Genomic DNA, 55,147 nt, shown 5'->3' with positions numbered 1-55,147 from the left:
GTCAGCTCGGCCACCCCCACCACGTAGGCCAGCGAGGTATCTTTCAGCAGCGATACCCACTGGTTGACGAACGAGGGCAGCATCATGCGCAGCGCCGGCGGCAGGATCAGCCAGCGCAGCACTTGCCAGCGGGTAAAACCCAGCGCCAGCCCGGCCTGCCATTGGCCGGCAGGGGCAGCGTCAATCCCGGCCTGCACCGTCTGCGCCAGAAAGGCACCGCCGATCAGTGCCAGCGCCGCGATAACGGTGAGTGTGCCCGGTACGTCCACGCCAAACAGTACCGGCAGCAAGAAATAGCACCAGAAAATCAGCATCACCACCGGTATGGCCCGCAGCGTGCCGCACGCCACGCCCAGCAGCCGTCGCCATGCCGGCCTGCCCATCACCAGGCCGACTCCTGCCGCAATGCCCAGTACGCTGGCCAGCGCCGCCGCGGCCAGGCCCATTAACAAAGTCAGCGCCATGCCGCCTAGCTGCCCTTGCGGCCAACTGCCCAGCAGCAGGTAATCGAGGTTGGCGGTGATCACTTCGCTATGCATCGCCATACCCCCGTTGCGCAGTCTGCAGCCTTACCCCGGCCAGTTGGGTGCCCAGTACCAGCAGCAGGTACAGCAGCGTGGCGACGGCAAAAGCCTGGAAGGTGAGCAGGGTTTCGGTTTCCACCTGGCGCGAGCGGTAGGACAACTCGGCCACGCCGATGGCCATGGTAAGCGAGGTGTTCTTGATCACCGCCAGATACTGCCCCAGCAGCGGGCGGTACACCAGGCGCAGCGCTTGCGGCAGCACGATGTGGCGCAGCACCTGCCACGGCCGCATGCCCAGTGCATGGGCGGCGGCGTACTGGCCGGCTGGCACACCGCGCAAGCCGGCTTCCACTTCGCCGGCGATGAAGGCGCTGCTGTACAGCGTCAGCGCGATGAAGGCCGCCAGAAACTCGAATGACGGCCACGTTAGCGGCCCAAACGCATGCGGCGCGTTCAGCCACAGCATGGCGCCTTCCGGCAGCAGGCTGGCCACGCCGAAGTACCACAGCAGCAGCTGCACCAGCAGCGGGGTGTAACGGTGCGCGGCCAGCCAGCCGTTTACCGGCCAGCGCAAACGCGATGGCTGCAACGCGGCCAGCACAATGCCCAGTACGCTGGCGGCCACGCACACCAGTAACGACAGCCAGGCGGTTTGCACCACGCCTTCCAGCATCCAGCCGATAAAGCGTGGTGCCAGCCAGTCATAGCCCAGCCAGGCGGGGGGAGACATATCGCGTCCTTTCTTCTGCAAAAACAAACGCCGCCTGGAGGGCGGCGCGGGGGCACCGGCCACGGGTGGGCCGGCTTGGCGGGGCAGGCTTATACCTTGTCGCCGATCTTGAAGTCACGCGGCAGCGGGGCCTTGGTGCTGGGGCCGAACCAGCGGTCGTAGATCTTTTGCGCCTCGCCGTTCTTTTCCAGCGACAGCAGTACGTCGTTCACCAGCTTTTGCAGCCGCGCCTCGCCCTTCGGCAAACCGATGGCCTGGTATTCACGGGTAAGGGTAAACGGGGCGATTTCAAACTTGTCCTTGTCCGGTGCATTGGCCAGCAGCGCAGCCAGCTTGGAGCCATCCTGGGTGATGGCATTCACGTTGCCGTTACGCAGCGCGGCAAAAGCCAGCGGGGTGTCGTCGTAGGACACCACTTTGGTAGCCGGGTACTTGTCGCGCAGCGTGATCTCCTGGGTGGTGCCCTTGTCGGCGCCCACGCGCAGGCCGGCCAGCTGGTCCGGCTTCTGCAGGCTGCCTTTACGGGCGATGAACTGCTGGCCGGAGGCAAAGTACGGCAGGCTGAAATCCACTTGCTTGGCGCGGTCCGGCGTCACGGTGAAGTTGGCCGCAATCAGGTCGGCCTTGCCGGAAACTAGCAGCGGAATGCGGTTGGCCGGGTTGGTGGGAACCAGCTCCAGCTTCACGCCCAGCTTGCTGGCGATGTGACGCGCCACGTCGACGTCCAGGCCGTTGATCTGGCGGGTTTGCGCATCCAGAAAGCCGAACGGCGGGTTACTGTCAAAAGCGGCCACGCGCAGTACGCCGTCTTTCTTGATGTCGTCGATACGGTCGGCAAAGGCGCTGTTGGCGCCGGCGGCCAGCAGCAAGGCGAGGATAAGCTTGCTTTTCATGAGGATGCTCCCGAGGGGTAATGGAATGTGCCGCCAGCATAAGGCGGCGCCCCAGGGTAAGTGAACCAAGTTATTTTGCATTTTTTATACAAAATACGCATATCGCGCCCTAGCTACGACGTGTGTGCAGGCACCATGCAAAAAGCCCGGTGATACCGGGCTTGTGGTGTGTGCTGCGCCGTTTCAGCGTGCGGGGCGCTGGCCTGCGGCCAACTTGTGCTCCAGCCGGTGCTGGCATAGCTCCAGTACGATGGACAGCAGCCAGTAGATCAGCGCGGCACTCAGCAGCATTTCCATGTAGCGGTAGGCGGAGCGGCCGTAGCTTTGCGACAGAAACATGATTTCCCACAGCCCCATTACCGACACCAGCGATGAATCTTTCAGCATGGAGATAAATAGCGAAAACGCCGGTGGCACAGCCACCTTCTGCGCTTGCGGCAGGATAACGAAGCGCATGATGGCCGCTTTGCTCATGCCCAGTGCGCGGCCAGCTTCCCATTGCCCGTGCGGGATGGACAGGATGGCGGCGCGGAACACCTCGCTGAGGTAGGCGCCATAGCACAGCGACAGCGCCACGATGCCGGACGGTATGGCGTCCGGCACAATGCCCAGCTGCGGCAAGCCCAGATAGATCAGCAGGATCTGCACCAGCAAGGGCGTGCCCTTGAAGAACGAGTTGTAGAAGGTGGCCACGCCGTACAGTAGCGGGTTGGCTGACAGGCGGCCCAGTGCCGAGGCCAGGCCGATGAGCGTGGCCAGCGTGGTGGACACCAGGCACAGCAGCACGGTGAGCGGCACGCCCTGCAGCAGGCCGTCCGGGTTCAGGCGCAGGCCTAGCAGGAAGGGCAGTTTGTCGAGTACAAAGCGGTAATCCAGCGCGAACACATTGGCAAACCAGACAAACAGGCTCAGCAGGCCGGCCATGACCAGGCTGACCTGCAGGCGGAAAACGGTGTGCTTGTTAAGAGGCATGGCGGGTATCTGTCAAAAAAAAACCGCCGGGCAGCAAGCGGCTGCCCGGCGTGGTGGCGGGGGCTTAGCGGGTAATGTCGCTGCCTATCCATTTTTTGCTGATGGCCGCCAGGGTGCCGTCCTGCTTCAGCTGGGCAAACACCTGCTTCACGCGGGCATTCCACGCCGCGTCGCCCCTGGCTACGGCGACCCAGTTCGGCTCCTGGTACAGCGGGCTGCCCACAATGCGGAACTTGCCGGTTTTCTGGATACGCTCGCGCGCGGTCACCAGGTTGGAAATTACCGCGTCCACCCGCTTGCCGGCGCCCAGCGCCAGGTCCTGGAAGGCCAGCTCTTCGCTGTCGTACGGCGCAATGCCGATGCGCTGGAACGGGTAGCCGGGCTGTACCGCGCCCGGGGCATCGATGGCCAGTTTTTTCTGCAGGTAGCTTTCGTAGCTGGAGCCTTGCTGTACCGCCACCTTCTTGCCTTCCAGGTCTTTCAGGCTGCGGGTTTTGTTGTCGGCGGCGTTGGCTACCAGCACAGCCGGCGAGTTGTAGTAGAACACCGGGAAATCCAGCACCTGGGCGCGTTCCTTGTTTGGCGTCATCGAGCAGATGCAGATATCCCAGCGCGCGCCCCAGTTACCGGCGGCGATCACTTCCCACGACGGGGTATCGAGCTTGAGCTTGACCCCCAGTTTCTTGGCCACGGCCTTGGCTACGTCCACGTCAAAGCCATCCAGCTGGTTCTGGGCGTTGAGGAAGGAATACGGCGGGTAGCTTTCCAGCAACACGCCGCGCAGTTCGCCGTTTTTCTGGATGCGGTCGAGGGTGGTGCCTGCCTGGCTGGCGCCGGCCAGTAGCGCCAGGCTCAGTGCCAGCAGGGTGGTGGGCTGTTTCAGGGTCATGTCTTGTCCTTTTGCCATTCTGGGTATGTGGCGATCTTATATAATAAAAAATTACATAACAATTGATTATTTATAACTTATTGTAATTATGTTATGCGGCTGGCCCGCTTGCGGCCGTTGCCAGGGCGGGCCTGTGCGCTGGTTTACAGTACCGCCTCCAGATCGCCGTAGTGGGCGTCGGCTACGTCTACGTGCGAGCGCAAGCGGCCTTTCAGCACATTGCGGCCAACCTGGTAGAACAAGGGGTTGGCCGGGTCGCTGGCCGGGCCTTTGGCTTCTGCTGCCAGGTGCGGCGGCAGCTTTAGCAGCGGCACGTCGGCGTCCAGCTGGGCGGCCATGAAGAAGGCGGTGGACAGGCGGGCAATGCCGGGCGCCGGGCTCACCACGCGGTGCAGCGTGGCTTTCAGGTAACCATTGGACGCCAGCTCCAGCAGCTCGCCGATGTTCACCACGAAGGTGCCTGGTATCGGGGTGGCCAGTACCCACTCGCCGTCCAGCAGCACTTCCAGCCCCGGCTCGTCGCCCTGCAGTACCAGCGTCAGGTAGCCGGCGTCCTTGTGGGCGCCTACGCCCTGGTCGCTTTCGCCCGGCTGGCGGCCGGGGTAGCGGATCAGCTTCAGGTGCTGGAACGGGCCGTTGCGGATGGTGTGGTCGAACACGTGCTCTTCCTGTTCCAGCGCAATGGCAAAGGCGTGCAGCAGGGTGGTGCTGACGTCGGTCAGCTGGTCTTGCCAGGCCAGGATGGTGTCGCGCATGGCGGGCAGGGCATCCGGCCACTGGTTGGGGCCTTGCAGGCGCAGCCACGGCTGTTCGCCGTAGTGCAGCTTTACCGTAGGGGCTTCGCGCATCACGTCGAACTGCTCGCGCCAGTCGGGTTTGCCCAGCGTCAGCTCGCCGCCGACGCGGGTGTAACCGCGAAAGTGCGGCGAATTCACCATCGCTACCTGGTCTTTCTGCTGTTGCGGCAGGGCGAAGAACTGGCGCGATACCGACAGCACATCCTGCTCCAGCTGCGGGCTGATGCCGTGGCCGGCCAGATAGAAAAAGCCCACTTCGCGTGCGGCGTGGCGTAGCTGTTGCAGGAACTGCTGGCGCGCTTGGCCGCCGGCGTGGAACTGGGAAAGATCCAGCAGGGGGAGGCGGGTCTGGCTCATGGTTTTACTCCTGGCATGGTAAGGGGTTACGTGGCGGGCGGCTGGCAGCTGTCCCCTGCCTTGTGGTGCCGGCTCCGCCACCGCACATCGCTCATTTATTCCGTAAGGCAATGCTTTGAAAGGTTTTTCTGCCTTGTGGCGTCGAGGTGCTGTCAAATATCTTATAGATCAAAAAGAAATTAATCAATTGCAAGACTGCGACAAATGGTTATATAAAGTCCGTGCTGCCACGGCGACAGACCGTGGCGGCCACCTACCATCAAAGGGATAACCATGAGCAAAACACTGATTCTGGATGGCGGCATGGGCCGCGAACTGAAACGCATTGGCGCCCCGTTTCGGCAGCCGGAATGGTCGGCGCTGGCGCTGTGGGAGGCACCGCATTTTGTCGAACAGGCGCACGACGCCTTCGTGCAGGCCGGCGCCCGCGTCATCACGACCAATAGCTACGCCGTGGTGCCGTTCCACATCGGCGAGCAGCGCTTTGCCCGCGATGGCCAGCAGTTGGCCGCACTGGCGGGCCAGCTGGCGCGGCGCAGTGCAAGCCGTGCAGCGCAGCCGGTGACGGTGGCCGGCTCGCTACCGCCGGCGCTGGGCTCGTACCGGCCCGACCTGTTCGACGCCGAGCAGTCGCAGGCCATCCATCGCGTACTGATTGCCGGCCTGGCACCGCATGTGGATGTGTGGCTGGCAGAAACGCAGAGCTCGATTGCCGAGGTGGAAGCGGTAAAAGCCGCGCTGGGCGACAGCGATAAACCGCTGTGGCTGTCGTTTACCTTGCAGGACGACGCGGTGCAGGACGCGGCCCGGCTGCGCAGCGGCGAAACCGTGGCCGACGCCGTGGCCGCTGCCATCCGGCTGGGGGCGGCGGCGGTGCTGTTCAATTGCAGCCAGCCCGAGGTGATGTCGGCCGCGCTGCAAGCGGCGCGGGCGGTGCAGCAACAGCAGGGCACAGCGCTGGCGCTGGGGGTCTACGCCAATGCCTTTCCACCAACGCCGAAGGATGCCAAAGCCAATGCCACACTGGACGAGATCCGCGCCGACCTGGGGCCGGACAGCTATCTGGGCTGGGCGCAACAATGGGTAGCGGAGGGCGCCGGCATCGTAGGCGGTTGCTGCGGTATCAGCCCGGCGCACATTGCGCAGCTGTCGCAGGCGCTGGCCTAGCCGGCAGCTTGCCCCTATAGATGAATAAGTAATAAAAAATCCAATCTATATTGTTTTTTATTTCTTGGATGGCTGGTTAGACTGCGCGCCGTGATGAGGCAGGGCAGTTGGCCTGCCTCTCACCCGTACCGATCGGCCCCGCCAAAAGAGGGCTGACGGCCCCATGCCAGATGTTTTCAAGGAAGCAAACCATGACTGACCTTTCCCTGCGCCCCGCGCTGGGCAAACCCGCTGCCGGCGTGCTCGACATGATCGGCAACACCCCCTTGCTGCGGGTGCGCCATCTCGATACCGGCCCCTGCGAGTTGTATCTGAAGCTGGAAAACCAGAACCCGGCCGGCTCCATCAAGGACCGCGTAGCGTTGTCCATGATCGAGGCAGCCGAACGCGACGGCCGCCTGCAGCCGGGCGGCACCATCATTGAAGCCACTGCCGGCAATACCGGCCTGGGCCTGGCGCTGGTGGCGTCGCAGAAAGGCTACCGCCTGATCCTGGTCGTGCCCGACAAGATGAGCCGCGAAAAAGTGCTGCATCTGCAGGCGCTGGGCGCCCAGGTGGTGCTGACCCGTTCCGACGTGGGCAAGGGCGACCCCGATTACTACCAGGACCGCGCCGCGCAGCTGGCGGCCACCACCCCTGGGGCGTTCTATATCGACCAGTTCAATAACGCGGCCAACCCGCTGGCGCATGAAACCACCACCGGCCCGGAAATCTGGCAGCAGCTGGACGGCCAGGTGGATGCCATCGTGGTGGGCGTCGGCTCCAGCGGCACGCTGACCGGCCTGAGCCGCTACTTCGACCAGGTATCGCCACACACCGAGTTCGTGCTGGCCGACCCGCAAGGCTCGATCCTGGCAGACCATATCGAGCACGGCCAGTACGGCGCGGTAGGCAGCTGGCTGGTGGAAGGCATCGGCGAGGACTTCATCCCGCCGCTGGCCCGCTTTGACAAGGTTGGCCGCAGCTACCGCATCAGCGACCGCGAGAGCTTCGACACCGCGCGCGACCTGCTGCGCCACGAAGGCATTCTTGGCGGTTCGTCTACCGGCACGCTGCTGGCCGCCGCGCTGCAGTATTGCCGCGAGCAGACCACGCCCAAACGGGTGGTGACCTTTGTCTGCGACAGCGGCAACAAGTACCTGTCCAAGATGTACAACGACTTCTGGCTGTTCGACCAGGGCCTGCACCAGCCGCCGCAGGTGGGCAATATCACCGACCTCATCGCCCGCCGTCACGACCAGGGCCACAGCGTGGTGTGCCAGCCGGACGAGCCGCTGACCGTGGTGTACCAGCGCATGCGCCTGCACGACGTGTCGCAGCTGCCGGTGATCGACGCTGGCCGCGTCATCGGCCTGATCGACGAGTGGGACCTGCTGATGTCGGTACACGGCGAGCCGGAAAACTTCCACCAGCCGGTGTTTACCGCGATGAGCAGCAATGTGGAGACGCTGTCGCCCAATGCCTCGCTGCAAGACCTGCTGCTGGTGTTCAATAACGGCCACATCGCCATCGTCATCGACGGCACACGCTACCTGGGCCTGATTACCCAGAGCGACCTGCTGACCTACTGGCGCCAGCGCGTTGGCGCAGCCTGAACCCGTTAACAGCCGCTGCTGCGCGGTGGCTGCCCCGATACGCAAGGACATATCATGAGCACTGATTTCCACACCCTGTCGGTGATTGCCGGCCTGCACGACGACGCCTTCGGCGCCGTTATCCCGCCGATCTACGCCACCTCCACCTACCGCCAGCACGCGCCGGGTGAACATACCGGCTACGAATACTCGCGTAGCCAGAACCCCACCCGCGAAGCGCTGGAACGCGCTGTAGCCGAGCTGGAAAACGGCAGCCGCGGCTACGCCTTCAGCTCCGGCCTGGCTGCCATTGCCACCGTGCTGGACCTGCTGCCGGCCGGTAGCCATATCGTCGCCATCGACGACCTGTACGGCGGCTCGGTGCGCCTGTTCGACCGCGTGCGCAGCCGCTCGGCGCAACTGAGCATCAGCTACGTACCGTCCGACGACCCGGCGGCACTGGAAGCTGCCATCCAGCCGAACACCCGCATGCTGTGGGTAGAAACGCCGTCCAACCCGCTGAACCGCCTGGCCGACCTGGCACAGCTGGCGGCGATTGCACGCCGTCACCAGCTGATTGCCGTTGCCGACAACACCTTTGCCTCGCCGGTCATCCAGCGCCCGCTGGACTACGGCTTCGACATCGTGCTGCACTCGGCCACCAAGTATCTGAATGGCCACTCCGACGTGGTAGCCGGTGTGGCAGCGGTATCGTCGCAGCGCGCCGACCTGGCCGAGCAGCTGGCCTTCTTGCACAACGCCACCGGCGCCATCCTGGACCCGTTCTCCAGCTTCCTGGTGCTGCGCGGTATCCGCACGCTGGCACTGCGCGTGGAGCAGCACAGCCGTAACGCACTGGCCATTGCGCGCTGGCTGGAGCAGCACCCGCGTGTGGAACGCGTGCTGTACCCGGGGCTGGAAAGCCACCCGCAGCACGCGCTGGCCAAACAGCAGATGCACCACTTTGGCGGCATCGTGTCGTTCTACCTGCAGGGTGGCGCGGCAGAGGTGAAGGCCGTGCTGGCGCGCAGCAAGCTGTTTACGCTGGCCGAAAGCCTGGGCGGCGTGGAAAGCCTGGTGTGCGTGCCGGTGGCGATGACCCACGCATCGGTACCGGCCGAGCGCCGCGCCGTGCTGGGTATCGGTGATAACCTTATCCGCCTGTCGGTGGGTATCGAATCCGAAGCCGCACTGATTGCCGACCTTGACCACGCCCTGAAGGGGTAAAACGCATGACCCGCCTGGACCAGCCACTGGAAACCCTGCCCGATGCCGGCGTATTGCCAGCCGAAACCGACGTCGCCATTATCGGCGGCGGCATCATCGGGGTGAGTACGGCGCTGGTGCTGGCGCGGCAGGGCGTGCGCGTGGTGCTGCTGGAAAAAGGCCGGGTGGCGGCGGAACAATCCAGCCGCAACTGGGGCTGGGTACGGCAGCAGGGCCGCGACCGGCGCGAACTGCCGCTGATCGTACGCAGCCTGGCGCTGTGGCAGCAGTGGCAGGACGAGCTGGGGTTGGCGCTGGGCTTTCGCCGTAGCGGCCTGGTCAGCCTGACCCGTGACGCGGCGGAACTGGCGCGCTGGCAGCGCTGGGCGGTACGTGGCCGCGCCGCCGGCATCCGCGTGGACGAGCTGGACGCCGCGGCGGCGGCGGCGTTTCTACCAAGCCGCGACGCACCGTGGCTGGGGGGCATTGCCACGCCGGATGATGCACGGGCCGAGCCCGCCATTGCCGTACCGCGCCTCGCCAGCGCGGCGCGGGCTGCCGGCGCCGTCGTATTACAAGACACTGCGGTACGCGCCTTGTGGCAGCAAGACGGCCAGCTGCTGGGCGTGCACACCGAACACGGGCCGTTGCGCGCCGGCAAGGTGCTGCTGGCGGCGGGGGTATGGTCCACGGGCCTGCTGCGCGACGCGGGCATCCGGCTGCCGCAATTGCCGGTACACGCCACCGTGGCCACCACCACGCCGGGGCCGGCCTTGGTGCCCGGCACCTTCTGCGCCGCCGATTTCTGCTTGCGCCGCCGCGAGGACGGCGGCCACACGCTAACCCTGCGCGAAGACGAGCGGGTGCTCTTGTTGCCCGATACGCTGCGCTTTGCGCGCGACTTTTTGCCCTTGCTGCGCCGTCACTGGCGCGGCCTGCGGCTGGATATCAGCCCGCGGCGTTTCTGGCAGGCCTGGCGCGACGGCCAACGGCGCCCGCCACAGCAAGCGTCGCGCTACGAGGCCGAGCGCATCTACCGCGTGGTGCCCGATCGCCGCGTCGCAGCCAAGGCGCTGGCCCGCCTGCAAGGGCAGTTGCCGCAGGCGGCGGGGCTGGCGATTGCCCACAGCTGGGGTGGGCGCATTGATGTGACGCCCGATCTGATCCCCGTCATTTCCCGCGTGGCCGCTTTGCCAGGCCTGGTGGTGGCCACCGGTTTCAGCGCCCACGGTTTCGGCATCGGCCCTGGTGCCGGTGAGCTGGCCGCCAGCCTGCTGCTGGATAGCCCGCCACCGGTCGACCCGGCGCCGTTTGCGCTGTCACGCCTGGTGCGCGGCCAACGTCTGTTCATCGACCCGGATGTGATCTGACCCCGCTATGCCCCGTTACGGGCAGGGGCGGAGAGCGTCATGACAAAGCCTGTTTGCGTTGCAAACAGGCTTTGTCATGACCAGGAGGGGCGGCGGACGCCCTGGCTGATGGCGTGTGGCGTGATCCGTTTGCTAAAACCCCGGCTGCTTGATTGCCAGCGGCTTGCCCGGCTGCTAGCTGTGGCCGGTTGATTGTGTCAGGCGGCCAGCACGATGCCGGCGTGCCGTTCAGCCTGCTGCCGTATGCACTGGTAATCGGCCAGCTGGCGCCGGCTGAAGCCGAGTATGCCCATGGTGGCCAGTGCGGCGGCCAACGTTGGCTCCTGCATGCTGTCCGCTAGTAAACCCTGCAAGGCGGCCAACTGAGCGGGGGCGGTGCGCTGCGAGGTAATCAGCGGCAGGCCCGGGGTGGGGGCGGTGCGCTGCAGCAGGCGCAGCCGGCTGAACGTGGCCGGGTCGCGCTGGCGCAGCAGGGCAGCGCTGACGCAGTCCAGCGCTGCAATATCGGCTTCGCCTGCCGCTACCTGCCGGGCCGACGCGTGGTGGCTGCCGCTGAATCGCAGCTGGCTGAAGAACGGCGTGCCGTCCGAAAGCGGCGCAATCGTCGTGCGCAGGGCGTGGTAGCCGGACTGCGAGTGTGGCTCGTTGCAGGCCACGCGTGTGCCGCGAAATTGCGCCAGCGTCTGCCGGCTGTCGTCGTGGCGCACGACAATGTCACTGTGATAGTCGCCGTGTTCGCAGCCGGCAACGTGGTAGTGGAACACGCCTACCAGCTGTACCTGCCCCTGCAGCAAGGTAACCAGCGGGTAGCCGCAGGTCTGGCTCAGCAGCAGGTCGGGCTGCTGCCAATGGGAGAAGTAGTCGCCTGGTGCGGCCAACTGCAGTGGCAGCTCATGTTCTTGTCCCAGGCCAGCGGATACTAGCCGGTCGCGCAGCCAGCACCAGTAGGTGTGGCTGGCGCGGTCGTCCAGCGGGTACATCGGCAGGCTGACACGCATGTCAGCTGCCTGCCCGCGCCGGAAGGTGCGGTGTCACGCGTTCTTCCAGCCATTCGAACAGCTGGTCGGCCACGATGGCGAGCAGCGCCACCAGCACGGCACCCTGGATGACGTAGGCGGTGTTGAAGCCGCTGAGCCCGACGATGATGGGCAGCCCCAGCGTTTTGGCCCCCACCGTCGACGCGATGGCGGCGGTGCCGATGTTGATCACCACCGCAGTGCGCACGCCGGCCAGCATCACCGGCGCCGCCAGCGGCAGCGTGACGTGGCGCAGTATCTGCAGCCGTGTCATGCCCAGGCCTTGTGCCACGGCCTGGGTGTCACGGTCGACCGAGTCCATGCCGGTGAGCGTACCCTGGGTAACCGGTAGCAGGCCGTACAGGATCAGCGCAATCAGCGCCGGTGTGCTGCCAAAGCCCACCAATGGCGCTGCTACGGCCAGCACCGCCACCGGTGGTAGCGCCTGGCTGATGGCCAGAATGGTTTCGAGCAGTGGCCGAAAGGCGCGACCAAACCGGCTGCCGGCCAGCAGGCCGGCACTGACACCCAGCAGTACGGCGATGCCGCTGGATACCGTGACAATACCCAGGTGAGCCAGTACCAGCGTGCCGAAGCCTTCCTGCTGGTACAGCGGGCGTTCCAGCTCGGGAAACCAGCGCGCAAACCACGCTTCGCTGTGTGGCAGGTACAGCAGCCAGCCTGCCAGCAGCGCACTACCGGCCAGTAGCCAGCGACGGGCATGCAACCCTGTGGCGAGCCGGCTCATGCGGCCGCCCCCAGCAGATCGTTGAAATGCAGCACGCCACTAGCCTGACCATGCTCGTCAACAACCGGCAGGCAGGTGACCTGGCGGGTGACAAACAGCGATAGGGCTTCGCGCAGGTTGCGGTCGGCACGGATAGGCTCGCCGCTGGCCTGGCCCTGGCGCACCCGTTCGCCCACCTTGCCCAGCCCCAGCAGGCGGATACCGGTATCGCTCTGGCCGACAAAGTGGCGCACGAAATCGCTGGCGGGGTGCAGTAGCAGGTCTTGTGCTTTGCCTTGCTGCGCGATGCGGCCGTGCTCCATCAGTACGATGTGCTGGCCCAGCAGCAGCGCCTCGTCGATATCGTGCGTCACCAGCACGATGGTTTTGCCCGACAGCGCCTGGATACGGATCAGCTCCTGTTGCAGCGTGTGGCGGGTAATCGGGTCCAGCGCGCCAAAGGGTTCGTCCATCAGCAGCACGTCCGGGTCGGCGGCCAGTGCCCGCGCCACACCCACGCGCTGTTGCTGGCCACCGGACAGCTGGTGCGGATAGCGCTGCCGGTATTGTGCCGGCGGTAACTGCAGCAGCGTTAGCAGCTCGGTAACGCGGTCTTGTATGCGCGACTTGGGCCATTTCAGCAGCTGGGGCACGGCGGCGATGTTTTGTTCCACTGTCCAGTGCGGAAACAGGCCAACCGACTGGATGGCATAACCGATGCGCCGGCGCAGGCTGTCTGGCGACTGGCGGCGGATGTCTTCGCCGGCCAGCAGGATGCTGCCGCTATCGGGCTCGATCAGGCGGTTCAGCATTTTCAGCGTGGTGGACTTGCCCGAGCCGGAGCTGCCGATCAGTACGCTGAGCTCGCCTGCGGGCAGGGTGAGGTTCAGGTCGTGGATGGCCTGTTGCCCCTGGAATGATTTATTGACGTGACGGATTTCAATCATGTTGCCCCCTGCGCAGGCAGGAAATGAGGATCTTGAAAGCGGTATCGACACTGACGGCCAGCGCTACCACGGGGATCACGCCCAGCAGCACCAGGTCGAGCGCGCTACTGGACAAGCCCTGGAACATGATGGCGCCAAAGCCGCCGGCGCCGATCAGCGCGGCCACCTCGGCCAGGCCAACAGCCTGTACGGCGGTGACACGTACCCCGCCCAGAAACACCGGTAGGGCCAACGGCAGCTCTACCCGCCAGAAGATCTGCCAGGGTGATAGCCCGATGCCGCGTGCCGCATCGCGTACCGCGACGGGCACCTGCGCCAGGCCGGCCAGCGTGCCGCGCGTCATCGGCAGCAGCGAATACAGGGTAAGTGCCAGCAAGGCCGGTGCCATGCCCACGCCGGCAATGCCCCAGCCGGGCAGCTGCTTGCCCAGCCAGGCCAGCGGGCCGATCAGCAAGCCGAACAGGGCAATGGACGGAATGGTCTGTACCACGTTCAACACAGGGAACAGCAAGGCGCGGACACCTTGGCGGCGAAAAGCCAGTACGCCCAGCGCGGTGCCGATGCCCAACGCCGGCAGCAAGGAAAACCCCACCAGCTGCAGGTGCTGCTGCAGTGCCTGGCCGAACGTTTCACCGTGGTTGTCGTACTCTTTCAGCAGCGACAGCGCGTCCAGCCGGCCATCCAGCAGCAGCCACGCGTGCGGCAGTAGGGCGGCCAGCACCACCGCGCTGCGTCGCGGCACGCTGTCGGCCAGCACGCGCAATTGCTCCGATAACTGCAGCCAGCAAGCCAGTTGCAGCAGCCAGAAACCGCCACCAAACGACACCCGCACCAGCGAATCCTCACCGCCACTGCGCAGCAGGGCTTCTTGCCCGGCCACGGCCAGCAGCACGCTGCTGAGCAAGACGGCGGCCAGCAGTTGCAGCCATTGCAGCACGCGCCGCTCCGGCAGCCAGGGCCCCGCCAGCAAGGGCAGGGCCGGCAGCCAGAGCCAGGCGGCCCATGCGGTCTGCAAGCTGCCCAGCCCCAGCCCTTGCCCGGTAAGCAGGCGGTTGGGCGACCAGGTCAGCAGTGCCAGGCTGGCGCCCAGTACAAGCAGGGCGGCCAGCAGCAAGCGTACGGGGCTATGCAGCTTCATGATGACCCGGCTGGCAAGAGGTTGGCCGCAGCATCATTTGATAAAGCCCTTGCTCTTCAGGTAACGGCTGGCCACCTTGCGGGCGTCCTGGCCTTCGATGGCAATGCTGGCATTCAGCTTTTGCAGCGTGGTGCCGTCCAGCGAACGGAACACCGGCTGCAGCAGGCTGGCAATGCGCGGCTGCTTGGCCAGTACTTCGCTGCGGATAACCGGTGCCGGTGCGTAGATGGGTTGCACGCCTTTGACATCGTCCAGAATCACCAGACCCAGTGCGGCAACCGGGCCGTCAGTACCGTAGGCCATGGCCGCATTGACGCCGGAGGTCTGCTCGGCGGCCGTCTTGATGGTGACGGCAGTATCCCCGCCGGCCAGCGTCAGCAGCTGGTCTTGCTTCAGCTTGAAGCCATAGCTGCTCTGGAATGCCGGCAGCGCGTCGGCCCGCTCGATGAACTCGGCCGATGCGGCCAACTTGAACTGGCCGCCCTTGCTGATGTAGCGGCCCAGGTCGCTCAGTGTTTTGAGTTTGTTGGCGCTGGCCACGTCCTTGCGGATGGCAATGGCCCAGGTGTTATTGGCCGGGGCGGGCGCCAGCCAGGTCAGCTTGTTTTTTTCCTGGTCCAGCTTTTTCACCAGCTGGTAGCCGGCGTCGGCCTGTTTTCACGCCTGGTTTGTTTCGTCCGAAAAGAAAAAGGCGCCATTGCCGGTGTATTCGGGGTAGATGTCCACCTCGCCCGAGGTGATGGCGCCACGCACCACCTTGGTATTGCCCAGCGAAATCTTGCTGATGGTCTTGATGCCATTGGCTTCCAGTACCTGCTGGATGATGTTGCCCAGCAGCGCACCTTCGGTATCGATTTTGGAACCCACGCGTACGGGCTCGGCCGCCATAGCGGCACCGGACAGCAGGGCAGTGGCCACGCTGGCAGCCAGCAGGCGATAAGTCAGACGGGTCATGAAATACTTCCTTGTTGGTAGATGTCAGGCAAAAGGATGAAAGTCGGCAATCACTGGCTGACGGCGATGGCGCCACAACAGCGGCAGGTAGCCGTGTTCGACAAAGCCGTCGCTATGCGTCTGGTAGTGGGCGCGGCGTGTCAGGTAGACCTGGCGCAGGCGGAACCACGGAATGCCGGGGTGCAGGTGGTGCACCAGGTGGTAATTCAGGTTCAGGAACAGCAGCCGCCACGGCCAGGCAGCCTCGTTCAGTACCGAACGCGCATTGGCGGCGTCGGCGGCACGGTGTTCATAAAACGAGCGCACCATGGCCAGCGCCAGCGCCGGGTAAGCCACGGCCAGCAGGTAGTACAGCGGGTGAATGCCTGCTTGTGCCAGCAGCCACAGCAGGGCTGCCAGCAGCACGGCATGGCCCAGCCACACCCTGGCTTCCGGCCAGCCGCCGTGACGCAATGCGGCGCCCAGCGTGGACAGCCAGCCCCAGGCGGGGCCGATCAGCAGGCGCCCCGGGGCCGTATTACGCCAGCGGTACAGGGCCAGCAGGGTGCCCGACAGTGGCGTGTTCTGGCGGTAGTAGCTTTCCGGGTCGATGCCGGGCAGCGTCAGTGCCTCATCGTTGTGGTGCGCCAGGTGGGTATCGCGGTACACCGCAAACGGGTACCACACCGCCAGTGGTGCCAGCCCCAGCAATGCGTTGAACCAGGCATGACGGGTAGGGTGGCCGTGAATCAGCTCGTGTTGCAGCGACAGATACCAGCAGGTGAACACGATCAGCAGTGGTGTGCCCAGCCATGGCCCCAGCTGCTGCCAGCTGGTAACGGTAGCGATCCAGCCGCCATAAATGGTGGCGATCAGCAGCCAGGTAGGCCATTCGCTGTGGCCGGCAGCCGTGTTGCTGGTGCCATCCAGCCACGCGGGCGGGCGCGGGGTGGCAGGGTCGGTATCGGGCAGGGCGCTGGCGTGTTGCAGGGTGCAGTACATTCAATGGCCTCGGCAGAAAGATTAAACCGGAATGCGGCCAATGTATTACGCGGCAAGCTGTGCTCAAAACAAGAAAATCGTGATAGTTAATGCAAAAAAATGCATTTCCAGCGATCGCCATTCCGCTGTGGCGCTGTCTGGTGTGTATTGCATTGTTTTTTATTTGCAATGCAATGTGTATTGTTATGCTGCGCAGAATTGGCGATTTGAAGTCGGCGACGGTTTATCTACAGTAGTGGCGTTTACTTGATATTCCACTTAAGGAGCTAACAATGGGTATTCGCCGTCTGAATCACGCTGTGTTGTATGTCAGCGATGTCGAACGCAGTACTGCCTTTTATCAGCAGGTGCTGGGTTTTCGCCCCAAGCCTGCGGCCAACCCGTCGCGTGCCGTGTTTGCCCAGGCCGCCGATTCCGATAACGACCACGACCTGGCGCTGTTCAGCAAGAACGCTGGCCAGCAACGCGCCGGGGTGTTCAGCCCGCAGGGCGAGACGCCGGCAGCCAACGAACCGCCAGCGGGCCTGTACCACCTGGCCTGGGAAGTCGACAGCCTGCTGGCGCTCAAGCGCATCCGCGACCAGCTGGCGCAGCTGGGCCGCCTGGGGCTGGAGGAAGACCACGGCACCATCCGCAGCGTCTACGGCCACGACCCGGACGGCTTGCTGTTCGAGGTGACCTGGGTGGTGCCGGCAGACGAGTTGCAGCCAGCCGACCGCCAACAGCCGACACGGGTGCTGGACTGGGCGCAAGACCTGGCCCGCTTTGGCCACTTGTACCCCAGCGCTGCCTAGCGCAGTGCCGCCAGCCTGGCTGGCGGCGCGTGCCGGCCAATCTCCACGGTGCCACAAAGACACAAGGCCCATGCCGCCAGCGGCATGGGCCTTGTGCGTTACGCGGGTGGCTCAGCTCAGGCGGAAGGCACCGTAGTGTTGCGCCAGGTAGGCGGCAATCGGTTCGGCACCCTGCACAAAGGCCTGCTCACCGGCGTAGCGTACGCCGTCCGGGCGCGGGCTGTCGGCGGCCAGCGCCAGCAGCGGCAGCCCCTGGTTTTCTTCGCCCACCAGCGCCACCACCTCGGCGCGCGGACGAGGAAAGGCCACACGCTGCACTTGCAGCTGCCGGGCCAGCGCCGGCTGGGCAGCCAGCAGGCCTTCGAGAATATTGCACTGCGGGCAGACAAAGCGGGCGTCGGCAGGGTGGTCCGGCCGCTGGAAGCCGGGGGTGAGCAGCACTAGCAGGTCTTGGCTCATGGTGGGTCCTGGGTTGGCCGCAACAGGCGGCGGGTACGCCATTGTTGGCGGTGCCATCCGGGCTGGCAAACAAGCTTATTGCATAAGCTATTTACCGCGCAATGCTGAATGTCTGGCAAATAAAGCAGTGAATCTTCTTAGCGAAATTATTGCTTTTAAAATGGGTGATATTTGCCAGTTCATTTTATGAAAATACGGGTTTGTATTGCAGAAATAATCAGCTGAAAAACTATTGAAATAAAGTTTTTCGGGGAATAGATTGGTTTTCGTTGATTCATCGGAAATAAACGACATGGCTTATCTGCTCTCCTTGCTGGACAAATCGCCGCAAGCCCCCGGCCTCAGTGCCGCCGAGGCGCTGGCGGCCACCGTGGCGCAGGCCCGCCTGGCCGACGACCTGGGTTATCACCGCTTCTGGCTGGCCGAGCATCACAACAACGCGCAGCTGGCCAGCAGCGCCCCCGAGGTGCTGATCGCCTACATCCTGGCGCGTACCAGCCGTATCCGGGTAGGTAGTGGTGGCGTGATGCTGCAGCACTACAGCCCGTTCAAGGTGGCCGAAGTGTTCAACACCTTGGCCAACCTGGCCCCGGGCCGCGTCGATCTGGGCATCGGCAAGGCCCCGGGTGGCTTGCCGCTCAGCAGCAACGCGCTGCAGCGCTATCACCACCAGGCCGACAAGCCGGACTTTGCCGCCCAGCTCGCCGAGCTGGTGACCTGGCTGGAAGACAGCCGCCGCGACAGCGAACCCGCCGAGCTGCAAGCCACGCCGCTGGCCGGCGAACGGCTGCAGGGCGTGCTGCTGGGCGGCAGCCCGGAAAGCGCGGCACTGGCCGCCCGCTACGGCTGGGACTTTGCCTTTGCCGGCCACTTCAACGGTGACCCGGCCAACCTGGAACGCAGCATCGACACCTATCGCCAGGCCACCGGCCGCGTACCGGCGCTGGCCTTGTACGCCTTTGCCGCCGAAAGCCGCGAGGCTGCGCAGCAGCAGGTAGGCCAGCTGCAGCTGTTCAAGGTGACCTTGCCCGACGGCCGCAGCGTCAATGTGCCCACCCGCGAGGCCGCAGCCGAATACGCCCGCCAGGCCGGCAGTGCCGACTACCGGCTGGAAGAAAAGCACCCGCACGTGGTGGCCGGTACCGCCGCCGACGTGCACGCCGAGCTGGCGCGGCTGCAGCAGCGTTACGGCATCGGTGAATTCATCCTCGACAACCCTGTGCCCCATTTTGCCGCCCGCCGCCAGTCGATTGCGCTGCTGGCGCAGGCACGGCAGCCGGCGCTGGCCTGAGCTGCGGCCAACCTTATAACCGATCTGACAGGAACCCCACCATGAGCAAACAGAACGTTACCTTCGGCATCATGCTGCACGGCGCAGGCGGCCACATGAACGCGTGGAAGCACCCTAGCGGCCCGGCCGACGCCAGTACCAACCTGGACTTCTACATCGACACCGCACGCAAGGCGGAAGACAACGGCGTTGCCTTTGCCTTTGTGGCCGACGGCCTGTACATCAACGACAAATCCATCCCGCACTTCCTGAACCGTTTCGAGCCGCTGACCATCCTGTCGGCGCTGGCCACCCGTACCCGCAAGATCGGCCTGGCCGGCACCGTGTCCACCTCGTACAGCGACCCGTTCACCGTGGCCCGCCAGTTTGCCTCGCTGGACCACATCAGCGGCGGCCGCGCCGGCTGGAACGTGGTGACCACGCCGCTGGAAGGCACGGCGCTGAACTACAGCCGCCCGCACCCCGAGCACGCACTGCGCTACCAGATTGCCGACGAATACCTGCAGCTTACCCAGGGGCTGTGGGACAGCTGGGACGACGACGCCTTCGTGCGCAACCGTGACACCGGCCAGTATTTCGACAAGCAAAAGCTGCACACGCTGAACCACAAAGGCCGCTTCTTCCAGGTAGCCGGGCCGCTGAATATCGGCCGCTCGCCGCAAGGCCAGCCGGTGATCTTCCAGGCCGGCTCGTCCGATGCCGGCGTGGCGCTGGCCGGCAAGTACGCCGATGCCGTGTTTACCCACTCGCCGTCGCTGGACGAAACCCGCGACTTTGTGCGCCAGGTCAAAACCAGTGCGGTAGCCCATGGCCGCGCCAGCAGCGACGTGAAAATCTTCCCCGGTATTTCGCCGGTGGTGGCGGCTACTGATGAGGAGGCACAGGCCAAGTTCCAGCGCATCCGCGAGCTGCTCAGTATTGAAGAAGCGCTGGCTTACCTGGGCCGCTACTTTGATCACCACGACTTTACCCAGTACCCACTGGATGCCCCGTTCCCCGAGCTGGGCGACATCGGCAAGAACAGCTTCCGCTCCACCACCGACCAGATCAAGGCCCGTGCGCGTGAACACGGCCTCACCCTGCGCCAGGTGGCGCTGGAAGCCGCCACGCCGGGGAGCCATTTTGTCGGCAGCGGCGAGGCGGTGGCAGCCGAGATCCTGCGTTGGCTGGACGAGGGCGCCGCCGATGGCTTTATCCTGAGCTTCCCGGTGGTGGCCGAGGGTTTGGACGATTTCGTGCAGTACGTGCTGCCGGCGCTGGAAGCCGCCGGCCGCTACCAGCGCGAGTTGTCCGCCGACACGCTGCGCGGCAACCTGGGCCTGCCGTACAAGGCCAGCCGCTACAGCCTGCCGCAAGCTGACGAGCAAGGGGCCGCCTGATGAGCCAGCTTGCCCCTCCCGCGCTGCCGCCGCTGCGCAGCGCGGAAATCCGCGCCGGCATCCAGCGTGACAACGCCTTCTTTGTGGCCCTGCGGCAAGACCTGCACCGCCACCCGGAGCTGGCGTTTGCCGAGCACCGTACCAGCGCCCGCGTGGCCGAGTTGCTGCAAGGCTGGGGCTACCAGGTTGCCACCGGCATCGCCGGCACCGGTGTGGTGGGTACGCTGCAGCGCGGCCACGGCAGCCGCCGGCTGGGCTTGCGCGCCGACATGGACGCGCTGCCCATCCACGAGGCCACCGGGCTGCCGTACGCCAGTGTTAACGCCGGCGTGATGCACGCCTGCGGCCACGACGGTCACACCGCCATCCTGCTGGCGGCCGCCAAGTACCTGGCGCAGCACGGTCGCTTTGACGGCACGCTGCACCTGATCTTCCAGCCGGCTGAAGAAACCGGCGCCGGCGCCCGCCGCATGATCGAAGAAGGCCTGTTCGAGCGCTTCCCGTGCGACGCGGTATTCGGCCTGCACAACTGGCCTGGCGTCGGTTGCGGCCACGTCGGTTGCGTGGAAGGCCCGGCCATGGCGTCGGTAGACCAGGCCCACATCACCGTGCACGGCCATGGTGGCCACGGTGCCGAACCGCAGCACGCTACCGACCCGGTGTTGGCCGCAGCCCACCTGATTACCGCACTGCAAAGTGTGGTGGCGCGCAATGTGGACCCGCTGGAGATGGCGGTGGTGACCGTGGGCAGCATCCACGGCGGCCAGGCGTCCAATGTGATTCCGGACAGCGTGGCCTTGCGCCTGACTGCCCGGGCCTTCAAGCCGGCGGTACGCCAGCTGCTGGCCGAGCGCATTCCGGCGCTGGCCCGTGCGCAGGCCGCCAGCCTGGGGGCAGAGGCCGAGGTGGATTACCGGCTGGGTTTTCCGCCGGTACACAACCACGGTGCCGAAACCCGCTTTGCCCGCGAGGTTGCCCGCCAGGCGCTGGGGGACGAGCAGGTGCCGGCCACCTTCCCGCCGCGCACCGCCAGCGAGGACTTCGCCTTCATGCTGGAAGCGCGTCCCGGCAGCTATCTGTTTGTCGGTAACGGCGATACCGCCCCGCTGCACAACCCGCGTTACGACTTTAACGACGCCGTGCTGCCGCAGGCGGCCACGCTATGGGCCAGCCTGGTGGAAAGCTATCTGCCAGCAGGGGAGGGCCCGCACCATGGCTGACCTGTACCTGTTTACCCGCAGCGACGACCCGCGCGCGGCACCGATGCTGGCCGACCTGCTGCGCGAGTACGACAGCCGCTACGGCACGCTGTTCGACCCGCAGGGCGCGGCAGTGGAAATGAACCGCTACGCCCCCAGGGTATTTGCCCCGCCCGGCGGCAATTTTCTGCTGGTACTGCGCGATGGCCAGGCCATTGCCGGCGGCGCCTTCATGCCGTGGCAGGGCGACAGTGCCGAGTTCAAGCGCATCTGGACGCACCCGGCTTACCGCCGCCAGGGCCTGGCCGGCGAAGTGCTGCAGGCGCTGGAACGCCAGGCGCTGCGCCAGGGCTACCGCCGCGTTTACCTCACCACCGGCTACCGCCAGCCGGAGGCCGTGGCCTTGTACCTGCGGCACGGCTACCGCGCACTGTTTGCGCCGGACGCCGACCACGAAGCACTGAAAACCTTGCCGTTCGAGAAATGGCTGGACCGCGCCACCACCGCCAGCGCGCGGCACGGCGCCGCGCAAGCCAGCCCGTGCTTGTGAGCCGCTTGGCTTTACCCGATTAAAGGACACCCACCATGACAGACATCAGCAAAGCCGGCGATATCGCGCTGGCACCACCGGCCGGCAGTATCGGCCTGCACCATAGCGCCGACCATGGCGCTGCCTATGCCAAGCTGCGGGTGGTACCGGCACGCTATAGCGCGCGCTGGGCCGGCACCGCGTTGGCCGCCGCCATCCTGGGCGGTTTGCTGTACTCGGTACTGAGCAACCCGCGCTGGGGCTGGCCCATCTTTGCCGAATGGTTTTTTGCCGAGCCGGTGCTGGTCGGGCTGGGGCGTACCCTGCTGCTGACGGTGCTGGGCGCGGTGCTGGGCTTTACCGTGGGTGGCGTACTGGCGCTGGCGCGGGTGTCGCGCTCGCCGCTGCTGGCCAGCCTGTCCTGGGGCTATGTGTGGCTGTTCCGCTCCATTCCGCTGATCGTGCTGCTGCTGGTGCTCAACAATCTGGGCTATTTGTACGAAACCATCTGGCTGGGCGTGCCGTTTACCGACATCACGCTGGCCAGCTGGAACACCACGCAGCTGATCACCCCGTTTGCCGCCGCCGTGCTGGGGCTGACGCTGAACCAGGCCGCGTTCTCGGCCGAGATCATCCGTGGCGGCATTCTGTCGGTGGACCAGGGCCAGCACGAGGCCGCCGCCGCACTGGGCCTGCCGCGCCGCCGCCAGGCTTTCCGCATTGTGCTGCCGCAGGCGATGCGCACCATCCTGCCCACCGCCTTCAACGACATCATCGGCTTGGCCAAGGGCACGTCCAACGTGTACATCCTGGCGCTGCCGGAGCTGTTCTACACCATCCAGGTGATTTACCGCCGCAACCTGGAGGTGATCCCGCTGCTGATGGTGGCCACCGTGTGGTACCTGATCATCCTCACCGTGCTGTCGGCCATCCAGGTGCATATCGAACGCCATTACGCCCGTGGCGCGCTACGCCAGGTAGAGCCGGGCTGGCTGGGGCAATGGTGGGCACGTCTGCGCCCGGCTGCGGCCAACCCTGTGGCGACAGCAGTGGCCGCTACGTCCCGGCCGGTGGTGGCGCAGCGCAGCACGGCCGCCGCGCCGGTCGCCGGTGCCGACATCGCCATCCACAGCGTCAGCAAACGCTTTGGCAACCACACAGTACTGGACCAGCTGTCGCTGACCCTGCCGGCCGGCAGTGTCACTGCCATCCTGGGGCCATCCGGCTCCGGCAAGTCCACTCTGCTACGCAGCATCAACCATCTGGAGCGGGTAGACGAGGGCTATATCGCCATCGATGGCGAGCTGGTGGGCTATCGCCGCGACGGCGACACCCTGTACGAGCTGAAAGAGCACGACATCCTGCGCCAGCGCGCCGACGTGGGCATGGTGTTCCAGGGCTTCAACCTGTTCCCGCACCTGACGGTGCTGGAAAACATCATCGAAGCGCCGCTGGCGGTGCGCGGCGTGGCCCGCGACGAAGCCGAAACCCAGGCCCGCGAGCTGCTGGCCCGTGTCGGGCTGGCGGACAAGGCCGGCGCCTACCCGCGCCAGCTGTCCGGCGGCCAGCAGCAACGCGTGGCCATTGCCCGCGCGCTGGCGCTGAAACCCAAGGTATTGCTGTTTGACGAGCCGACGTCGGCGCTGGACCCGGAGCTGGTGGGCGAGGTGCTGGACGTGATCAAGGAGCTGGCGCACAGCGGTACCACGCTGCTGGTGGTGACCCACGAGATCGGCTTTGCCCGCGAGGTGGCCGACCACGTGGTGTTCATGGAGCAAGGCCGCATCGTGGAAACCGGCTCGCCGGCCCAGGTGCTGGGCGACCCGCGCCACCCGCGTACCCGCGCCTTCCTGGCCAAGGTGCTGTAACCGTTACCCCCGGCCGCAGCAGGGGCTGCGGCCAACCTTTCGCACTGACATACACACAAGGAAAACAATATGGCTATCTCTCAGAAATGGCTTGCTGCCTTCGCTACCGGTTTTGCCCTGGCCGCCTTTGCGCTGCCGTCCCAGGCCGCCGACTTCAAGGTGGATAGCAGCCCCGAGCAGGCAGGGCGCCCGCGTGCCGCCAAGGTAGACGCCGCCATCAAGCTGCTGGCCAAAGACGTACGCTTTGCCAAGGATGGCGTGCTGACGGTGGCCACCGCCGCCTACTCGCTGCCCATCATCGGCCTGGCCGACGACGGCCAGACGCCGATCGGCGCCGAAGCCGACATCGCCCAGCTGGTGGCCGACAGCCTGGGCCGCAAGCTGGAGCTGGTGAACGTGGCGTGGCCCGATTGGCCGCTGGGTTTGCAGTCCGGCAAGTTTGACGCGGTGATTTCCAACGTGACGGTGACCGAAGCGCGCAAGGAGAAGTTCGACTTTTCCACCTACCGTAAAGACCAGCTGGGCATCTACGTGCGCAGCAACAGCCCGGTGAAGCAGATTCGCGACCCGAAAGACGTGGCCGGCCTGAAGGTGATCGTGGGCGCCAGTACCAACCAGGAGCAGATCCTGCTGCGCTGGAACCAGCAGAACATCGCCGCCGGCCTGAAACCGGTGGAAATCCAGTACTACGACGATGACGTGGTACAGCGCACCGCGCTGGCCTCCGGTCGCGCCGACGCCTACTTCGGCCCCAACGCCAGTGCTGCCTTCCAGGCCGCCAAGGACGGCAAGACCCGCCTGGCCGGTACCTTCTCCGGTGGTTGGCCGCTGAACGCCGAGATCGCGGTGGCTACCCGCAAGGGCGCTGGCCTGGCGCAAGCGGTCACCACCGCGCTAAACGCGCAAATCGCCAACGGCAACTACAACAAGGTGCTGCAGCGTTGGCACCTGACGTCGGAAGCCGTGAGCAGCGCGCAGACCAACCCGCCGGGCCTGCCGAAGAACTAAGCCCCTGTCTTGACTATCCGCCCGGCCGCCAGCCGGGCGCTCACCGGAGCCCATCATGAGCATGCGTTTTCCCGCCGCCGCCTTGCTACTGCTGGTCAGTAGCGCGCTGCACGCCGCCGCCCCGGCGTTCGATTTCAGCCCGCAACAGGCGGGCAGGGTGCGCGCCGAGCCGCAGCCGGCCGCCATTGCCGCCATCGGCAAGGCGTTTCGCCCGGTTACCCCCGGTAGCCTGACCGTGGCCATTGCGCCGTACGCGCCGCCGATTGCCACCTACGCTACCGACGCCCGCACCGTGGTGGGCTTCGACCCGGACTACGCCCAGCTGGTGGCCGACAGCCTGGGGCTGAAGCTGGTGTTGCAGCCGGTAGCCTGGGCCGACTGGCCGCTGGGCCTGAGCGCCGGCAAGTACGACGCGGTGATCTCCAATGTGGGGGTGACCGAGCAGCGTAAAGAGAAATACGACTTCTCCACCTACCGCCTGGGCCTGCACGGTTTCTACGTGAAGGCCGACAGCCCCGTCCGCCAGTTGCGCGAACCACGCGACATCGCCGGCCTGCGCATCATTACCGGCTCCGGCACCATCCAGGAAAAGATCCTGCTGGCGTGGGACCAGCGTAACCGCGCCCAAGGGCTGAAGCCGGTGGAGCTGCAGTATTACGACGACGAGGCCGCCCGTAATATCGCCTTGCTGTCCGGCCGCGCAGACGCGGTATTCAACCCCAACTCGCCGCTGGCCTACCAGGCCGCCAAAGACGGCAAAACCCGGCTGGTGGGCACGGTGAATGCAGGTTGGCCGCTTACCGCCGACGTGGCCATCGCCAGCCGCAAGGGCAGCGGCCTGGCCGAGGCGCTGACGCAGGCCACCAACGGCCTGATCCGCAGCGGCAAGTACGCGCAGGCGCTGGCGCGCTGGGGCCTGCAGGCCGAGGCGCTGCCGCAATCGGAAACCAACCCGCCGGGCTTGCCCAAACTGTAAAAGGAGTGTGCCATGGCTATCCGCCATATCAGCTTTCTGACACCCGGCAACTACCCGCCGGACGCGCCGCAGCAGGGCCTGGCGGCGGCGTTGCAACTGTTCAGCCAGGGCGAGGCGCTGGGCTTTGACGGCGCCTGGGTGCGCCAGCGCCATCTGGAACGCGGTATCTCGTCGGCGGCCACCTTTCTGGCCGCGGCCAGCCAGCGTACCCGCCGCATCGAGCTGGGCTGCGCCGTGATCCAGATGGGTTACGAGAACCCGTTCCGGCTGGCCGAAGACCTGGCTACGGTGGACGTGCTGGCCGGCGGCCGGCTGCAGGTTGGCCTCAGTGCCGGCGCACCGCCGTTCGGCGCGCTGCTGGGCGAGCGGCTGTTCGATACCGACCCGGCCGGCATCGATTTTTCCCATACCCGGGTACAGCGGCTGCGCGACAACCTGTCCGGCACGCTGCTGGGCAACGAAGAAACCTTTATCGAGTCGCCGGCCGGGCGCCAGCGCCCGCAGCTGCACCCGTACGCGCCGGGGCTGGCGCAACGGCTGTGGTACGGCGGCGGCTCGCAGCGTTCTGCGCGCTGGGCCGCCGAGCACGGTTTTCATCTGCTGACCGGCAATCTGCTCAGCGGCGAGCTCAGCGACGACTTCCACACCGCCCAGCAACAGCTGCTGGACACCTACCGCCGCCACTGGCAGGGCGATGGCGTGCCGCGCATCCAGCTGGGGCGGGTGATCGTGCCCACCGATAGTGCCGACGCGGCCACCCGGCGCCGTTATCAGGATTACGCCGACAGCCGCCTGGCGCGCACGCTGGCACCGCAGGGCGAACGCCGCACCCTGTTTGCGCGTGACCTGGTGGGCAGCAGCCACCAGATCGTGGCGCAGCTGCTGGCCGACCCCATCGTGCAGCAGGTGGACGCGCTGCGGCTGGAATTGCCGTACGACCTGCCGGCGCAGGATTACGCGCAGATCCTGCACGACTTCCGCCATTTCATCGCCCCGGTGCTGGGCTGGCAGCCGGCATCCGGCAGGGCGGAGGGGGGCAGCTGCCTGGCAGCGTGAAGCTTTCGCAGCGGCGCGCCGGCTAGCGCGCCAACACGGCAAGGCATATTCCCCGGGTGAATATCCTTGCCATTTTTATTGTCATTTTTTTATCGGAAATGATTGTTTGTTGCGGCTGGTACGGCGTTTTACGCTGGGTGTCCATTTAATACCACCCACCATCATGAGCCAGACACGCACACCGCTGCTATCGGCGCGGCAACTGCTGAAACACTACGGCGCCACCCGCGCGCTGGACGGTGCGGATATCACGCTCCATCCGGGCGAGGTGGTGGCGCTGATGGGGGCCAACGGTGCCGGCAAGTCCACCCTGGTCAAGCTGCTGGCCGGGGCCGAGCAGCCGGGGGCGGGCAGCCTGCACTGGCAAGGCCGCCCGCTGCAGCTGGCGTCGCCGGCCGATGCGGTAGCCGCCGGCATCGTCACCGTGCACCAGCAAACCGCCTTGCTGGGCGTGCCGGGGCTGAGCGTGGCAGAAAACCTGTTGCTGGGGCGCTTGTGCTGTGGCCGTAGCGCCTGGCACCAGGCGCCGGCTGCACTGCGGGCCGAGGCCGCGCAAGTGGCCGCCAGCGTGGCGCCCGAGCTGCCGCTGGACGCCGACTTTGCCGACCTCAACCCGGCGCAGCGCCAGCTGCTGGCGCTGGCACGGGCGCTGTACGAGCGTGCCAGCCTGGTGATTCTGGACGAGCCCACCGCCAGCCTGTCTGCCCGCGAGGCCGAGCGCCTGTTTGCGCTGCTCGCGCAGCTGAAAGCCGCCGGCATGGCCATCCTGTATGTGTCCCACCGCCTGGCCGACCTGCGCCGCATTGCCGACCGCGCCGTGGTACTGCGCAACGGCCGCGTGGCCGGCGAATTTGCCGCACCGCTGGACCTGGACGCCGCCGTGGCCTGCATGGTGGGCGGCAGCCTGCCGCAGTTGCAGCCGCGGCCGGGCTTGCCCGGCACACCACGCTTGCAGGTAGACGGCTTGCGCTTGCGCCCCGGCGCGCAGCCGCTGGCGCTGCAACTGCAGCCGGGCGAGGTGGTGGCCATTACCGGCAACCTGGGCAGCGGCAAAACCCGCCTGCTGCACACCTTGTTCGGCCTGCTGCCGGCGAACGGCGGCGACATCCGGCTGGATGGCAAGCCGTGGCAGCCACGCCACCCGCGACATGCCATTGCCCACGGCGTGTACCTGGCCGCCGAAGACCGCTGGAAAAGCAGCTTTCTGCCGGCCGATACGCTGGGCGCCAGCCTGGCCGACCTGATGGCGCTGCCGCACCTGGCGCGCCTGTTCCCGGGCGGCCGCGTCCGGCAGCAAGCACTCGACGCCCGCGCCCGCGACTGGATTGCCCGCCTGGGCATCCGCTGCCATAGCGAGCGCGACACGCCGGACCAGCTGTCCGGCGGCAACCAGCAAAAGGTGGTGCTGGCGCGCTGGCAGCAGTTTGCCCCGCGCGTGCTGCTGCTGGACGAGCCGTTCCAGGGCGTGGACGTGGGCGCACGCCATGACCTGGTGGCCGCCATCCGCGCCATGCCGGACAGCGCCGTGCTGCTGGCCACCAGCGACCTGGAAGAAGCGCTGGCGGTGGCCGACCGCGTACTGGTGATGCGCGAGCACACGCTGCACGCGGTGCCGGTGGGCCAGGCTGACGCCCTGCAATACATCACATCGCTGGAACAGGCCGTTGCGGCCAACCTGGAGGAAACCCCGTCATGAGTCATACCCCGCTGCCACTGGGCCGCCTGGCGCCAGCGCCGGCCGTGCCGCTGGCGCAGCTGCTGCGCCGTTACGTGATCTTTGCCGTACTGGCTTTGCTGCTGCTGTTTTTTGCCTGGCGCGAGCCGGCCTTCCTGCAGCCGGCCAACCTGCTGAGCATCCTGCAATCCACCGCCGTCCAGGCCCTGCTGGGGCTGGCGGTAACGGTAGCGCTGATTGCCGGTGGTTTTGATTTGTCCATCGGTGCCACCGCCACCTCGGCGCTGATCGCCAGCAGCTACGCCATGGTGGTGTGGCAGTGGGGCGCGCTGGCTACCGGCGCGTTCGGCCTGGCCATCGGCGCTGCCATCGGGCTGTTCAATGCGCTGCTGGTCGTGCGGCTGCGTATCCCCGACCTGCTGGCCACGCTGGGCACGCTGTTCCTGTTGGGCGGGCTGCAGCTGATTCCCACCGGCGGGCAGTCGATCAGCCCCGGCCTGATCTTGCCGGACGGCAGCAACGCCAACGGCGAGTTCAGCCCGGCCTTTCTGGCGCTGGGCCGCGCCGAGCTGCTGGGCGTACCGCTGCCGGTGCTGATCGTGGCGTTGCTGGCGCTGGGGCTGTGGTTCCTGATGGCGCGTACCCGCTGGGGCCGCGTGTTCTACGCCACCGGCGGCAACGAGGAAGCGGCGCGGCTGGCCGGTGCGCCTACCGCCCGTTACCGCACCATCGCCTTCGTGCTGTCCGGCGTGCTGGCTGCACTGGGCGGGCTGATCATCGCCGCCCGGGTTGGCCGCGGCGATGTGTCCGGCGGCAGTGCGCTGCTGCTGGATAGCGTGGGCGCGGCGCTGATCGGCTTTGCCGTGCTCAATGTGCGCCGCCCCAACGTGCCCGGCACCATCGTCGGCGCCGTGCTGGTGGGCGTGCTGCTGAACGGCCTGTCGATGCTGAACGTGCCGTTTTACACCCAGGATTTCGTCAAGGGCGGGGTGCTGGTGCTGGCGCTGGCGTTGACCTACGCCGGCCGCCATGGCCGCCACTAACCCTGCTGTTTACCTCATATAAAAACGGAGCTTGCCATGAGTCATCTCTTTACCCGTCGCCAACTGGCGGCCCTCATTCTCAGCCTGGGTAGCAGCCTGCTGTTGCCCGCCCACGCCGCCGGCCTGAAAGGCGCGCCGGCCCCGTTCGACAAGGGCGGCGTCAAGGCCGCGCTGGTGGGCTACATCTCCGGTGGCGACTTCTTCCGCGCGTTCGATAGTGGCGCGCAAAAGCAGGCCAAGGCGCTGGGTATCGACCTGCGCACCTTCCCCGGCAAGGAAGACGCGGCGCTGCAGCGCGAGCAGATCCAGCAGGCCATCAACCTGGGCGTGAAAGCCATCATCATCGACCACGGCCAGCCGGAAGCGCTGAAAGACGTGGTGCAGAAGGCGCTGGACGCCGGCATCAAGGTGGTGGCGTTTGACGTGAACCTGAACAACCCCAAGGTGATCCAGGTAGAACAAAGCGATAAAGAGCTGGCCGGTGCCGTGCTGGCCCAGGCCATCAAGGACAACGGCAAGGCGTTCAAGGCCGGCTATGTCTACGTACCGGGCTTTGCGCCGCTGGACCGCCGTGACGCGGTATGGCGCGAGCTGAAAGCGGCCAACCCCGGCATCGTGGAAAAAGCGCGCTGGGGCACGGTAGCGGCCCCGGTGCCGACTTCGGTAGCCGCCCAGGCCACCCCGGCGCTGCGCGCCAACCCGGACATCACGGTGGTGTTTGCACCGTGGGACGAGTTTGCCCGTGGTACCAAGCTGGCCGCCAAGGAGCTGGGTATCAGCAAGAAGCTGCGTATTTACAGTGCGGATGTGTCCACCGCCGACATCCGCGAAATCCGCGAGCCGGATAGCCCGTGGGTTGCCACCGCCGCCACCAACCCGGCGGTAGTGGGTGCTGCCACCGTGCGCGCCGCCGCGCTGGCGGTAGCCGGCCAGCCGGTGCCGCAGCAGATCGCCATCAAGCCGGTGCTGATTACCCGCAGCGACCTGGACAAGTACAACATCAAGACGGTGGAAGAGCTGTCGGCCCGCCTGCCGGCCTTTGGCCGCAGCGATGCCGCGCTGGCACCGTGGATTCCGGTAGCACACTAGGAGCTGGCCATGGCACTGCACACGCCCGAAGGCTACCGCGCCTTTACTCCCGACAGCCTGCGGCCCTGGCTGGCCAGCCTGCCGGCGCTGGCCGCCCGCCTGGGCGGCAGCCCGCAGCAGTGGCAAATCAGCGAAGTAGGGGACGGCAACCTTAACCTGGTGTTTCTGGTGGACGGCACGGACGGTGGCGTCTGCGTCAAGCAGTCGCTGCCCTATGTGCGCGTGGTGGGCGAAAGCTGGCCGATGCCGCTGGAGCGCGCCTGGTTCGAGTACCAGCACGCGGTGGTGGCCGGCCCGCACCTGGCGGGGCTGATACCGGCGCCGCTGCATTACGACGCCACGCTGTTTGCCAGCGTGGTGGCGCTGCTGCGCCCGCACCGCGTGCTGCGCGGCGAGCTGCTGGCCGGCCAGCGCTACCCGCAGGCGGCCAGCGCCGTGGCCGAGTTTGTGGCCCGCAGCGCAGTGCATACCTCGCCACTGGCGCAGCCGCTGGAAGCGGTGGCCGGGCAGGTGGCTGGCTTTGCGGCCAACCTGGCGCTGACCCGCGTCACTGCCGAACTGGTGTTTGCCGACCCCTTCGAAGCCTTGCCGCGCAACCGCTGGACCAGCCCGCAGCTGGACGACACCGTGGCCGCCTTGCGCGCCAACGCGCCGTTGCGGGCGGCGGTGGCCGAGCTGGGCCACCGTTTTCTGACGCGCAGGGAAGCGCTGCTGCACGGCGACCTGCACACCGGTTCGGTGATGGTCAGCGCCGACGACACCCGCGTCATCGACGCCGAATTCGCGCTGTACGGCCCGGTGGGCTTCGATACCGGCGTGTTTGTGGCCAACCTGCTGATGGCCTACTTTGCCCAGCCCGGCTATAGCGACAGCGACGCCGCGCACAGCGGCTACGCCGACTGGCTGCTGGAGCAGGTGGCGGTGTTCTGGCAGCACTTCGCCCGCCGCTACGACGCGCTGTGGGCAGCGCACGCCAGCGGCGACGCCTGGCCGCAACGGCTGTTTGCCGATGCCGACGGGCAGGCCGCCTTTGCCGCCGGCCGTGCCCGCCGTCTGGCGGACATTTATCAGGACACGCTGGGCTTTGCCGGTGCCGAGATTGTGCGCCGCATTACCGGCTTTGCCCACAATGCCGATTTCGAGCGCATTGCCGACCCGGCCTTGCGCGCCCGCTGCGAGCAGGCCGCGCTGGCACTGGCCAGCGAGCTGCTGTTGCAGCCGCAGGCATTCGGCCATATCGGTGCCGTGCTGGCGCGCGCGCAGGCGCAAGCCGACCACCATACCGCCACGCTGGAGGCCGCCGCATGAGCCACGCCAATACCTATCTGCACCAGGCAGCGCCGGCCATAGCCAGCGTGATCGAAGCCGGCCGCCTGGCTGCGGCCCGTGGCTGGCTACCGGCCACCAGCGGCAACCTGTCGGCACGGGTGGACGCCCGCCACGTGGTGATTACCCGTAGCGGCCGCGACAAAGGCGCGCTGACGCCGGACGATCTGGCGGTGGTGGCGCTGGACCAAGTGCTGCCGGGTGACCTGTCGGCCGAGGCGCCGCTGCACCTGGCGCGCTACCGCGCCGACCCCGCTATCGGTGCCATCCTGCACGCCCACCAGCCGTTGGCCGCGCTGGCCGGCCGTCGCCACCAGGACGCCGGCGTGTTGCTGCTGCAAGGCTGGGAGCTGCAAAAAGCTTTTGCCGGCGAAACCACCCACGACAGCACGCTGCGGGTGCCGGTATTTGCCAACGCGCAAGACACGGTCACGCTGGCGCAGCAGGTGGAAGCGCACCTGGCGGCGGAGCCGGGCCGGCTGGCGCCGGGCTATCTGCTGGCGGGCCACGGCGCCTATGTATGGGGCCGTAACGGCAAGGAGGCTTTTCGCCATCTGGAAGCACTGGACGCGCTGTTGCAGCTGCAGCAAGCGTGGGAGCACACGACATGACGCAACTGACCATTTATCACGAAGACACCCCCGCGCTGCCGCTGGCGCGCCTTAGCCAGCCGGACGCCATCAGCGCGGCGCTGGCGGTGATCGGGGTGGATTTTAGCCAGTGGCCGCTGGCAGCGGCGTTGCCGGCCGACGCCGACAGCGCCACGGTACTGCACGCCTACGCGCCGCAGATTGCCGCGCTGCAGGCCGAACGCGGCTACACCACGGTGGACGTGGTGCGGCTGACACCCGCGCACCCGGAGCGCGCCGCGCTGCGGCAGAAGTTTCTGTCCGAGCACACCCACGCCGAAGACGAGGTGCGCTTTTTTGTCGAGGGCAGTGGCACCTTCTACCTGCACGCACAGCAGCGCGTGTACCGCCTGCACTGCCAGCAGGGTGATTTGCTGAGCGTGCCGGCCGGCGCCCGCCACTGGTTCGATACCGGTACCGAACCGCTCTTCACCGCCATTCGCCTGTTCATCGACCCGGCTGGCTGGGTAGGGCACATTACCGGTGACACCATTGCCGCGAGGTTCATCCCCGATGCCGCTTGATACGACCCAGCCTGGCCCCACCGTGCAGCAGCCGGTGGCGGTGATCGTGTGCGACCTGGAAGGCACGGTGGCGCCGATCGACTACGTGCAGCAGGTGCTGTTCCCTTACGCGCGGCAGCGTCTGGCCGGCTGGCTGCAGGCCCACGCCGGCGAGCTGCGGGTGGCACAGCTGCTGGCGGATGTGGCCGCCGAGGCCGGTCAGCCGCTGGACCTGGCTGCTGCGGCCAGCCAGCTGCTGGCGTGGAGCGACGCCGACCGCAAGATCGCGCCGCTGAAAACGCTGCAGGGCTGGATCTGGCAGCAGGGCTACGCCAGCGGCGAGCTGCAGGCGCCGCTGTACCCGGACGTGAAGCCGGCGCTGCAGGCGTGGCGGGCGCAGGGGCTGACGCTGGCGGTGTACTCGTCCGGCTCGGTGGCGGCGCAGCAGCTGTTTCTGGGCCACAGTAGCGCTGGCGACCTGCGCCCCTTGTTTGGCCACTGGTTCGATACCGCCGTCGGCGGCAAGCTGCAGCCGGCGTCGTATCGCGCCATTGCTGCGCAGCTACGGCAGCCTGCCGTGCAGCTGCTGTTCCTGTCCGACCACCCCGGCGAGATTGCCGCTGCCCGTGAGGCTGGCTGGCAGGCGATACAAGTGGTGCGCGACGGGCCATTGCCGCCCGCCGTCATCGCCAGCTTTGCCGGCCTGGCCGGGCAACTCACGCGGCTGCCGCAGCCTGTACACGGCTAACGGCGGGGTAATGGCACAAAAGGTTGGCCGCAGCACTTGCTGCGGCCAACCTTTTTGATCAACAAGAATGCCCCCTGGCTGCCTGGCAGCAGGGGGCAGGTGTGCTATGCGCGGACTTACTGCGCCGGGCGGCGCAGCGTGGCCAGGCCGGCTTCGTGCGCGGCGACCACGCCGTGCTCGGTGACCAGTGCAGTGACCAGCCGTGCCGGGGTGATGTCGAAGGCGGGGTTGCGGGCGCGGGTGCCGTCCGGCGCCAGCTGCACCCGACGCAGCTGGCCGTCGTCGTCACGGCCCCAGATGTGGGTGACTTCCTCGCCGCTGCGGTCTTCCACCTCGATATGCTGCTGCCCGTCACGAATCTGCCAGTCTATGGTGCTGGTGGGCAGTGCCACATAGAACGGGATGCCGTTGTCGGCGGCGGCCAGCGCTTTCAGGTAGGTGCCTACCTTGTTGCACACGTCGCCGCTGGCGGTAACACGGTCGGCACCCACGATGCAGGCGTCCACCTGGCCCTGGCGCATCAGGTAGCCGCCAGCGTTGTCGGTAATCAGCGTGGCGGCAATGCCGTGGCTTTGCAGCTCCCAGGTGGTGAGGCTGGAGCCCTGGTTACGCGGCCGCGTTTCGTCTATCCACACGTGCAGCGGCAGGCCTTGGCGGTGGGCCTGGTACAGCGCGGCCAGCGCGGTGCCCCAGTCTACGCAGCCCAGCCAGCCGGCGTTGCAGTGGGTGAGCACGTTCAGTACCGGCGGCTTGCCCAGCAGCTCCCAGCGGTAGCGCAGCAGGCGTGCGCCGTGCTCGCCGATGGCGGCATTGCTGCGCACGTCTTCCTCGGCCAGCGCGTCGGCACGGGCCAGCGCGGCGGCGGCACGTTCGCGTGCTGGCAGCGCGGCCACGTGCTGCTGTATCTGCTGCAGCGCCCAGCGCAGGTTGACGGCGGTGGGGCGGGTGGCCAGCAGGGCGTCGCTGGCGGCCTGCAAGCCGGCGTCGCTGGCGTCTTCGCGCAGCGCCAGCGCCAGGCCGTAGGCGGCGGTGACGCCGATCAGCGGCGCACCGCGCACCACCATGCGGCGGATGGCGTCGGCCACCTGCTCGGCGCTGTGCAGCCGCAGCTGGCGGAAGGTATGCGGCAGCACGGTCTGGTCGATCACCAGCAGGCTGTGACCGTCGCGCACGATGCTGCGGTAGGGTTGGCCGTTTACGTTCATGGCGATGTTTCCCTGGCGCTTACTTGCTGTCGCCGTTGAGGTAGTTGAAGAACGGCGGGTCCACGTACAGCGTTTCCTGGCGTAGTGGCAGCTTGCCGGCCAGCTTGCCCAGACTGGCGGCGACCTGGGCGGCCTTGGCCGGCAGGCTGTAGCTTTGCGCCAGGTAGTGCCCTTGCTGGGTCACGGTGTTGCGGATGGGCACGTAGTCTTTCTGCACCGTGGTGGAGGTGTACAGCGGCTGCCACCAGGCGGCGTGGATCAGCCTCGGCTGCTTGTCGCGGTCTTTCTTGGCGTAGCGGAATACCACCTCCTGGAAGCGGTCTTTCTGCGCGGCATCGGCAAACTCCAGGCTGAGGTCGTACTCGCGGGCGTAGGCCAGCGCGTTGCCATCCGGCAGCGGGGTCAGGCGCAGGTTGTCGGATGCGGTAGCCGGGCCCCATTCCTTCAGGTACAGGTAGGCCGAGGTTTTGGGTTCCAGCTGCACGCGGGCGTTCAGGCCTTCGCTGCGCAGCAGGCCCAGCAGCTGCTGCGCGTGGCGGATGTCGCTGTGGCCGTAGGTAACGGTCAGGCGCGCATCGAAACGCGGCGCGTGGCGCAGGTCTTTCAGGTTGTAGCCGGTGATCACGCCTTGCTGCAGTGCCTGGTCGAACGGCTGGCTCAGCGCCGGGCTGACGATCACTTCCTGCGTTTGCCAGGCCTGTTGCAGGCGCGACAGGATGTCGGCGTCGCTGCTATTGCCCAGCGCGCGCTTGTAGCGGCCCTGGATGGCCAGCGTTTGGCCCAGCAGGCGGAATTCGGCGTCCCATTTCACCACTGCAGCGGGTTTGAAGCCGGCGTAGGCTTCCGGCGCGATCAGGCCGCTATCCACTGCGGCCGCCAGCTCCTGCGCCACGATAGGCTCCAGCTTGCTGGCGTCCAGTTGCGGCAGCTTGGCCAGCACGCGGCCAACCTTGTCTGCCGGGTAGGTGTAGGCCAGCTCGGCGAGGCCGGCGGCCTTCAGCGCCAGGCGGGCGGCGTTCAGTTCGTTCAGCGGGTCTTTCGGCTTCAGGCCGGCCAGCAGTTGTTGGCGGGCGGCGTCGTCCAGCTGCAGCGCCTTGCCCAGCGCATTGGCAAACTCGCTGTTGCTGGGGTCGGACGACAGCACTACGCCGTACTGGTCTTCCAGGTATTGCTGGTAGTCCAGCGCCTGTTGCAGCGGGGTGGCAGCGTGGGCAAAGCTGATGCCTGCGATGATCAGGGCGCTGGCCAGCAGGTGGCGGGCGCCGGGGAAACGGGCAGTCTGTTGCATGGTGTTTTCCTTGCGTAATCGGGGGTGTCAAACACGATGCAACGACTGTAAACAGCTTTGCCTTGCGGCTGAAATGATGAAAAACGGCTAGCTTATCGGCAGGCTGATGATATCGAAATCTACTGCGTTCCTATATCACCAGCGCCTGTAGCAGTTCGTTCAGGGGGCCGGGTTGGGTATGGCGGTATGGATGGCATCAATGGCGGCCAAGGTGCCGGCATCCAGCGTCAGGCTGAGACTGGCCAGGTTTTCCTGCAACTGGGCCAGGGTGGTGGCACCGATAATGTTGCTGGTCACAAAGGGGCGGCTGTTGACGAAAGCCAGCGCCAATTGCGCCGGGCTCAGGCCGCGTGCTTCGGCCAGCGCCACGTAGCGTGCGGTGGCGGCTTCGGCTTGCGGGTTGCTGTAGCGGGTAAAGCGGTCGAACAGCGATAGCCGCGCGCCGGCCGGGCGGGCGCCGTCACGGTATTTGCCGCTGAGCATGCCGAAGGCCAGTGGCGAGTAGGCCAGCAGGCCCACGCCGTCACGGTGGCTGAATTCGGACAGGCCGTTCTCGAAAGTGCGGTTCAGCAGGCTATAGGCGTTCTGGATGCTGGCAATGCGCGGCAGGCCACGGTAATCGGCGGCAGCCAGGAAACGGGCCATGCCCCACGGGCTTTCGTTGGACACACCAATGGCGCGCACCTTGCCGTCGCGGATGAAGTCTTGCAGCACGGCCAGTGTTTCTTCGATGGCCACGCTGCCGGCCGGGTCGTCCTGGTAGGGGTACAGTGCCTGGCCGAAGATGTTCACGTGGCGGTCCGGCCAGTGCAGCTGGTACAGGTCCACATAGTCGGTTTGCAGGCGGCGCAGGCTGTCGTGCAGCGCTTCGGTGAGGTTGGCGCGGCTGAAATGCGTGCGGCCATCGCGGATATGGCTGGGGCGCTTGGGGTCGCTACTGGGGCCTGCGGCCTTGGTGGCCAGCACAATGCGTTCGCGGCGGCCGCCGGCGGCCAGCCAGCTGCCGATGTACTGTTCGGTGCGGCCCTGGGTTTCCGGGCGCGGCGGTACCGGGTACATCTCGGCGGCGTCGATCAGGTTGACACCGTGTTCCAGTGCCAGATCCAGCTGGCTGTGGGCGTCGGCTTCGCTGTTTTGCTCGCCCCAGGTCATGGTGCCCAGGGAGATCAGGCTGACGTCGATGCCGGTGTGGCCTAGTGTGCGGTATTGCATGGGGGCTGCCTCGTATCGGGTGGGGTGGTGTCCATGCGGCAGTGTACGCCGGGGGGGCTAAATGACAAACCGGCAGTCTGGCTGCCGGTTTGTCTGGTGTCTTGCCGGGTCAGAACGGCTTGTCACCCAGAATGGTGGCGCGGTGCATGATGCGGTGCGCCGGGCGGTAGTCGTCCACCGCGTAGTGCTGGGTGACGCGGTTGTCCCAGAACGCCACGTCGCCCGGCTGCCAGCGCCAGCGCACGCTGTATTCCGGCTTGGCAAAGTGGGCAAACAGGAACTGCAGCACCGCCTGGCTTTCGGCCGGCTCCAGCTCGTTGATGTGGGTGGTAAAGCCGTCGCTGACGAACAACGCTTTTTCACCGGTTACCGGGTGGGTACGGATCACCGGGTGCACCACCGGTGGTGTCTTGCGGCGGGTTTCCTCGTAGTTGGCCAGCGCTTCCGGTGTATGGCCAAAACGCGACAGCGGGAACGATTTGGTAAAGTCGTGCGTTGCGGTGAGGCCGTCCAGCAGCTGCTGGAAGTAGGGCGACAGCCCGCGCCAGGCGGCGGTACCGCTGGCCCACAGTGTGTCTCCGCCGTACTCGGGCAGCTTGCGCGCCACCAGTACCGAGCCCAGCGGCGGGGTGTCGATAAAGGTGACGTCGGTGTGCCAGATGGCGTTGTCGCGCAGGTCGTTCAGTGCGGTGTCCAGCACCATGATCTGCGGCGTGTCCTCGATCTTCGGGTAAAGCGGGTGGATGTGCAGGTCGCCGAACCAGGCGGCAAAATCGCGCTGCTGCTGCGGGCTCACGTCCTGGCCACGGAAAAACAGCACCTGGTGCTGCAGCAGGGCATCGCTGACGCGCTGGCGCAGCTCGTCGTTTAGCGGGGTGGCAAGGTCAAAGCCTTCCACAATGGCACCCAGCGCCGGGCTGAGGCGGGTAAAGCGCAAGCTCATGACTACTCCTTAATGGGTCTGGCCGTGCCAGGGGGTAAGGCGGCGCTGCAGGCGGCGCAGGCCCAGCTCCAGCGCAAAGGCCACCAGGGCGATGACGATGATGCCCAGCACCACCACATCGGTGACCAGAAACTGTGCGGCGGACTGGATCATGAGGCCCAGGCCCTGCGTGGCGGCGATCAGCTCGGCGGCCACCAGCGTGCTCCAGCCGGCGCCCAGGCCGATGCGGATGCCGGTGAGAATGTCGGGCAGCGCACCCGGCAGGATCACGTAGCGCAGCAGTTGGCCGCGGCTGGCGCCCAGTGACAGGGCGGCCTGCTGGCGTACGGTGCTGACGCTGCCCACGCCATGGGCGGTGGCGATCAGTACCGGCGCCAGAATGGCCAGGAAAATCAGCAGCACTTTGGACAGCTCGCCAATGCCGAACCAGATCACGATCAGCGGCAGATAGGCCAGTGGCGGCAGCGGGCGGTAGAACTCGATCAGCGGGTCCAGCAGGTGGCGTACGCGCGGGTAGGTGCCAATGGCAATACCCAGCGGAATGCCCACTGCCACGGCGGCCAACAGCGCCAGTACGATGCGCTGCAGGCTGGCCCACAGGTGCTGCTGCAGGGTGGCGTCCATATAGCCGTTGCTGACCAGGGTGCCGAATTTGGCCAGTACATCGCCGGGGGGCGGCAAGAACAGCGCCGGCACCAGGCCGCTGGCGGTAATGGCCCACCATAGCAGGGTAATGCTGCCGATACTGATCAGGCTCCACTGCGTGGGGGACAGCGGGCGGCGGCTACGTTGGCTGGTGGGCAGTGTGTCAGGGATGCGGATCAGGGTGTGTTCGTTGGCAGACATCAGGCGGCCTCCGCTTGGCGTTGGGCAAACAGGCTGCGCAGCAGTTGCTCGCGCAGGGCGATGAAGTCAGGGTCGGACTTGATGGCGCGCACGTCTTCGCCGTCGCGGTAGCGCTGGCTGAAACCGGGGCGCAGCCGCTGCACGATGCGGCCTGGCCCGGGCGACATCAGCACCAGCTCGGTAGCCAGAAACAGGGCTTCCTCGATGTCGTGGGTAATCAGGAAGATACCGCGCCCGGCGTGCTGCCACACCGATAGCAGCAGTTGCTGCATCTGCTCGCGGGTAAAGGCATCCAGCGCGCCGAACGGCTCGTCCATCAGCAAAATCTTGCTCTGGCTGGCAATGGCACGGGCAATGCCCACGCGCTGGCGCATGCCGCCGGACAGCTGCCAGGTGTACTTGCGGCCAACGTCGGCCAGGCCGACCAGCTGCAGCGTGTCGGCCACCACCTGCTGGCGGCGCGCCTTGTCCACGCCCTGCAGCTTCAGGCCGAAGGCTACGTTGTCGGCCACATTCAGCCAGGGCAGCAGCGCGTCGTGCTGGAACACCACGGCACGCTCTACCCCCGGCGCGGTAACCGGCTGGCCGTCAAAGCTGACGCTGCCTTCGCTGGGGGCGATAAAGCCTGCCAGCACGCCCAGCAGCGTGGATTTGCCGCAGCCGGACGGCCCCAGCGCCACCACCAGGTCGCCTTCGCCCAGCTGCAGCGACACGTGCTGCAGCGCCGGGCTGGCCTGGCCGGGGTAGGTCACCCCCAGATTGTGTGCTTGTAGCAGGCTCATGCTGGCTCCCCGCTTACTTCTGCGCTGCGTTGACGAACTGGTTGGTGACAAACGGGGCGTAGTCCGGCTGCAGGCTGTCTACCTTGCCTTGCGATTTCAGGAAGGCCGCGGTGTCGGTGACGGCTTTGACAAACGGCTTTTGCAGCAGGGCGCTTTGCTCTTTCAGCGACGGGTACTTGTTGCCAGGCAGCAGGGCGGCTACTTCTTCCGGCTTGCTGCCGGTGAGGCGGGCGATCTTTTCCACGTTGGCCGCATCATTGGCGAAGGCTTTCGGGTCTTTGTTGTAGCGGTCGAATACCGCGCCGGTAACCTTGGCAAACTGTTTCAGGAAGGCCGGGTTTTTCTCGGCAAAATCTTTGCGCACGATCCACAGGTCGTAGGTGGGCGCGCCCCATTTGCTGACTTCGGCCGAGCTGGTCAGTACCTTGCCGCTGGCTTTTACCTTGCCCAGGGCCGGGTCCCACACGTAGGCGGCGTCAATGTCGCCACGCTGCCAGGCGGCAGCAATCTCGCTAGGGCGCAGGTTGAGGATGTTCACCTTGCTGGCGTCTACTTTCCAGTGTTTCAGCGCGGCCAGCAGGCTGTAGTGGGTGGTGGAGACATACGGTACGGCTACTTTTTTGCCTGCCAGGTCGGCCGGTTTGCTGATGTTGCTGCCATTGCGTACCACCAGTGCTTCGGATTCGCCGATGACGCCGGTAATCAGGAATGTTTGGATAGGCAGGCCACGGCTGGCGGCGGCGGCCAGCGGGCTGCTGCCGATATTGCCGATGGGCACGTCGCCGGAGGCTACCGCTGCCACCACTTCGGCACCGCTTTCAAACTTGCGCCAGTTGATCTTGGCACCGGTGGCTTTCTCGTATTCGCCATTGGCTTGCGGCACTTTGGACGGGTCGACGCCGGTCTGGTAGGCAATGGTGACGTCTTCTGCCAGGGCAATGCCGGAGGCGAAAGCAAGGGAAACAAACAGGGCGGTCAGCGTCGGGCGGGTCATGGTGGTGTCCTTGTGCGTGTTGGTGTGATGACCCTATTAGAAAGAAAAGTGATACATTGCGGAAATAATGAATACCGCAATATATATCGGGGCTTTTTTATAAAGCTATCCGTTAAATTGAATAAGCGGCAGGTGCTTGTTTTGATGAGACTTTGGCGCTTATTTGCCCATTATTAGAGAGCTTATCTGAATTGCTTATATAGCTGCTGGATAAAAGCGCCTACATTAATGGCATTGCGCTCTTGTTGAATCCCCAGAATGAAACGCTTTAAAAAGAGCAAGACCACGCCAGCGGGTTTTGACCCGTCCTTATTACAGTATTGTCAGGGTTTGCTGGCAGACCTGCCTGGCAGCTACAGCTTGGGCTGGAACGACAAAGAGGTGTTTGCCTGGTTTGACGGCTGGTGGCTCACCAGCGAATTCTTCCCTGTGGCACAGGCAGATGCGGACGGCTACCAGACGGTTTACATGGCGGCGCGGCTACGCATCCACGGCCAGTTTGGCCAGACCTTGCCGGCAGACTGGCTGTTTGCCATGAACTACGCCGAAACCAAGGCGGTAGCGCTGCTGAAGCTGATCCGCATCCTGCATTTGCTTAACCACCTGGGCCGTAACGGCCGTGGGCTGCCGCTGCGCATCGACCTGGACCCGCGCATTTGCCACGCTTTCAGCGACCGTATTGTCGATTTCACCACCCAGCTGCTACAGGGCCTGGGGCTGGCCAGCAGCCAGGTGCTGTTTTTGCTGTTTATCGACCGCGACACCACCGACGTTGGCCGCGCCCTGATGCAGCGCTACCGCGAGCACGCCCACCAGGTCGGCCTGGGCGGTTTTGGTGAAAGCCCGCATGACCTGCACCGGCTATGGCTGCTGGAACCCGATTTTGTCTGCCTGGCGCCACGCTTCATCCGCCGCGCCATCATGTACCCGCAGGTGCGCGAGCAGCTGCTACGGCTGATGCCACAGCTGGTTGAGCAGGGTTATGTGCTGGGGGTGGAAGAAATCATCTGTGGCAATATGCTGGCCATCGCCCACCAGATGGGCGCCCGCTTTTATGCCGGGCAGTGGGTGAGCCAGCAATTGGCACAGGACGCTGCACCGCAGGCAGAGCAAAGCCTGTTGCCGGGTGTCTCGCTATCTTTGCCCACCGTATAAAGCTGTGCTCCATGAAATAAACCCCGGCATGCCGGGGTTTATTGCTGTGTGGCCGCTTGTTGCGGCCAGCTGTTTTTCTAGCGGGTAATAATCTGGTCAAAAATGGCGCCGTCGTCAAAATGCACTTTCTGTGCCTTGGCCCAGCCACCGAATACCTGGTCGATGGTAAACAGTTTTACCTTGGCAAACTTGCCGGCGTATTTGGCTGCCACGTTCGGGTCACGCGGGCGGTAGTAGTTGGCCGCAGCCAGCTCCTGGCCTTCCGGGCTGTACAGGTATTGCAGGTAGGCTTCGGCTACCTTGCGCGTGCCGCGCTTGTCCACCACCTTGTCCACCACGCTCACGGAGGGCTCGGCCAGAATGGAAATGGACGGCACCACAATGTCGAACTTGTCCGGGCCCAGCTCTTTGGTGGCCAGATAGGCTTCGTTTTCCCACGAGATCAGTACGTCGCCAATGCCGCGTTGCGAAAAACTCACCAGCGAGCCGCGGGCGCCGGAGTCCAGCACTTTTACGTTCTGGTAGATTTTCTTCACCAGCTCGCGGGCGCTGGCGTCATTGCCGCCGGGCTGTTTCAGCGCATAGCCCCAGGCCGCCAGATAGTTCCAGCGTGCCCCGCCGCCGGTTTTCGGGTTCGGCGCGATCACTTCCACCCCCGGTCGTGCCAGATCGTTCCAGTCCTTGATGCCCTTGGGGTTGCCCTTGCGTACCAGCAGCACGATGGTGGAGGTATACGGTGTGCTGTTGTGTGGCAGGCGGCTTTGCCAGTTGGCCGGTACCAGGCCGCCGTTTTTGTGCAGCTCGTCAATATCGTTGGACAGCGCCAGCGTTACCACGTCGGCCTCCAGGCCATCGATCACCGAGCGCGCCTGTTTGCCGGAGCCGCCGTGCGACTGCTTCAAGGCCACTGTTTCGCCGGTCTTGGTTTTCCAGTATTTGGCAAAGGCCACATTAAAGTCCTGGTACAGCTCGCGTGTCGGGTCGTAGGACACGTTCAGCAGGCTGACATCTGCCAGGGCCAGCGGTGACAGCAGCGAAACCAGCAAGGTGGAAACAAGCGTACGGCGTAGCGTCATGGTGTGCTCCTTAGGGTGATGCTGGCAGTGTACGGGGCGGTTTGGCTGTGCCGAACCAATAAAAGCTGATTTGCATATCGACAGGCTGGCAAAGCGATAGGCGTAAAAAACCCGGCCATGTGCTGGCCGGGCTGGGCTAGGGCAAGTGCTGGTTAACGCCGCGCCAGGCGGTGCAGTACCGCCACCAGCGTGTCGACTTCTTCGCAGGTGTTGTAGAACGCCAGCGACGGGCGCACGGTGGCTTCCAGGCCGAAGCGGCGCAGGATGGGCTGGGCGCAGTGGTGGCCGGAGCGTACCGCGATGCCTTCCTGGTTCAGCGCGCGGCCAACCTCTTCGGTGCGGTAACCCGGCAGCACGAAGGACAGCACGCTGGCCTTGTTGGCCGCGGTACCGATCAGCCGCAACCCCGGCACGCCTTGCAGGCCGTGCGTGGCGTACACCAGCAGGTCGTGCTCGTAGCGCGCGATGTTGTCCAGGCCGATGCGCTCCACGTAGTCGATGGCGGCGCCCAGGCCCACGGCGTCGGCAATGTTGCCGGTACCGGCTTCGAACTTGTTGGGCGCCGGCTGGTACAGCGTCTTCTCGAAGGTGACGTCGGCAATCATGTTGCCGCCGCCTTGCCACGGCGGCATGCTGTCCAGCAGTGCCGCCTTGCCGTACACCACGCCGATGCCGGTGGGGGCAAACACCTTGTGCCCGGAGAACACGAAGAAGTCTGCGTCCAGCGCCTGCACATTGACGCGCAGGTGCGATACCGACTGTGCGCCGTCCACCAGCACACGGGCACCGGCGGCGTGCGCCAGCGCGATGACCTCGGCCACCGGGGTGACCGTGCCCAGCGCGTTGGACACCTGGGTGATGGCCACCAGCTTGGTGCGGCTGTTCAGCAGCTTGCGGTACTCGTCCAGCAGGATCTGGCCGCTGTCATCCACCGGAATCACGCGGATGCGCGCGCCCACCCGTGCCGCCAGTTGCTGCCACGGCACGATATTGGCGTGGTGCTCCAGGTTGGACACGATGATCTCGTCACCGGCCCCGACGTTCTGCTGGCCCCAGGTATTGGCTACCAGGTTGATGGCCTCGGTGGCGCCACGCACAAAGATGATCTCGTCCGGGCTGCCGGCGCCGATGAAGCGTGCCACTTTGTTGCGGGCGGCTTCGTAGGCGTCGGTGGCGCGTGCGGCCAACTCGTGGGCGGCACGGTGGATGTTGGAGTTCTCGTGCTGGTAGAAGTACGAGATACGGTCGATCACCGATTGCGGCTTGTGCGTGGTGGCGGCGTTGTCCAGCCAGATCAGCGGCTTGCCGTTGACGCGCTCGGCCAGGATGGGAAAGTCGCGGCGTACCGCATTCACATCAAAGCCGTGCTGGCGGCTGGCCACATGGCGGTCGAAGTCCGGCGCCTTGTCCAGCCGCGTCACCGGTTCCAGAAAGTAGTACTGGCTGGTGGGGGCGGCGGCCGGGCTGGCTGGTGCTACCGGCTGGCGGCTGTCGGCCAGCAGCAGGCTGCGCAGGAAGTCCTCGCCGGGCAGGCCGAACGATTGTGCGGTAACACGGTCGTCCACGCCGGGCAGCGGCGCGGCCTGGGTGCTGCCGGCCAGCTCGCCGTAGCGGCCTGCTTCGCTAACGAAGTAGTACGGCGACGAGGCTGGCGCACCACCTGCCGACGGGGCCGACGGCTGCGCTGCGGCCAACTGCGGCACGGCAGCGGCGTAGCCTTGCGGCACCGCGTAGGCGGCGTCGTCGCGCAGGCCGCTACCGGCGGCTGGCGCCGGTGCGCTGGCTGGCAGCGGCTGGACGGCCGGTGCGGCGGCGGGCGATGGCGGCGTCAGGCTGCCGCTATCCGGTGGTGTTTCACCCGGTAGCGCACTGAAGAAGGCGTTGGCCAGCCGCGCCAGGTCGGCCACGTCCGGCAGGCCGTCCGGCTTACTTGTAAGTGTCTGGATAGTCATGGTACTTGCCAATCTCCACGTCTTCGAGCACAGCCAGCGCATCTTCGGTCAGCACGGCCAGCGAGCAATACAGCGAAATCAGATAGGAGGCGATGGCGTTGCGGTTGATGCCCATGAAGCGTACCGACAGGCCCGGGCTCTGTTCGCCGGCCAGGCCCGGCTGGTACAGGCCTACCACGCCCTGGCGTTTGTCGCCTACGCGCAGCAGCAGGATCTTGGTTTTGCCGTTTTCGTCGATCGGCAGCTTGTCGGACGGGATGATGGGCACGCCGCGCCAGGTGATGAACTGCGAGCCGAACAGACTAACGGTTGGCGGTGGTACGCCACGGCGGGTGCACTCGCGGCCGAAGGCGGCAATGGCCAGCGGGTGGGCCAGGAAGAAGCCCGGCTCTTTCCATACCTTGGTCAGCAGCTCGTCAAAGTCGTCCGGGGTCGGTGCGCCGGTCAGCGTGCTGATGCGCTGGCTGTCGTCCACATTGGCCAGCAAGCCGTATTCCGGGTTGTTGATCAGCTCGGCTTCCTGGCGCTCCTTGATGGTTTCGATAGTCAGGCGCAGCTGTTCCTTGATCTGGTCGTGCGGGCTGCTGTACAGGTCGGACACGCGGGTGTGTACGTCCAGCACGGTGGTCACCGCGTTCAGGAACAGCTCGCGCGGCTGTTCTTCGTAGTCCACAAAGGTCTGTGGCAGCTCGGATTCGTCGCGCTGCGAGCACGCCACGCGCACGCCGGCGGCGTTTTTTACGCGGTTCAGGCGGAAGATGCCAGCCTCTACCGGCGTCCATTGCAGCAGGTGCACCAGCCAGCGCGGGCTGATGGTGGACAGTTGCGGTACGGTCTTGGTGGCATTGGCTAGCTGGCGGGCGGCGTTGTCGCCCAGTGCCTGTTTGACATCCTGATGTTCGGCCATGATGGTTCCTTGGTTTGATTTGCTGGGGAGAAAGGGGCGCTTAGCGTGTGGCCTGCGGCGTCCCGGTAATATTCTGGCTATTGGCCTGGGTGATATGGCTGCCCGGTAGCACGTCGCGCGTGAGCCAGACGTTGCCGCCGATGGTGGCGCCCTGGCCGATGGTGATGCGGCCCAGCAGGGTGGCGCCGGCGTAGATCACCACGTCGTCTTCCACGATGGGGTGGCGCGGCTGGCCTTTTTCCAGCTTGCCGTCGGCGTCGCTGGTAAAGCGCTTGGCACCCAGTGTTACGGCCTGGTACAGCCGTACCCGCTCGCCGATAATGGCGGTTTCGCCTATCACTACGCCGGTGCCGTGGTCGATGAAAAAACCTTTGCCGATCTGTGCGCCGGGGTGGATATCGATGCCGGTGTCGGAATGTGCGATCTCGGCGATGATGCGTGCCACCAGCGTGGCGCCGGCGCGGTACAGGTAGTGCGCCAGGCGGTGGTAAAGAATGGCGGTGATGCCGGGGTAGCACAGCAGCACTTCGTCCACACTGCGCGCAGCCGGGTCGCCCACGTAGGCGGCGTGTACGTCGGCATCCAGAATGCGGCGCAGCCGTGGCAGCTCGGCGGCCAGGCCACGGGCGATGATCACCGCGTTTTGTTCGCTCTTGGCGTCGCTCAGGCCCTGTAGCCGGGCGCTATAGCTCAGCTCCAGCTGCAGCTGTTTCACCAGCGCGTCCAGTGCTTGCGCCAGCGTATGGCCAACGTAGAAGTCCTCGCTGCTTTCGTTCAGGTCCGGCGGCCCCAGCCGCATGGGGAAGAGCACGCCGGACAGCGCCTCCACGATGTCGTGCAGAGCCTCGCGCGAGGGGAATTCGCGCCCGCCCAGCTCGCGGGTGCGGCCGTGGGTCTTGCGCCAGTCCAGGCGGGCGTTGCGCAGCTCGCGCACCACGCCTTCGATATCCCAGTTCTGCTGCTGGTTGCCAAGCGACAGCCAGTTTTTTGCTCGGTCATTCATATGATCTGCTCCCGCGGGGGGTTAATCCTGTTGCCATGGCAGGCCACGCAGCCGCCAGCCACCCAGGTCGCCACGGCGTTGCTGTGTATCCAGGTCGCCTTCAAAGCCTTCCAGTACGTTGAACACCTGGGTGAAGCCTGCGGCGGCGGCTGCCTCGGCCGCTGCCGCTGAACGCTTGCCGCTGCGACACAGCAGTACGATGACGCGGTCTTTGCCGCCGGCTTTGTTTTCCAGCTCGCGCAGAAAGCGCGGGTTCTTGATGAGCGCTGTGCCGGTTTGCCACGCTACGTGTAGCGAGCCCGGGACGTGGCCGACAAACTTGCGTTCTTCTACCGTGCGCACGTCTACCAGTGCGGCGACGCCGGCCTCGACCAGTGCCCAGGCTTCTTGCGGGTACAGGCAGCCAGGGTAGGGCAAGCCGGTGCGCTGGGCGCGCTCGCGGCCGGTGGCAAGCAGGGTGTCGGGGTTGACAGGCAGGGGGGAAATCTGGGGGCTGGCAAGCTGTGGCATGGTGGTCTCCGTACCGGGTGTGTTTCGGGTGCAGAGCCACTATACGGCGCTGGTGGCGCCAGCCTAACCAAGAAAAACTGCTGTTATTTCCAGCAATTTTTATAACGATGGAATGGTGGCTTTTTTCTGGTGATGCGCCATGTTGCGGGTTTCTTGTTGCGCATTAGTGGCTTTCTTGTGCATTTGTATGCTTCTTGTAATAAGAAAATCAGAAATCATTGTTTGGCTTGCCTGGCGTCCGCTGCTAACTTTTGCAGCCTCCGACAGCCACTTTGAGACCAGTTATGCCTACCCATTCTCCCTTCCTGCGCCGCCTGTTGGCCGCAGCCGTTGCTGCTGGCGTTCTTGCCGCTAGTGCCCAGGCCGATGTGATTGCCGCCACTAACCCGTCGGCGATTCCGGCACAGGCCAAGGCGCGCAAGGACACCATCGTCGGCGCCATCTCGGCACCGCAGGGCATCTTTAACCCCTACCTGTTCAGCAATGGCTGGGACGAGAACGTGACCGAGGTGATCTTCGGGCGGCTGGTAGGGCTGGATGCGCAAGGCAAGCTGCGTGCCGAGCAGGCCGAGTCGTGGCAGGTCAGCAAGGACGGCCTGCAGTACACGCTGAAGCTGCGCAAGGGGCTGAAGTTCAGTGACGGCTCGCCGTTTACCGCCGATGACGTGGCCTTTACGCTGACCTTCCTGCACGACCCGGCCTACGACGGCGGCACCGATATCAGCCTGGCCAAGATCAAGGGCGGTGACGCCTACAAAGCCGGCAAGGCCAGCAGTGTGGAAGGCATCAAGGTGCTGAACCCGCAAACCATCCAGATCACTGTCACCGAGCCGGGCGCTACCACGCTGCAGCTGATCGGCGGGCCGGTGCTGTCGCGCGCCTGGTATGGCCGTGGCTACCAGCCAGGCAAGCTGGACGATCTGCGCCAGTACAGCAGCAAACCGCTGGGTGCCGGCCCCTATATCTACGACAAATTCGTTCCGGGCCAGGAAGTGCGCTTCCACGCCAACCCGTACTACTTTGCCGGTAAGCCAGCGGTGCCCAACTTCATCTACCGCATCACCAGCGACGCCACCAAGCTGCAGCTGTTCCAGACCGGCGAAACCGATCTGGAAGGCTTTTCGATCAATGCCGACAATATCGAACAGCTGAAGGCGCTGGGTTTTGCCAACCTCAATATCTACAACTCGAGCGACTACAGCCTGATCGAGTTCAACCACAACAAACCGGCGCTGAAAGACGTGCGCGTGCGCCAGGCGCTGACCTATGCGCTGGACCGCAAAAAGCTGGTGGACGTGGTGTACCAGGGCTACGGCAGTGTGGCCACGCTGCCGCTGTCGCCGGTGTCCTGGGCTTACGACACCAAGGGCGTGAACCCTTACAACTTCGACCCGGCCAAAGCTGCCGCGTTGCTGGATCAGGCCGGCTGGAAGCTGGGTAGCGACGGTATTCGCGAAAAAGGCGGGCAGAAGCTGGTGGTGACCCTGCTGGCGACCAAGAGCCTGTTCAACGATGCGCTGATTCCCATTGCCAAGGAAAACTTCAAGCGGGTAGGGGTGGAGCTGCGCCCCGAGGTGTCGGACTTCAACGCGCTGCTGGCCAAGCGCAAGGCCGGCAACTTTGACCTGGCCACCTTCCGCACCTCCGGCCTGAACGACCCGCACGACGGCGTGGCACGTTTCCGTTCCACCGAAAACGAAGTGGGCTACAAGAACGCGCAGGTAGACAAGCTGATCAACGCCGGTAACGGCACGCTGGATATCGGCAAGCGCAAGGCCATTTACCACCAGCTGTACCAGGTGCTGGCCAACGATGCGCCACTGATCCTGCTGGCCAACCGCAAGCTGCTGTACGTCAATAGCAGCCGTATCGGCAACTACCAGCCCGACGTGTTCAACGGCATTTTCGGCAGCCTGCCCAAGCTGAAAATCCAGTACTGAGCCGCTTGCGGCCAACCCCGGCCGCTACGGTAGCCACCGTGGCGGCCGGCTTCCTTTCTGGCTGGACCTACCATGCGAACCTATGTCTTGCGGCGCCTGCTGGGCGCCATTCCCTTGTTATTCGGTGCCTCGCTGCTGATCTTCCTGGTGTTTGCGCTGACGCCGGGCGACTTTATCGACGGCAATATCAACCTGACCCCGCAGCGCGCAGCCGAGCTGAAAGCCCTGTACGGGCTGGACCGCCCGCTATGGGCGCGCTACCTGGGCTGGCTGAGCCAGCTGCTGCACGGTGACCTGGGTTTTTCGCTGCAGCACCAGATACCGGTGAGCACCCTGCTGGGACAGTACCTGTGGAGCAGCTTTCTGCTGGCGCTGGTGTCCTTGCTGCTGTACTGGACGCTATCGCTGGCAGTGGGTGTGCTGGCTGCCGTGCGTCCTTACAGCTGGTTTGACCGCGTGGTAACGCTATTGGTGTTTGCCGCCATGAGTTTCCCGGTGTTTTTCCTGTGCCTGCTGCTGATCAAGTGGTTTGCCGTGGACCTGGGCTGGCTGCCAGTAGGCGGCATGATCAGTATCGGCAGTAACGCCACCGGCTGGGATTACGCGCTGGACGTGGCACGCCACATGGTGCTGCCGGTGCTGACGCTGGTGATGCTGCAAGCCGGCGGCCTGACGCGCTACGTGCGTGCCAGCATGCTGGACGCGCTGGCGATGGACTGCGTGCGCACCGCGCGGGCCAAGGGCTTGCCGGAGCGGGTGGTGATCCTGCGCCACGCGCTGCGCAATGCGCTGTTGCCGCTGATCGCGCTGCTGGGCTTCGAGCTGCCGGGGCTGTTTGCCGGCGCCATCGTCACCGAAAAAATCTTCAACTGGCCGGGTGTCGGCCATATCCATATCGATACGTTGGCCGCACGCGATTACCCGGTGCTGATGAGCTTCACCTTGCTGCTGGCCGTGCTCACCATTGTGGGCAACCTGCTGGCCGACGTGCTGTCGGCATTGGCCGACCCGCGTATCCGTCTGCGTTAAGGAGTTGTGATGTCTGTGTTGTCTTTACGTTTGCCGTGGCGTCGTCGCCAGGCCGAGCTGGCCAGCCTGGCCAGTGCGGGCCGTACGCCGTGGCAGCAGGCGCTGGCCCGGCTGTGGCGCAACCGCCCGGCCATGCTGGCGCTGTTGTTCCTGGCGCTGATGGTAGTCGCCTGCGTCGCCGGCCCGTGGCTGCTGCCGTGGGATCTGGAAACCACCGATGCGCTGGCGGCCAACCATGCGCCTGGCGCCACACACTGGCTGGGCACCGACTTTCTGGGGCGCGACATCCTTACCCGCCTGCTGCACGCCGGCCGTATCTCGCTGGCGGTAGGGCTGGTGTCGGTAGTGCTGTCTGTCGTACTGGGCTACGTGCTGGGCGCGCTGGCCGGCTACGCCGGTGGCTGGTTGGACGGCGCCATCATGCGGCTGGCCGACTTGTTGATGACCATCCCCAGTTTGCCCTTGCTGATCATCCTGGGCGCCTTGCTGTCCGAGCTGCAGGTGGCGCCGGAGCAGCGCATCTACCTGGTGATGCTGATGCTCAGCCTGCTGGGCTGGACCAACCTGGCGCGCATCATCCGCGGCCAGGTGCAATCGCTGCGCAGCCGCGACTTCATGCTGGCCACCGAAGTGCTGGGCCTGCCGCTGTGGCGCCGCCTGCTGGTGCACCTGCTGCCCAATACCATCCCGACGCTGATCGTGGTGGCCACTACCGGCGTGGCCGGCGCCATCCTCAACGAGTCCTACCTCAGCTACCTGGGCCTGGGCGTGGTACCGCCCACACCGTCGTGGGGCAATATGATGGATACCGCCAACAGCTTTGTGGATTTCCAGCGCCGCCCCTGGCTGTGGATGCCGCCCGGGCTGGCCATTTTTGCCACCGTAATCGCCATCAACGTACTGGGTGACGGCCTGCGCGATGCGCTGGACCCGCGCCTGCAGGCAAGGGGTGCACGATGAGCCAGCCACTGATCGAGTTTGACCGCCTCAGCGTACAGTTCGCCACCGAGCAGGGCGTGGCGCGTGCGGTGCAGGATGTCAGCTTTGCCATCCAGGCAGGCGAAAGCGTAGCGGTGGTGGGCGAGTCCGGTTGCGGCAAGAGTGTAACCGCGCTCAGCCTGATGGGCCTGTTGCCACCCGCGCCGGCCTGCCGCCTGGGCGGCGAAGTGCGGCTGGATGCGGCCAACCTGCTGGCGCTGCCACCCGCGGCGTGGCGCCCGCTGCGCGGCCGCGATATTGCCATGGTGTTCCAGGAGCCGATGAGCGCGCTGAACCCGGTGTTGTCCGTGGGCGAGCAGCTGATGGAACCGCTGCTGACCCACCGCCAGCTCAGCCCCGCCGCCGCCTGGCAGCAGGCCATCGCGCTGCTGCAGCAGGTGGGCATCGCGCGGCCTGAGGCTATTGCCGCCAGCTACCCGCACCAGCTGTCCGGCGGCATGTTACAGCGAGTGATGCTGGCCATCGCCATCAGCTGCCAGCCGCGGCTGCTGATTGCCGACGAGCCGACCACCGCGCTGGACGTGACCATCCAGGCGCAGATTCTCGACCTGCTACGCCGCCTGCAGCAGGCCAGCGGCATGGCGCTGCTGCTGATTACGCACGACCTCGGCATCGTGGCCGAGATGGCCGACCGCGTGGTGGTGATGTACGCCGGCCGCGTGGTGGAAACCGGCAGCGTGCGCGACATCTTCCGCCACCCGCAGCATCCGTATACCCAGGGCCTGCTGGCGTCACGGCCGGTACCGGGGCGCCGGCTGGCGCGTCTGGCCGCCATTCCCGGCCAGGTGCCCAGCCCGCTGGCGCTACCCGACCACTGCGCCTTTGCCGAACGCTGCCCGCACGCGCGGCCAGCTTGCCTGCACCGGCAACCCGTGTTGCAGGCCACCAGCCCTACCCAGCAGGCGGCTTGCCTGCTGTTGAGCACCGAGGAGGCAGCATGAGCGACGATACCCTGTTGGCCGTGAATGGCCTGGTCAAACACTTTCCGCTGCACGGCGGCGTGCTGGGGCGCCAGACCGGCGCGGTACGGGCGGTAGACGACGTAAGCTTTGTGGTGCGCCGTGGTCGCAGCCTGGGCCTGGTGGGTGAGTCGGGCAGCGGCAAGACCACGGTTGGCCGCACCGTACTGGGCTTGCATCAAAAAGACGCTGGCGAAGTACGCTTTGCCGGCCACGACCTGCACGCGCTGGACAAGGCCGCGCTGCGCCGGCTACGGCCGCAGCTGCAGCTGGTATTCCAGGATCCGCTGGGCTCGCTTAACCCGCGCCTGCGCGTGGGCGATGCCATCGGCGAGGCGCTGCTGGCGCATGGCCTGTGCCCGCGCGAGGCGCTGCGCGAGCGGGTGCTGGCGGTGATGGCCAGCTGCGGCCTGGGCGAGGAGCATTACAGCCGCTACCCGCACGAGTTCAGCGGCGGCCAGCGCCAGCGTGTCGGCATTGCTCGCGCACTGGCCTTGCAGCCGGCGCTGATCGTGGCCGACGAGCCGGTGTCGGCGCTGGACGTGTCGATCCAGGCGCAGATCATCAACCTGTTTGCCGACCTCAAGCAGCAAGGGGTGAGTTTTCTGTTCATCTCGCACGACCTGGCGGTGGTCGAGCACCTGTGCGAAGACGTGGCAGTGATGTACCTGGGCCAGATCGTGGAGCAGGGCAGCCGCGAGCAGGTATTCGGCCAGCCGCGCCACCCCTATACCCGCGCCTTGCTGTCGGCCATACCGGTGGCCGACCCGGACGCCAGGCGCGAACGGGTGGTGCTGCAGGGCGAGCCGCCCAGCCCGGCCAACCCGCCCGCCGGCTGCCGTTTCCACACCCGCTGCCCGCAGGCCACGGCGCAGTGCGCCAGCGTGGTGCCGGTGGTGCACAGGGTGGCTGCCGGCCATCAGGTACGTTGTCATCTGATGGCATAAGGCTATGACGGCACAGTGTATAAGCTGTGCCGTTTTTCTTGGTTCGTAGGGTGCCAGGTGGTCTTTACACTGTACTCAAGTAACCAAGGGAGTCACACCATGCGAGCCATGATTGTAGGCGGCGACAATATCGATGCTACGCGCCGCGCGCTGATAGCCGGTGGTTATAGCGATGTGGTGCACTGGAGCGGGCGCAAACGTAGCGACCTGACCCGTGCCGTGCCAGCCGGCATCGGGCATATGGTCATCATGCTGGAGTTCGTGAACCACACCTGGCGCGCCGCATGAAAAGCGTAGCGCGGGCCCAGCAGATCAGCGTGGCCTTTATTGGCCGCAAACAGCAGGGTGGCGAGGTGGCCACGCGCTTGCGGCCAACCTTGAACTAAAGCTGGCACCCGCGCGTGACTGCCGTATGCAAAAACACCCTGGCCGGTTAACGGACAGGGTGTTTTGTTGGTGGCCGGGGTGCGCGCAATGTGTCGGCTAGTGTATAGGCATGCTTCAGGCCGGTTGCGCCAGGGCAGCCCGCAATTTGGGTGATGGTTCACCGTACAGATAGCCTTGCAGCAGGTCGGCACCCGCATCCAGCGCCAGCGCCTGCTGCACGGGTGTTTCGATCCCTTCGCATACCACTTTGGCGCCCAGCTCCTGGATCAGCCGTACCAGTACCGGCAGCACCTTGGCGGCACGCGGGTTTTGCGCCGCCTGCGCCGTCAGGCTGCGGTCCAGCTTGACGATGTCTGGCTCCAGCGCCCACAGCCGGTCGAAGTTGGAGTGGCGGGCGCCGAAATCATCGATGGCAATGCGAAAACCCTTGGACTTATAGGCCGCAATCGCTTGCTGCAGCAGGCTCAGGTCGTCCACGCTGGATTCGATGATTTCCAGCACCACCTGTTTGGGTGTCAGGCCGCAGTAGGCCAGCAAAGCCTCGAAAGTGGCGCCGTGGCGGCCACTGGCAATGCCCAGCAGGTGGCGGCCATTCACATTCAGATACAGTGCCTGCTGTTGCGGCTGCTGGGTCAGAAAGTTCACGCTGTGTATCACACGGCATAGGCGGTCTACGCCGATCACGTTGTGGCTGTCGTCCAGCGCGGCAAAAAAGCGGTCTGGCGCGATACGCCGCCCGTGTGGGTCGCTCACGCGCAATAGTGCCTCGTACGCTACCGGCTGGCATTGGCGGTCAAGCAGGGGCTGGTAATGGCTGTCCAGCCGCAACTGGCCCAGGCGGCCAAAAGCACCTTCGTCATCAAAGGCTAGCTGCGGGCCGGCGCCATCTTGCGAACGTCCCCAGATCTCGAAGTAGCTCACCAGCCGTTGCAGGTTCAACGCTGTTCCTTTTGCAAAATTCACGTTACGGCGCAGGCTCAGTCCTGTACTGCCGGCAGCAAGGCCTGGCGTACGGTGTCTTCGTCCAGCGCCGCCGAGCACAGCTCGATGAAGCGGTAGGCGTAGCTGCGCAGGTAGTGGCCGCGGCGGATGGCCACGCGGGTGGTCTGGTGCCCGAACAGCGGTGCGCCTTCCACCACGCGCACCTGGCTCTCGCGCTGCGCGTCCACCGCCATCGAGGCAATAATGCCCACGCCCAG

At 65.7% G+C, this 55,147-nt stretch carries 53 protein-coding genes and 3 pseudogenes (1 of these 56 cut by a window edge); 29 read left to right on the top strand and 27 right to left on the bottom strand.

Annotation, left to right across the window (positions count from 1 at the left end):
* From PQU95_RS15460 to PQU95_RS15435, 6 genes are all read right to left on the bottom strand, one after another.
* On the bottom strand, window positions 1-539 hold the 5' portion of the coding sequence (locus PQU95_RS15460; RefSeq protein WP_272752841.1) for an amino acid ABC transporter permease. It extends 142 nt beyond the left edge of the window; the window shows 539 of its 681 coding nt (coding positions 1-539); the start codon lies at window positions 537-539; its stop codon lies beyond the left edge, outside the window.
* A complete protein-coding gene (locus PQU95_RS15455; protein WP_272752840.1) occupies window positions 532-1,254 on the bottom strand; it encodes an amino acid ABC transporter permease in 723 nt (240 codons plus the stop codon). Before PQU95_RS15455 ends, PQU95_RS15460 begins: the two co-directional genes overlap by 8 nt.
* Window positions 1,255-1,343: 89 nt before the next feature.
* Window positions 1,344-2,147 carry an ABC transporter substrate-binding protein gene (locus PQU95_RS15450; protein ID WP_272752839.1) on the bottom strand — a complete coding sequence of 268 codons (804 nt, stop codon included), beginning with the start codon at window positions 2,145-2,147 and terminating at the stop codon, window positions 1,344-1,346.
* A 183-nt stretch (window positions 2,148-2,330) separates the two neighbouring features.
* Complete coding sequence (locus PQU95_RS15445) at window positions 2,331-3,119, bottom strand: amino acid ABC transporter permease (RefSeq protein WP_272752838.1); 789 nt, start codon at window positions 3,117-3,119, stop codon at window positions 2,331-2,333.
* A gap of 64 nt (window positions 3,120-3,183) precedes the next feature.
* Window positions 3,184-4,008, bottom strand: a complete 825-nt coding sequence (locus tag PQU95_RS15440) for a transporter substrate-binding domain-containing protein (RefSeq protein WP_272752837.1) — start codon at window positions 4,006-4,008, stop codon at window positions 3,184-3,186.
* A gap of 143 nt (window positions 4,009-4,151) precedes the next feature.
* The gene (locus PQU95_RS15435; RefSeq protein ID WP_272752836.1) at window positions 4,152-5,162 is read right to left on the bottom strand and encodes an isopenicillin N synthase family dioxygenase; all 1,011 of its coding nucleotides are present in this window, start codon (window positions 5,160-5,162) and stop codon (window positions 4,152-4,154) included.
* A gap of 273 nt (window positions 5,163-5,435) precedes the next feature.
* On the opposite strand from PQU95_RS15435, the gene PQU95_RS15430 reads away from it, so the two are divergent.
* From PQU95_RS15430 to PQU95_RS15415, 4 genes are all read left to right on the top strand, one after another.
* A complete protein-coding gene (locus PQU95_RS15430) occupies window positions 5,436-6,329 on the top strand; it encodes a homocysteine S-methyltransferase family protein (RefSeq protein WP_272752835.1) in 894 nt (297 codons plus the stop codon).
* Window positions 6,330-6,520: 191 nt separating this feature from the next.
* Entirely contained in the window at window positions 6,521-7,924 is a 1,404-nt protein-coding gene (locus tag PQU95_RS15425; protein WP_272752834.1) for a pyridoxal-phosphate dependent enzyme, read from the top strand.
* Window positions 7,925-7,978: 54 nt separating this feature from the next.
* Window positions 7,979-9,130, top strand: a complete 1,152-nt coding sequence (locus PQU95_RS15420; protein WP_272752833.1) for a trans-sulfuration enzyme family protein — start codon at window positions 7,979-7,981, stop codon at window positions 9,128-9,130.
* Window positions 9,131-9,135: 5 nt separating this feature from the next.
* Window positions 9,136-10,479: an NAD(P)/FAD-dependent oxidoreductase gene (locus PQU95_RS15415; protein ID WP_272752832.1), complete on the top strand. Its 1,344-nt coding sequence runs from the start codon at window positions 9,136-9,138 to the stop codon at window positions 10,477-10,479.
* 197 nt (window positions 10,480-10,676) lie between these two features.
* On the opposite strand, the gene PQU95_RS15410 is transcribed toward PQU95_RS15415, so the two are convergent.
* The 6 genes and pseudogenes from PQU95_RS15410 to PQU95_RS15385 form a co-directional block, all read right to left on the bottom strand.
* A complete protein-coding gene (locus tag PQU95_RS15410; RefSeq protein ID WP_272752831.1) occupies window positions 10,677-11,477 on the bottom strand; it encodes a phosphate/phosphite/phosphonate ABC transporter substrate-binding protein in 801 nt (266 codons plus the stop codon).
* A gap of 1 nt (window position 11,478) precedes the next feature.
* Window positions 11,479-12,243: an ABC transporter permease gene (locus tag PQU95_RS15405; protein ID WP_272752830.1), complete on the bottom strand. Its 765-nt coding sequence runs from the start codon at window positions 12,241-12,243 to the stop codon at window positions 11,479-11,481.
* Window positions 12,240-13,169, bottom strand: a complete 930-nt coding sequence (locus PQU95_RS15400; RefSeq protein WP_272752829.1) for an ABC transporter ATP-binding protein — start codon at window positions 13,167-13,169, stop codon at window positions 12,240-12,242. Before PQU95_RS15400 ends, PQU95_RS15405 begins: the two co-directional genes overlap by 4 nt.
* Complete coding sequence (locus PQU95_RS15395) at window positions 13,162-14,307, bottom strand: ABC transporter permease (protein ID WP_272752828.1); 1,146 nt, start codon at window positions 14,305-14,307, stop codon at window positions 13,162-13,164. The genes PQU95_RS15400 and PQU95_RS15395 overlap by 8 nt, the downstream gene beginning before the upstream one ends.
* Window positions 14,308-14,340: 33 nt before the next feature.
* Window positions 14,341-15,195: pseudogene (gene osmF / locus PQU95_RS15390) on the bottom strand (glycine betaine ABC transporter substrate-binding protein OsmF).
* A gap of 90 nt (window positions 15,196-15,285) precedes the next feature.
* Window positions 15,286-16,242 carry a fatty acid desaturase gene (locus PQU95_RS15385; protein ID WP_272752827.1) on the bottom strand — a complete coding sequence of 319 codons (957 nt, stop codon included), beginning with the start codon at window positions 16,240-16,242 and terminating at the stop codon, window positions 15,286-15,288.
* A gap of 272 nt (window positions 16,243-16,514) precedes the next feature.
* Between PQU95_RS15385 and PQU95_RS15380 the strand changes: the two genes are divergently transcribed.
* Window positions 16,515-17,036: a VOC family protein gene (locus tag PQU95_RS15380; RefSeq protein WP_272752826.1), complete on the top strand. Its 522-nt coding sequence runs from the start codon at window positions 16,515-16,517 to the stop codon at window positions 17,034-17,036.
* 111 nt (window positions 17,037-17,147) lie between these two features.
* Here the strand turns inward: PQU95_RS15380 and PQU95_RS15375 are convergent, their stop codons facing one another.
* Window positions 17,148-17,495 (bottom strand): DUF3088 family protein, encoded by a 348-nt coding sequence (locus tag PQU95_RS15375; RefSeq protein ID WP_272752825.1) that lies wholly within the window; start codon window positions 17,493-17,495, stop codon window positions 17,148-17,150.
* On the opposite strand from PQU95_RS15375, the gene PQU95_RS15370 reads away from it, so the two are divergent.
* From PQU95_RS15370 to mtnC, 17 genes and pseudogenes are all read left to right on the top strand, one after another.
* Window positions 17,494-17,685: a hypothetical protein gene (locus PQU95_RS15370; protein WP_272752824.1), complete on the top strand. Its 192-nt coding sequence runs from the start codon at window positions 17,494-17,496 to the stop codon at window positions 17,683-17,685. The genes PQU95_RS15375 and PQU95_RS15370 overlap by 2 nt on opposite strands.
* A 102-nt stretch (window positions 17,686-17,787) precedes the next feature.
* Complete coding sequence (locus PQU95_RS15365; RefSeq protein ID WP_272752823.1) at window positions 17,788-18,786, top strand: MsnO8 family LLM class oxidoreductase; 999 nt, start codon at window positions 17,788-17,790, stop codon at window positions 18,784-18,786.
* Between the two features lie 41 nt (window positions 18,787-18,827).
* Complete coding sequence (locus PQU95_RS15360; RefSeq protein WP_272752822.1) at window positions 18,828-20,165, top strand: LLM class flavin-dependent oxidoreductase; 1,338 nt, start codon at window positions 18,828-18,830, stop codon at window positions 20,163-20,165.
* Window positions 20,165-21,385: a M20 aminoacylase family protein gene (locus PQU95_RS15355; protein WP_272752821.1), complete on the top strand. Its 1,221-nt coding sequence runs from the start codon at window positions 20,165-20,167 to the stop codon at window positions 21,383-21,385. Before PQU95_RS15360 ends, PQU95_RS15355 begins: the two co-directional genes overlap by 1 nt.
* Entirely contained in the window at window positions 21,378-21,914 is a 537-nt protein-coding gene (locus PQU95_RS15350; protein WP_272752820.1) for a GNAT family N-acetyltransferase, read from the top strand. Before PQU95_RS15355 ends, PQU95_RS15350 begins: the two co-directional genes overlap by 8 nt.
* Window positions 21,915-21,949: 35 nt before the next feature.
* Window positions 21,950-22,837: pseudogene (locus PQU95_RS15345) on the top strand (amino acid ABC transporter permease); the annotation flags it as partial.
* Between the two features lie 174 nt (window positions 22,838-23,011).
* Window positions 23,012-23,761 (top strand): amino acid ABC transporter ATP-binding protein, encoded by a 750-nt coding sequence (locus tag PQU95_RS15340; protein ID WP_308446614.1) that lies wholly within the window; start codon window positions 23,012-23,014, stop codon window positions 23,759-23,761.
* A 69-nt stretch (window positions 23,762-23,830) separates the two neighbouring features.
* Window positions 23,831-24,769, top strand: coding sequence for an ABC transporter substrate-binding protein (locus tag PQU95_RS15335; RefSeq protein WP_272752819.1), 939 nt, complete (start codon window positions 23,831-23,833; stop codon window positions 24,767-24,769).
* A 55-nt stretch (window positions 24,770-24,824) separates the two neighbouring features.
* Entirely contained in the window at window positions 24,825-25,745 is a 921-nt protein-coding gene (locus PQU95_RS15330; protein ID WP_272752818.1) for an ABC transporter substrate-binding protein, read from the top strand.
* 12 nt (window positions 25,746-25,757) lie between these two features.
* The gene (locus PQU95_RS15325) at window positions 25,758-26,801 is read left to right on the top strand and encodes an LLM class flavin-dependent oxidoreductase (RefSeq protein WP_272752817.1); all 1,044 of its coding nucleotides are present in this window, start codon (window positions 25,758-25,760) and stop codon (window positions 26,799-26,801) included.
* Between the two features lie 163 nt (window positions 26,802-26,964).
* Window positions 26,965-28,497, top strand: a complete 1,533-nt coding sequence (locus PQU95_RS15320; protein WP_272752816.1) for a sugar ABC transporter ATP-binding protein — start codon at window positions 26,965-26,967, stop codon at window positions 28,495-28,497.
* Window positions 28,494-29,519 (top strand): ABC transporter permease, encoded by a 1,026-nt coding sequence (locus PQU95_RS15315; RefSeq protein WP_272752815.1) that lies wholly within the window; start codon window positions 28,494-28,496, stop codon window positions 29,517-29,519. The genes PQU95_RS15320 and PQU95_RS15315 overlap by 4 nt, the downstream gene beginning before the upstream one ends.
* A gap of 36 nt (window positions 29,520-29,555) precedes the next feature.
* Entirely contained in the window at window positions 29,556-30,608 is a 1,053-nt protein-coding gene (locus tag PQU95_RS15310; RefSeq protein ID WP_272752814.1) for a substrate-binding domain-containing protein, read from the top strand.
* A gap of 9 nt (window positions 30,609-30,617) precedes the next feature.
* Window positions 30,618-31,916 (top strand): S-methyl-5-thioribose kinase, encoded by a 1,299-nt coding sequence (gene mtnK / locus PQU95_RS15305; RefSeq protein ID WP_272752813.1) that lies wholly within the window; start codon window positions 30,618-30,620, stop codon window positions 31,914-31,916.
* Complete coding sequence (mtnB, locus tag PQU95_RS15300) at window positions 31,913-32,545, top strand: methylthioribulose 1-phosphate dehydratase (protein ID WP_272752812.1); 633 nt, start codon at window positions 31,913-31,915, stop codon at window positions 32,543-32,545. Before mtnK ends, mtnB begins: the two co-directional genes overlap by 4 nt.
* Entirely contained in the window at window positions 32,542-33,087 is a 546-nt protein-coding gene (locus PQU95_RS15295) for a 1,2-dihydroxy-3-keto-5-methylthiopentene dioxygenase (protein ID WP_272752811.1), read from the top strand. The genes mtnB and PQU95_RS15295 overlap by 4 nt, the downstream gene beginning before the upstream one ends.
* Window positions 33,077-33,814 carry an acireductone synthase gene (gene mtnC / locus PQU95_RS15290; protein ID WP_272752810.1) on the top strand — a complete coding sequence of 246 codons (738 nt, stop codon included), beginning with the start codon at window positions 33,077-33,079 and terminating at the stop codon, window positions 33,812-33,814. The genes PQU95_RS15295 and mtnC overlap by 11 nt, the downstream gene beginning before the upstream one ends.
* A gap of 116 nt (window positions 33,815-33,930) precedes the next feature.
* Here mtnC and mtnA read toward each other — a convergent pair whose 3' ends face one another.
* The 7 genes from mtnA to tauA all read right to left on the bottom strand — a co-directional run bounded on the left by mtnA (window position 33,931) and on the right by tauA (window position 41,084).
* The gene (gene mtnA, locus PQU95_RS15285; RefSeq protein ID WP_272752809.1) at window positions 33,931-35,019 is read right to left on the bottom strand and encodes an S-methyl-5-thioribose-1-phosphate isomerase; all 1,089 of its coding nucleotides are present in this window, start codon (window positions 35,017-35,019) and stop codon (window positions 33,931-33,933) included.
* A gap of 19 nt (window positions 35,020-35,038) precedes the next feature.
* Complete coding sequence (locus tag PQU95_RS15280) at window positions 35,039-36,307, bottom strand: hypothetical protein (RefSeq protein WP_272752808.1); 1,269 nt, start codon at window positions 36,305-36,307, stop codon at window positions 35,039-35,041.
* A gap of 159 nt (window positions 36,308-36,466) precedes the next feature.
* Window positions 36,467-37,519, bottom strand: a complete 1,053-nt coding sequence (locus tag PQU95_RS15275) for an NADP(H)-dependent aldo-keto reductase (RefSeq protein ID WP_272752807.1) — start codon at window positions 37,517-37,519, stop codon at window positions 36,467-36,469.
* 109 nt (window positions 37,520-37,628) lie between these two features.
* Window positions 37,629-38,462, bottom strand: coding sequence for a taurine dioxygenase (tauD, locus tag PQU95_RS15270; protein WP_272752806.1), 834 nt, complete (start codon window positions 38,460-38,462; stop codon window positions 37,629-37,631).
* Between the two features lie 9 nt (window positions 38,463-38,471).
* Window positions 38,472-39,308, bottom strand: coding sequence for a taurine ABC transporter permease TauC (tauC, locus tag PQU95_RS15265; RefSeq protein WP_272752805.1), 837 nt, complete (start codon window positions 39,306-39,308; stop codon window positions 38,472-38,474).
* On the bottom strand, window positions 39,308-40,090 hold the full coding sequence (tauB, locus tag PQU95_RS15260) for a taurine ABC transporter ATP-binding subunit (RefSeq protein ID WP_373321412.1): 783 nt from the start codon (window positions 40,088-40,090) through the stop codon (window positions 39,308-39,310). Before tauB ends, tauC begins: the two co-directional genes overlap by 1 nt.
* Before the next feature lie 13 nt (window positions 40,091-40,103).
* Window positions 40,104-41,084 carry a taurine ABC transporter substrate-binding protein gene (tauA, locus tag PQU95_RS15255; protein ID WP_272752804.1) on the bottom strand — a complete coding sequence of 327 codons (981 nt, stop codon included), beginning with the start codon at window positions 41,082-41,084 and terminating at the stop codon, window positions 40,104-40,106.
* A 258-nt stretch (window positions 41,085-41,342) separates the two neighbouring features.
* Between tauA and PQU95_RS15250 the strand changes: the two genes are divergently transcribed.
* Window positions 41,343-42,239 (top strand): EAL domain-containing protein, encoded by an 897-nt coding sequence (locus PQU95_RS15250; RefSeq protein ID WP_272752803.1) that lies wholly within the window; start codon window positions 41,343-41,345, stop codon window positions 42,237-42,239.
* 77 nt (window positions 42,240-42,316) lie between these two features.
* Here PQU95_RS15250 and PQU95_RS15245 read toward each other — a convergent pair whose 3' ends face one another.
* The 5 genes from PQU95_RS15245 to PQU95_RS15225 form a co-directional block, all read right to left on the bottom strand.
* Entirely contained in the window at window positions 42,317-43,315 is a 999-nt protein-coding gene (locus PQU95_RS15245) for a sulfate ABC transporter substrate-binding protein (protein ID WP_272752802.1), read from the bottom strand.
* Window positions 43,316-43,467: 152 nt separating this feature from the next.
* Complete coding sequence (locus PQU95_RS15240; protein ID WP_272752801.1) at window positions 43,468-45,267, bottom strand: family 2A encapsulin nanocompartment cargo protein cysteine desulfurase; 1,800 nt, start codon at window positions 45,265-45,267, stop codon at window positions 43,468-43,470.
* Window positions 45,242-46,174: a family 2A encapsulin nanocompartment shell protein gene (locus PQU95_RS15235; protein ID WP_227304737.1), complete on the bottom strand. Its 933-nt coding sequence runs from the start codon at window positions 46,172-46,174 to the stop codon at window positions 45,242-45,244. Before PQU95_RS15235 ends, PQU95_RS15240 begins: the two co-directional genes overlap by 26 nt.
* Window positions 46,175-46,214: 40 nt before the next feature.
* The gene (gene epsC / locus PQU95_RS15230; RefSeq protein ID WP_272752800.1) at window positions 46,215-47,177 is read right to left on the bottom strand and encodes a serine O-acetyltransferase EpsC; all 963 of its coding nucleotides are present in this window, start codon (window positions 47,175-47,177) and stop codon (window positions 46,215-46,217) included.
* Window positions 47,178-47,198: 21 nt separating this feature from the next.
* Window positions 47,199-47,687 carry a rhodanese-like domain-containing protein gene (locus PQU95_RS15225; protein ID WP_272752799.1) on the bottom strand — a complete coding sequence of 163 codons (489 nt, stop codon included), beginning with the start codon at window positions 47,685-47,687 and terminating at the stop codon, window positions 47,199-47,201.
* A gap of 284 nt (window positions 47,688-47,971) precedes the next feature.
* Between PQU95_RS15225 and PQU95_RS15220 the strand changes: the two genes are divergently transcribed.
* The 6 genes from PQU95_RS15220 to PQU95_RS15195 all read left to right on the top strand — a co-directional run bounded on the left by PQU95_RS15220 (window position 47,972) and on the right by PQU95_RS15195 (window position 53,849).
* Complete coding sequence (locus PQU95_RS15220) at window positions 47,972-49,627, top strand: ABC transporter substrate-binding protein (protein ID WP_272752798.1); 1,656 nt, start codon at window positions 47,972-47,974, stop codon at window positions 49,625-49,627.
* A 72-nt stretch (window positions 49,628-49,699) separates the two neighbouring features.
* Window positions 49,700-50,656 carry an ABC transporter permease gene (locus tag PQU95_RS15215; RefSeq protein WP_272752797.1) on the top strand — a complete coding sequence of 319 codons (957 nt, stop codon included), beginning with the start codon at window positions 49,700-49,702 and terminating at the stop codon, window positions 50,654-50,656.
* Between the two features lie 9 nt (window positions 50,657-50,665).
* Complete coding sequence (locus PQU95_RS15210) at window positions 50,666-51,616, top strand: ABC transporter permease (protein WP_272752796.1); 951 nt, start codon at window positions 50,666-50,668, stop codon at window positions 51,614-51,616.
* Entirely contained in the window at window positions 51,613-52,596 is a 984-nt protein-coding gene (locus PQU95_RS15205) for an ABC transporter ATP-binding protein (protein ID WP_272752795.1), read from the top strand. The genes PQU95_RS15210 and PQU95_RS15205 overlap by 4 nt, the downstream gene beginning before the upstream one ends.
* The gene (locus PQU95_RS15200; RefSeq protein ID WP_272752792.1) at window positions 52,593-53,561 is read left to right on the top strand and encodes an ABC transporter ATP-binding protein; all 969 of its coding nucleotides are present in this window, start codon (window positions 52,593-52,595) and stop codon (window positions 53,559-53,561) included. The genes PQU95_RS15205 and PQU95_RS15200 overlap by 4 nt, the downstream gene beginning before the upstream one ends.
* A 99-nt stretch (window positions 53,562-53,660) precedes the next feature.
* Window positions 53,661-53,849, top strand: a complete 189-nt coding sequence (locus PQU95_RS15195) for a hypothetical protein (RefSeq protein ID WP_272752791.1) — start codon at window positions 53,661-53,663, stop codon at window positions 53,847-53,849.
* A 213-nt stretch (window positions 53,850-54,062) separates the two neighbouring features.
* Here the strand turns inward: PQU95_RS15195 and PQU95_RS15190 are convergent, their stop codons facing one another.
* Both PQU95_RS15190 and PQU95_RS15185 read right to left on the bottom strand, forming a co-directional pair.
* Complete coding sequence (locus tag PQU95_RS15190) at window positions 54,063-54,887, bottom strand: EAL domain-containing protein (RefSeq protein ID WP_272752790.1); 825 nt, start codon at window positions 54,885-54,887, stop codon at window positions 54,063-54,065.
* A 38-nt stretch (window positions 54,888-54,925) separates the two neighbouring features.
* Window positions 54,926-55,147, bottom strand: a pseudogene (locus tag PQU95_RS15185) (transcriptional regulator); the annotation flags it as partial.

The organism is Vogesella aquatica (genome assembly GCF_028548455.1).
Classification (GTDB): domain Bacteria; phylum Pseudomonadota; class Gammaproteobacteria; order Burkholderiales; family Chromobacteriaceae; genus Vogesella; species Vogesella aquatica.
This window is presented reverse-complemented; position numbering and strand designations above follow the sequence as displayed.

What these genes read in the sequence shown, in the direction of transcription:
- tauD (WP_272752806.1), bottom strand. Translation starts at nt 38,462, where the DNA reads ATGAGCTTGCGCTTTACCCGCCTCAGCCCGGCGCTGGGTGCCATTGTG.
- PQU95_RS15365 (WP_272752823.1), top strand. Translation starts at nt 17,788, where the DNA reads ATGGCTTATCTGCTCTCCTTGCTGGACAAATCGCCGCAAGCCCCCGGC.
- PQU95_RS15450 (WP_272752839.1), bottom strand. Translation starts at nt 2,147, where the DNA reads ATGAAAAGCAAGCTTATCCTCGCCTTGCTGCTGGCCGCCGGCGCCAAC.
- PQU95_RS15215 (WP_272752797.1), top strand. Translation starts at nt 49,700, where the DNA reads ATGCGAACCTATGTCTTGCGGCGCCTGCTGGGCGCCATTCCCTTGTTA.
- PQU95_RS15440 (WP_272752837.1), bottom strand. Translation starts at nt 4,008, where the DNA reads ATGACCCTGAAACAGCCCACCACCCTGCTGGCACTGAGCCTGGCGCTA.
- PQU95_RS15395 (WP_272752828.1), bottom strand. Translation starts at nt 14,307, where the DNA reads ATGAAGCTGCATAGCCCCGTACGCTTGCTGCTGGCCGCCCTGCTTGTA.
- PQU95_RS15380 (WP_272752826.1), top strand. Translation starts at nt 16,515, where the DNA reads ATGGGTATTCGCCGTCTGAATCACGCTGTGTTGTATGTCAGCGATGTC.
- PQU95_RS15275 (WP_272752807.1), bottom strand. Translation starts at nt 37,519, where the DNA reads ATGCAATACCGCACACTAGGCCACACCGGCATCGACGTCAGCCTGATC.
- PQU95_RS15235 (WP_227304737.1), bottom strand. Translation starts at nt 46,174, where the DNA reads ATGGCCGAACATCAGGATGTCAAACAGGCACTGGGCGACAACGCCGCC.
- mtnB (WP_272752812.1), top strand. Translation starts at nt 31,913, where the DNA reads ATGAGCCACGCCAATACCTATCTGCACCAGGCAGCGCCGGCCATAGCC.
- PQU95_RS15375 (WP_272752825.1), bottom strand. Translation starts at nt 17,495, where the DNA reads ATGAGCCAAGACCTGCTAGTGCTGCTCACCCCCGGCTTCCAGCGGCCG.
- PQU95_RS15350 (WP_272752820.1), top strand. Translation starts at nt 21,378, where the DNA reads ATGGCTGACCTGTACCTGTTTACCCGCAGCGACGACCCGCGCGCGGCA.
- PQU95_RS15220 (WP_272752798.1), top strand. Translation starts at nt 47,972, where the DNA reads ATGCCTACCCATTCTCCCTTCCTGCGCCGCCTGTTGGCCGCAGCCGTT.
- PQU95_RS15295 (WP_272752811.1), top strand. Translation starts at nt 32,542, where the DNA reads ATGACGCAACTGACCATTTATCACGAAGACACCCCCGCGCTGCCGCTG.
- PQU95_RS15245 (WP_272752802.1), bottom strand. Translation starts at nt 43,315, where the DNA reads ATGACGCTACGCCGTACGCTTGTTTCCACCTTGCTGGTTTCGCTGCTG.
- PQU95_RS15225 (WP_272752799.1), bottom strand. Translation starts at nt 47,687, where the DNA reads ATGCCACAGCTTGCCAGCCCCCAGATTTCCCCCCTGCCTGTCAACCCC.
- PQU95_RS15355 (WP_272752821.1), top strand. Translation starts at nt 20,165, where the DNA reads ATGAGCCAGCTTGCCCCTCCCGCGCTGCCGCCGCTGCGCAGCGCGGAA.
- mtnC (WP_272752810.1), top strand. Translation starts at nt 33,077, where the DNA reads ATGCCGCTTGATACGACCCAGCCTGGCCCCACCGTGCAGCAGCCGGTG.
- PQU95_RS15240 (WP_272752801.1), bottom strand. Translation starts at nt 45,267, where the DNA reads ATGACTATCCAGACACTTACAAGTAAGCCGGACGGCCTGCCGGACGTG.
- PQU95_RS15410 (WP_272752831.1), bottom strand. Translation starts at nt 11,477, where the DNA reads ATGCGTGTCAGCCTGCCGATGTACCCGCTGGACGACCGCGCCAGCCAC.
- mtnA (WP_272752809.1), bottom strand. Translation starts at nt 35,019, where the DNA reads ATGAACGTAAACGGCCAACCCTACCGCAGCATCGTGCGCGACGGTCAC.
- PQU95_RS15310 (WP_272752814.1), top strand. Translation starts at nt 29,556, where the DNA reads ATGAGTCATCTCTTTACCCGTCGCCAACTGGCGGCCCTCATTCTCAGC.
- PQU95_RS15210 (WP_272752796.1), top strand. Translation starts at nt 50,666, where the DNA reads ATGTCTGTGTTGTCTTTACGTTTGCCGTGGCGTCGTCGCCAGGCCGAG.
- PQU95_RS15420 (WP_272752833.1), top strand. Translation starts at nt 7,979, where the DNA reads ATGAGCACTGATTTCCACACCCTGTCGGTGATTGCCGGCCTGCACGAC.
- PQU95_RS15415 (WP_272752832.1), top strand. Translation starts at nt 9,136, where the DNA reads ATGACCCGCCTGGACCAGCCACTGGAAACCCTGCCCGATGCCGGCGTA.
- PQU95_RS15280 (WP_272752808.1), bottom strand. Translation starts at nt 36,307, where the DNA reads ATGCAACAGACTGCCCGTTTCCCCGGCGCCCGCCACCTGCTGGCCAGC.
- PQU95_RS15370 (WP_272752824.1), top strand. Translation starts at nt 17,494, where the DNA reads ATGGTGGGTCCTGGGTTGGCCGCAACAGGCGGCGGGTACGCCATTGTT.
- PQU95_RS15315 (WP_272752815.1), top strand. Translation starts at nt 28,494, where the DNA reads ATGAGTCATACCCCGCTGCCACTGGGCCGCCTGGCGCCAGCGCCGGCC.
- tauA (WP_272752804.1), bottom strand. Translation starts at nt 41,084, where the DNA reads ATGACCCGCCCGACGCTGACCGCCCTGTTTGTTTCCCTTGCTTTCGCC.
- PQU95_RS15200 (WP_272752792.1), top strand. Translation starts at nt 52,593, where the DNA reads ATGAGCGACGATACCCTGTTGGCCGTGAATGGCCTGGTCAAACACTTT.
- PQU95_RS15445 (WP_272752838.1), bottom strand. Translation starts at nt 3,119, where the DNA reads ATGCCTCTTAACAAGCACACCGTTTTCCGCCTGCAGGTCAGCCTGGTC.
- mtnK (WP_272752813.1), top strand. Translation starts at nt 30,618, where the DNA reads ATGGCACTGCACACGCCCGAAGGCTACCGCGCCTTTACTCCCGACAGC.
- PQU95_RS15385 (WP_272752827.1), bottom strand. Translation starts at nt 16,242, where the DNA reads ATGTACTGCACCCTGCAACACGCCAGCGCCCTGCCCGATACCGACCCT.
- PQU95_RS15330 (WP_272752818.1), top strand. Translation starts at nt 24,825, where the DNA reads ATGAGCATGCGTTTTCCCGCCGCCGCCTTGCTACTGCTGGTCAGTAGC.
- epsC (WP_272752800.1), bottom strand. Translation starts at nt 47,177, where the DNA reads ATGAATGACCGAGCAAAAAACTGGCTGTCGCTTGGCAACCAGCAGCAG.
- PQU95_RS15320 (WP_272752816.1), top strand. Translation starts at nt 26,965, where the DNA reads ATGAGCCAGACACGCACACCGCTGCTATCGGCGCGGCAACTGCTGAAA.
- PQU95_RS15400 (WP_272752829.1), bottom strand. Translation starts at nt 13,169, where the DNA reads ATGATTGAAATCCGTCACGTCAATAAATCATTCCAGGGGCAACAGGCC.
- PQU95_RS15205 (WP_272752795.1), top strand. Translation starts at nt 51,613, where the DNA reads ATGAGCCAGCCACTGATCGAGTTTGACCGCCTCAGCGTACAGTTCGCC.
- PQU95_RS15435 (WP_272752836.1), bottom strand. Translation starts at nt 5,162, where the DNA reads ATGAGCCAGACCCGCCTCCCCCTGCTGGATCTTTCCCAGTTCCACGCC.
- PQU95_RS15335 (WP_272752819.1), top strand. Translation starts at nt 23,831, where the DNA reads ATGGCTATCTCTCAGAAATGGCTTGCTGCCTTCGCTACCGGTTTTGCC.
- PQU95_RS15325 (WP_272752817.1), top strand. Translation starts at nt 25,758, where the DNA reads ATGGCTATCCGCCATATCAGCTTTCTGACACCCGGCAACTACCCGCCG.
- tauC (WP_272752805.1), bottom strand. Translation starts at nt 39,308, where the DNA reads ATGTCTGCCAACGAACACACCCTGATCCGCATCCCTGACACACTGCCC.
- PQU95_RS15360 (WP_272752822.1), top strand. Translation starts at nt 18,828, where the DNA reads ATGAGCAAACAGAACGTTACCTTCGGCATCATGCTGCACGGCGCAGGC.
- PQU95_RS15430 (WP_272752835.1), top strand. Translation starts at nt 5,436, where the DNA reads ATGAGCAAAACACTGATTCTGGATGGCGGCATGGGCCGCGAACTGAAA.
- PQU95_RS15455 (WP_272752840.1), bottom strand. Translation starts at nt 1,254, where the DNA reads ATGTCTCCCCCCGCCTGGCTGGGCTATGACTGGCTGGCACCACGCTTT.
- PQU95_RS15405 (WP_272752830.1), bottom strand. Translation starts at nt 12,243, where the DNA reads ATGAGCCGGCTCGCCACAGGGTTGCATGCCCGTCGCTGGCTACTGGCC.
- tauB (WP_373321412.1), bottom strand. Translation starts at nt 40,090, where the DNA reads ATGAGCCTGCTACAAGCACACAATCTGGGGGTGACCTACCCCGGCCAG.
- PQU95_RS15250 (WP_272752803.1), top strand. Translation starts at nt 41,343, where the DNA reads ATGAAACGCTTTAAAAAGAGCAAGACCACGCCAGCGGGTTTTGACCCG.
- PQU95_RS15195 (WP_272752791.1), top strand. Translation starts at nt 53,661, where the DNA reads ATGCGAGCCATGATTGTAGGCGGCGACAATATCGATGCTACGCGCCGC.
- PQU95_RS15425 (WP_272752834.1), top strand. Translation starts at nt 6,521, where the DNA reads ATGACTGACCTTTCCCTGCGCCCCGCGCTGGGCAAACCCGCTGCCGGC.